The sequence below is a fragment of the Variovorax ureilyticus genome (assembly GCF_037889935.1).
GTDB lineage: Bacteria > Pseudomonadota > Gammaproteobacteria > Burkholderiales > Burkholderiaceae_C > Variovorax > Variovorax ureilyticus.
In genome coordinates this window covers 1-56,957 of sequence record NZ_JBBKZU010000022.1, presented here as the reverse complement: position 1 = coordinate 56,957, position 56,957 = coordinate 1, and the positions used below count along the sequence as shown (strand labels likewise).

General features: G+C 64.4%; 50 protein-coding genes and 2 pseudogenes (1 of these 52 running past the window's edge). 29 read left to right on the top strand and 23 right to left on the bottom strand.

What is annotated here, in order from left to right:
* The 21 genes from WKW77_RS31615 to WKW77_RS31515 form a co-directional block, all read left to right on the top strand.
* Positions 1-228 carry the final stretch of a HupE/UreJ family protein gene (locus WKW77_RS31615; protein WP_340360849.1) on the top strand. It extends 366 nt beyond the left edge of the window, so only the last 228 of its 594 coding nucleotides appear in the window; its start codon lies beyond the left edge, outside the window; its stop codon occupies positions 226-228.
* An 89-nt stretch (positions 229-317) separates the two neighbouring features.
* Complete coding sequence (gene cybH, locus WKW77_RS31610) at positions 318-992, top strand: Ni/Fe-hydrogenase, b-type cytochrome subunit (RefSeq protein ID WP_340360894.1); 675 nt, start codon at positions 318-320, stop codon at positions 990-992.
* Between the two features lie 4 nt (positions 993-996).
* Entirely contained in the window at positions 997-1,632 is a 636-nt protein-coding gene (locus tag WKW77_RS31605; protein WP_340360848.1) for a HyaD/HybD family hydrogenase maturation endopeptidase, read from the top strand.
* A gap of 10 nt (positions 1,633-1,642) precedes the next feature.
* On the top strand, positions 1,643-1,957 hold the full coding sequence (locus tag WKW77_RS31600; protein WP_340360847.1) for a HypC/HybG/HupF family hydrogenase formation chaperone: 315 nt from the start codon (positions 1,643-1,645) through the stop codon (positions 1,955-1,957).
* Positions 1,958-1,982: 25 nt separating this feature from the next.
* Positions 1,983-2,486: a thioredoxin domain-containing protein gene (locus tag WKW77_RS31595; RefSeq protein WP_340360846.1), complete on the top strand. Its 504-nt coding sequence runs from the start codon at positions 1,983-1,985 to the stop codon at positions 2,484-2,486.
* Positions 2,487-2,498: 12 nt separating this feature from the next.
* The gene (locus WKW77_RS31590) at positions 2,499-3,365 is read left to right on the top strand and encodes a hydrogenase expression/formation protein (protein WP_340360845.1); all 867 of its coding nucleotides are present in this window, start codon (positions 2,499-2,501) and stop codon (positions 3,363-3,365) included.
* Positions 3,362-3,601 carry a rubredoxin gene (locus tag WKW77_RS31585; RefSeq protein WP_340360844.1) on the top strand — a complete coding sequence of 80 codons (240 nt, stop codon included), beginning with the start codon at positions 3,362-3,364 and terminating at the stop codon, positions 3,599-3,601. Before WKW77_RS31590 ends, WKW77_RS31585 begins: the two co-directional genes overlap by 4 nt.
* A complete protein-coding gene (gene hybE / locus WKW77_RS31580) occupies positions 3,598-4,116 on the top strand; it encodes a [NiFe]-hydrogenase assembly chaperone HybE (RefSeq protein ID WP_340360843.1) in 519 nt (172 codons plus the stop codon). The genes WKW77_RS31585 and hybE overlap by 4 nt, the downstream gene beginning before the upstream one ends.
* Positions 4,113-5,267, top strand: coding sequence for a hypothetical protein (locus tag WKW77_RS31575; protein ID WP_340360842.1), 1,155 nt, complete (start codon positions 4,113-4,115; stop codon positions 5,265-5,267). The genes hybE and WKW77_RS31575 overlap by 4 nt, the downstream gene beginning before the upstream one ends.
* On the top strand, positions 5,260-5,607 hold the full coding sequence (locus WKW77_RS31570) for a hydrogenase maturation nickel metallochaperone HypA/HybF (RefSeq protein ID WP_340360841.1): 348 nt from the start codon (positions 5,260-5,262) through the stop codon (positions 5,605-5,607). The genes WKW77_RS31575 and WKW77_RS31570 overlap by 8 nt, the downstream gene beginning before the upstream one ends.
* Before the next feature lie 13 nt (positions 5,608-5,620).
* Complete coding sequence (gene hypB / locus WKW77_RS31565) at positions 5,621-6,589, top strand: hydrogenase nickel incorporation protein HypB (protein WP_340360840.1); 969 nt, start codon at positions 5,621-5,623, stop codon at positions 6,587-6,589.
* A complete protein-coding gene (locus tag WKW77_RS31560; RefSeq protein ID WP_340360839.1) occupies positions 6,589-7,737 on the top strand; it encodes a Kae1-like domain-containing protein in 1,149 nt (382 codons plus the stop codon). Before hypB ends, WKW77_RS31560 begins: the two co-directional genes overlap by 1 nt.
* Complete coding sequence (locus WKW77_RS31555; protein WP_340360838.1) at positions 7,728-7,973, top strand: HypC/HybG/HupF family hydrogenase formation chaperone; 246 nt, start codon at positions 7,728-7,730, stop codon at positions 7,971-7,973. The genes WKW77_RS31560 and WKW77_RS31555 overlap by 10 nt, the downstream gene beginning before the upstream one ends.
* Complete coding sequence (gene hypD / locus WKW77_RS31550; protein WP_340360837.1) at positions 7,970-9,118, top strand: hydrogenase formation protein HypD; 1,149 nt, start codon at positions 7,970-7,972, stop codon at positions 9,116-9,118. Before WKW77_RS31555 ends, hypD begins: the two co-directional genes overlap by 4 nt.
* A complete protein-coding gene (gene hypE / locus WKW77_RS31545; RefSeq protein ID WP_340360836.1) occupies positions 9,115-10,167 on the top strand; it encodes a hydrogenase expression/formation protein HypE in 1,053 nt (350 codons plus the stop codon). The genes hypD and hypE overlap by 4 nt, the downstream gene beginning before the upstream one ends.
* Positions 10,168-10,199: 32 nt before the next feature.
* The gene (locus WKW77_RS31540; RefSeq protein ID WP_340360835.1) at positions 10,200-10,697 is read left to right on the top strand and encodes a hypothetical protein; all 498 of its coding nucleotides are present in this window, start codon (positions 10,200-10,202) and stop codon (positions 10,695-10,697) included.
* Between the two features lie 106 nt (positions 10,698-10,803).
* On the top strand, positions 10,804-12,483 hold the full coding sequence (locus WKW77_RS31535; RefSeq protein ID WP_340360834.1) for an enoyl-CoA hydratase-related protein: 1,680 nt from the start codon (positions 10,804-10,806) through the stop codon (positions 12,481-12,483).
* A 2-nt stretch (positions 12,484-12,485) separates the two neighbouring features.
* On the top strand, positions 12,486-13,928 hold the full coding sequence (locus tag WKW77_RS31530; protein WP_340360893.1) for a sigma-54-dependent transcriptional regulator: 1,443 nt from the start codon (positions 12,486-12,488) through the stop codon (positions 13,926-13,928).
* A 1-nt stretch (position 13,929) separates the two neighbouring features.
* Entirely contained in the window at positions 13,930-14,943 is a 1,014-nt protein-coding gene (locus WKW77_RS31525; RefSeq protein WP_340360833.1) for an NADH-quinone oxidoreductase subunit B family protein, read from the top strand.
* A gap of 9 nt (positions 14,944-14,952) precedes the next feature.
* Entirely contained in the window at positions 14,953-16,410 is a 1,458-nt protein-coding gene (locus tag WKW77_RS31520) for a nickel-dependent hydrogenase large subunit (RefSeq protein WP_340360832.1), read from the top strand.
* 23 nt (positions 16,411-16,433) lie between these two features.
* A complete protein-coding gene (locus tag WKW77_RS31515; protein ID WP_340360831.1) occupies positions 16,434-17,783 on the top strand; it encodes a sensor histidine kinase in 1,350 nt (449 codons plus the stop codon).
* A gap of 483 nt (positions 17,784-18,266) precedes the next feature.
* On the opposite strand, the gene WKW77_RS31510 is transcribed toward WKW77_RS31515, so the two are convergent.
* The 5 genes from WKW77_RS31510 to WKW77_RS31490 form a co-directional block, all read right to left on the bottom strand.
* Positions 18,267-20,225 (bottom strand): oxidoreductase, encoded by a 1,959-nt coding sequence (locus WKW77_RS31510; RefSeq protein ID WP_340360830.1) that lies wholly within the window; start codon positions 20,223-20,225, stop codon positions 18,267-18,269.
* 160 nt (positions 20,226-20,385) lie between these two features.
* Positions 20,386-21,435 carry an ABC transporter substrate-binding protein gene (locus WKW77_RS31505; protein ID WP_340360829.1) on the bottom strand — a complete coding sequence of 350 codons (1,050 nt, stop codon included), beginning with the start codon at positions 21,433-21,435 and terminating at the stop codon, positions 20,386-20,388.
* Positions 21,436-21,449: 14 nt separating this feature from the next.
* Positions 21,450-22,520 (bottom strand): ABC transporter ATP-binding protein, encoded by a 1,071-nt coding sequence (locus WKW77_RS31500; RefSeq protein ID WP_340360828.1) that lies wholly within the window; start codon positions 22,518-22,520, stop codon positions 21,450-21,452.
* The gene (locus WKW77_RS31495; RefSeq protein ID WP_340360827.1) at positions 22,510-23,313 is read right to left on the bottom strand and encodes an ABC transporter permease; all 804 of its coding nucleotides are present in this window, start codon (positions 23,311-23,313) and stop codon (positions 22,510-22,512) included. Before WKW77_RS31495 ends, WKW77_RS31500 begins: the two co-directional genes overlap by 11 nt.
* Positions 23,310-24,218 (bottom strand): ABC transporter permease, encoded by a 909-nt coding sequence (locus WKW77_RS31490; RefSeq protein ID WP_340360826.1) that lies wholly within the window; start codon positions 24,216-24,218, stop codon positions 23,310-23,312. Before WKW77_RS31490 ends, WKW77_RS31495 begins: the two co-directional genes overlap by 4 nt.
* A gap of 183 nt (positions 24,219-24,401) precedes the next feature.
* Here WKW77_RS31490 and WKW77_RS31485 point away from each other — a divergent pair, with 183 nt between their 5' ends.
* Positions 24,402-24,977 (top strand): helix-turn-helix domain-containing protein, encoded by a 576-nt coding sequence (locus WKW77_RS31485; RefSeq protein ID WP_340360825.1) that lies wholly within the window; start codon positions 24,402-24,404, stop codon positions 24,975-24,977.
* Positions 24,978-25,027: 50 nt separating this feature from the next.
* Here WKW77_RS31485 and purU read toward each other — a convergent pair whose 3' ends face one another.
* Complete coding sequence (gene purU / locus WKW77_RS31480; RefSeq protein WP_340360824.1) at positions 25,028-25,891, bottom strand: formyltetrahydrofolate deformylase; 864 nt, start codon at positions 25,889-25,891, stop codon at positions 25,028-25,030.
* A gap of 94 nt (positions 25,892-25,985) precedes the next feature.
* The gene (locus tag WKW77_RS31475) at positions 25,986-28,439 is read right to left on the bottom strand and encodes a GcvT family protein (RefSeq protein ID WP_340360823.1); all 2,454 of its coding nucleotides are present in this window, start codon (positions 28,437-28,439) and stop codon (positions 25,986-25,988) included.
* Between the two features lie 114 nt (positions 28,440-28,553).
* On the opposite strand from WKW77_RS31475, the gene WKW77_RS31470 reads away from it, so the two are divergent.
* From WKW77_RS31470 to folD, 3 genes are read left to right on the top strand one after another with little or no spacing between them, the layout of a single operon-like run.
* Positions 28,554-29,303: an electron transfer flavoprotein subunit beta/FixA family protein gene (locus tag WKW77_RS31470; protein WP_340360822.1), complete on the top strand. Its 750-nt coding sequence runs from the start codon at positions 28,554-28,556 to the stop codon at positions 29,301-29,303.
* 57 nt (positions 29,304-29,360) lie between these two features.
* Positions 29,361-30,311, top strand: a complete 951-nt coding sequence (locus WKW77_RS31465) for an electron transfer flavoprotein subunit alpha/FixB family protein (protein ID WP_340360821.1) — start codon at positions 29,361-29,363, stop codon at positions 30,309-30,311.
* Entirely contained in the window at positions 30,308-31,189 is an 882-nt protein-coding gene (folD, locus tag WKW77_RS31460; RefSeq protein WP_340360820.1) for a bifunctional methylenetetrahydrofolate dehydrogenase/methenyltetrahydrofolate cyclohydrolase FolD, read from the top strand. The genes WKW77_RS31465 and folD overlap by 4 nt, the downstream gene beginning before the upstream one ends.
* A 771-nt stretch (positions 31,190-31,960) precedes the next feature.
* On the opposite strand, the gene pdxR is transcribed toward folD, so the two are convergent.
* Positions 31,961-33,451 carry a MocR-like pyridoxine biosynthesis transcription factor PdxR gene (gene pdxR / locus WKW77_RS31455; RefSeq protein ID WP_340360819.1) on the bottom strand — a complete coding sequence of 497 codons (1,491 nt, stop codon included), beginning with the start codon at positions 33,449-33,451 and terminating at the stop codon, positions 31,961-31,963.
* Positions 33,452-33,574: 123 nt separating this feature from the next.
* On the opposite strand from pdxR, the gene WKW77_RS31450 reads away from it, so the two are divergent.
* Both WKW77_RS31450 and WKW77_RS31445 read left to right on the top strand, forming a co-directional pair.
* Complete coding sequence (locus WKW77_RS31450) at positions 33,575-34,843, top strand: 4-aminobutyrate--2-oxoglutarate transaminase (RefSeq protein WP_340360818.1); 1,269 nt, start codon at positions 33,575-33,577, stop codon at positions 34,841-34,843.
* Positions 34,840-36,303 (top strand): NAD-dependent succinate-semialdehyde dehydrogenase, encoded by a 1,464-nt coding sequence (locus WKW77_RS31445; protein ID WP_340360817.1) that lies wholly within the window; start codon positions 34,840-34,842, stop codon positions 36,301-36,303. Before WKW77_RS31450 ends, WKW77_RS31445 begins: the two co-directional genes overlap by 4 nt.
* 271 nt (positions 36,304-36,574) lie before the next feature.
* Here WKW77_RS31445 and WKW77_RS31440 read toward each other — a convergent pair whose 3' ends face one another.
* Positions 36,575-37,348: an MqnA/MqnD/SBP family protein gene (locus WKW77_RS31440; protein ID WP_340360816.1), complete on the bottom strand. Its 774-nt coding sequence runs from the start codon at positions 37,346-37,348 to the stop codon at positions 36,575-36,577.
* Positions 37,349-37,499: 151 nt separating this feature from the next.
* Complete coding sequence (locus WKW77_RS31435; RefSeq protein ID WP_340360892.1) at positions 37,500-38,945, bottom strand: aldehyde dehydrogenase family protein; 1,446 nt, start codon at positions 38,943-38,945, stop codon at positions 37,500-37,502.
* A gap of 15 nt (positions 38,946-38,960) precedes the next feature.
* On the opposite strand from WKW77_RS31435, the gene WKW77_RS31430 reads away from it, so the two are divergent.
* The gene (locus tag WKW77_RS31430) at positions 38,961-39,179 is read left to right on the top strand and encodes a hypothetical protein (protein ID WP_340360815.1); all 219 of its coding nucleotides are present in this window, start codon (positions 38,961-38,963) and stop codon (positions 39,177-39,179) included.
* A gap of 281 nt (positions 39,180-39,460) precedes the next feature.
* Here the strand turns inward: WKW77_RS31430 and WKW77_RS31425 are convergent, their stop codons facing one another.
* The 9 genes from WKW77_RS31425 to WKW77_RS31385 all read right to left on the bottom strand — a co-directional run bounded on the left by WKW77_RS31425 (position 39,461) and on the right by WKW77_RS31385 (position 51,452).
* On the bottom strand, positions 39,461-40,219 hold the full coding sequence (locus WKW77_RS31425; protein WP_340360814.1) for an enoyl-CoA hydratase/isomerase family protein: 759 nt from the start codon (positions 40,217-40,219) through the stop codon (positions 39,461-39,463).
* Positions 40,220-40,226: 7 nt separating this feature from the next.
* The gene (locus tag WKW77_RS31420; protein WP_340360813.1) at positions 40,227-41,846 is read right to left on the bottom strand and encodes an acyl CoA:acetate/3-ketoacid CoA transferase; all 1,620 of its coding nucleotides are present in this window, start codon (positions 41,844-41,846) and stop codon (positions 40,227-40,229) included.
* A gap of 118 nt (positions 41,847-41,964) precedes the next feature.
* Positions 41,965-43,116, bottom strand: a complete 1,152-nt coding sequence (locus tag WKW77_RS31415; RefSeq protein ID WP_340360812.1) for a glycosyl hydrolase — start codon at positions 43,114-43,116, stop codon at positions 41,965-41,967.
* A 176-nt stretch (positions 43,117-43,292) separates the two neighbouring features.
* Entirely contained in the window at positions 43,293-45,926 is a 2,634-nt protein-coding gene (locus WKW77_RS31410; RefSeq protein ID WP_340360811.1) for a CehA/McbA family metallohydrolase, read from the bottom strand.
* Between the two features lie 60 nt (positions 45,927-45,986).
* Positions 45,987-47,312, bottom strand: a complete 1,326-nt coding sequence (locus WKW77_RS31405; protein WP_340360810.1) for an MFS transporter — start codon at positions 47,310-47,312, stop codon at positions 45,987-45,989.
* Between the two features lie 69 nt (positions 47,313-47,381).
* Positions 47,382-48,302: a dihydrodipicolinate synthase family protein gene (locus WKW77_RS31400; RefSeq protein WP_340360891.1), complete on the bottom strand. Its 921-nt coding sequence runs from the start codon at positions 48,300-48,302 to the stop codon at positions 47,382-47,384.
* Between the two features lie 45 nt (positions 48,303-48,347).
* Positions 48,348-49,400: a LacI family DNA-binding transcriptional regulator gene (locus WKW77_RS31395; protein ID WP_340360809.1), complete on the bottom strand. Its 1,053-nt coding sequence runs from the start codon at positions 49,398-49,400 to the stop codon at positions 48,348-48,350.
* 43 nt (positions 49,401-49,443) lie between these two features.
* A complete protein-coding gene (locus WKW77_RS31390) occupies positions 49,444-50,226 on the bottom strand; it encodes an enoyl-CoA hydratase-related protein (protein WP_340360808.1) in 783 nt (260 codons plus the stop codon).
* Between the two features lie 26 nt (positions 50,227-50,252).
* Positions 50,253-51,452 (bottom strand): CaiB/BaiF CoA transferase family protein, encoded by a 1,200-nt coding sequence (locus tag WKW77_RS31385; RefSeq protein WP_340360807.1) that lies wholly within the window; start codon positions 51,450-51,452, stop codon positions 50,253-50,255.
* Positions 51,453-51,763: 311 nt separating this feature from the next.
* Between WKW77_RS31385 and WKW77_RS31380 the strand changes: the two are divergent.
* Positions 51,764-52,019, top strand: a pseudogene (locus tag WKW77_RS31380) (thiamine pyrophosphate-dependent enzyme); the annotation flags it as partial.
* 6 nt (positions 52,020-52,025) lie between these two features.
* On the opposite strand, the gene WKW77_RS31375 reads toward WKW77_RS31380, so the two are convergent.
* The 4 genes and pseudogenes from WKW77_RS31375 to WKW77_RS31360 all read right to left on the bottom strand — a co-directional run.
* A complete protein-coding gene (locus tag WKW77_RS31375) occupies positions 52,026-52,988 on the bottom strand; it encodes a Bug family tripartite tricarboxylate transporter substrate binding protein (RefSeq protein WP_340360806.1) in 963 nt (320 codons plus the stop codon).
* 42 nt (positions 52,989-53,030) lie between these two features.
* Positions 53,031-54,149 carry a CaiB/BaiF CoA transferase family protein gene (locus WKW77_RS31370; protein WP_422823303.1) on the bottom strand — a complete coding sequence of 373 codons (1,119 nt, stop codon included), beginning with the start codon at positions 54,147-54,149 and terminating at the stop codon, positions 53,031-53,033.
* Between the two features lie 204 nt (positions 54,150-54,353).
* Entirely contained in the window at positions 54,354-55,493 is a 1,140-nt protein-coding gene (locus WKW77_RS31365; protein ID WP_340360804.1) for an FAS1-like dehydratase domain-containing protein, read from the bottom strand.
* Positions 55,494-55,520: 27 nt separating this feature from the next.
* A pseudogene (locus WKW77_RS31360) lies at positions 55,521-56,846 on the bottom strand (acetate--CoA ligase); the annotation flags it as partial.
* Positions 56,847-56,957: the final 111 nt, after the last annotated feature.

The window sequence follows — 56,957 nt, the reverse complement described above, 5'->3', positions numbered from 1 at the left end:
ATGGTGGCCCTTGCCGCGCTGCTGCACGGCCATGCCCACGGGAGCGAACTCGCGGCGGGCCATTCCTTCGGGGCCTATGCCGCCGGCTTCCTTGCCACGTCGGCATTGCTGCATGGCATCGGACTGGCCGCGGGCAGGGCCTTGCATCGTCTGCCGGGCTGGGTCTGGCGCGCTGCCGCCGCGCTGATGGCGTCGGGCGGCGTGCTCATGCTGGCCGGGCGGCTCTGAGTCGCGACCACAACCCTCCGAAAGGCCAGACCATGTCCACCGCCCTGCCCCAACGCCTCGACGCCGATGCGGCCGCCGACGCGGCCGTCATGTCGAGCGCCCAGTCGATCAAGTCGGTCTACGTGTTCGAAGCCCCGGTGCGCATCTGGCACTGGGTCAATGCCGCCGCCATCCTCGTGCTGGCCGTCACCGGCTATTTCATCGGCTCGCCGCTGCCGACCCAGCCGGGCGAAGCCAGCGCCAATTTCCTGATGGGCTACATCCGCTTCGCGCACTTCTCGGCCGGCTACCTTCTGGCCGTCGGACTGCTCGGCCGCCTCTATTGGGCGCTGGTCGGCAACCACCATGCCCGCGAGCTGTTCTGGGTGCCGATCTTCCAGCGTGCGTACTGGCGCGAACTCTGGGGCATGGTGAAGTGGTACGGCTTCGCAAGCGAGCGACCGGGCCGCTACGTGGGCCACAACCCGCTGGCGCGCTTCGCGATGTTCTTCTGCTTCTTCCTGCTGTCCCTCTTCATGATCATCACCGGCTTCGCGCTGTATGCGGAAGGCGCGCAGGCGGGCTCCTGGCAGGATCGCCTGTTCGGCTGGGTCATTCCGCTCTTCGGGCAATCGCAGGACGTCCACACCTGGCATCACCTGGGCATGTGGGGCCTGGTCAGTTTCGTGATCATCCATGTGTACGCGGCGATCCGCGAAGACATCATGGGCCGCTCCAGCGTGGTCAGCACCATGATCTCGGGCCACCGGACGTTCAAGGACTGACGGCATGTCGCACCTTCCCGACGACAGCGTGTGCGTCCTCGGCATCGGCAACGTGCTGTGGGCCGACGAGGGCTTCGGCGTGCGATGCGTCGAGGCGCTGCAGCAACGCTACGAGTTCGCGCCCCACGTCAGCCTGATCGACGGCGGCACGCAGGGCCTGTACCTGATCCAGCATGTGCAGCAGGCCCGGCGGCTCCTGATCTTCGATGCGATCGACTACAGCCTGGCGCCGGGGACACTGAAACTGGTCGAGAACGACGACGTGCCCCGTTTCATGGGCGCCAAGAAGATGAGCCTGCACCAGACGGGCTTCCAGGAAGTGCTGCTGCTGGCGCAACTGACACAGCGCTATCCCGAAGAGCTGCTGCTGATCGGCTGCCAGCCAGAGGAACTGGAGGACTACGGCGGCAGCCTGCGCCCGTCCGTCAAGCAGGCGATGGAGGACGCGCTGGCGCTTGGCGTCGATGCGCTGCGCCGCTGGGGCGCCAGGCCGCGCTTCCGGCGCCAACCGCTCAGCGGCGCGGATGCCGTCACCTTCCGCCAGCTCGACCTGGGCCGCTACGAGGGTGAGCGACCATCGGAAACGCTCGCCTGCCGGCTCGGCGACGAGCGCTTCATGCCGCAGCTCGAAGACCACTGAGGTGCCCGCGATGTGCATCGGCATTCCCATGCGAGTCCTCCGGATCGAACCCGGTCATGCGCTGTGCGCCGGCCGCGGCGAGCAGCGGCGCGTGCGAACGGCACTGGTCGGCGAGGTGGCGGTCGATGACTGGCTGCTGGTCTTCATCGATTCCGCACAGGATCGCCTCGACGCACCGCGTGCCGCCGAGATCGACGCCACGCTCGACCTGCTCGAGGCAGCCGCCGCGGGGCGGTCCACCGAGACCGAAGCCGCGTTCGAGCTGCCGTCCCGCATCGGCAAGGCGCAACTGCTCGCGCTCACCGGCGCGCAATGTCTTCCCTGACCCAAGCACCCCCTGCAGGCCCCCCATGAACACCGAACACTCCGGCAGCGAAGCGATCGTGAGCCTGCCCGTGCAACCGCCCAGACCCGCGACCGAGGCCTCCGCGCTCATCTCGCGGCTGGTCGACAGCTTCGGCGCCACTTGGCTCGACGGCAGCACCATCGACACCTGGGCGGCCGAAGGTGGCGACCGGGTGGTGCTGTTTGCCGGCGACGCCGTGCGCTTCCCGGAAGGTCAGGACGTGGCGGCCGTGCTGCCCGAGCTGCAGCGCAGCTTTCCGGGTCGCTTCGCGATCGGGGTCGTGCCGCGTGATCTCGAGGAAGCTGTCGCGCTCCGCTTCGGTTCACAGCGCTGGCCGACCCTTCTCTTCCTGCGCGATGGCGCCTACGTGACGACCGTCTCGGGCATGCACGACTGGGACGTGTTCCAGCAACTCGTCGCGAATGCTCTCGCCAGCCCCGTGTCGCGCGCGCCCACGATCGGCATTCCGGTGGTAAGCGCTTCTGCTTCCGCCACGTCCTGTCACTGAGGGGCCGTGCCAATGAAAGACTTTCCCATTCCAGTGCGCAGCATCGGCCCAGGCTCCCAGGTCGAAGAGGAGGCGTTGGCCTACATGCCGATGCCGCAGGGCATGGAGACGTTTCGGGCGCCCGTGCTGGCCGAGCCGGAAGAGCTGGCCCTGCGGCATCAGGCTCACGCCGCGCTGCGCGATGCACTTGAGCAACTCGAGCGGGTCTGCTTCGACGGCATCAACCGGCGCGTCGACCTGCGCGGATTGGACATGGACAACCTGGCCTTGGTGAACCAGGTGCTCGGCGAAGGTGAGGTCAGCGCACGCGTCCAGCATGACGGCGAACCTCGCCGCGAGTTGCACATCCAGGAGTCCGTGTTCGCTGGCGTCTGGCGCGTGGTCGGTTCCACGGACGGCCGTGTTGAGACCGACCAGATCGAGATCGGCCCGATCCCCGACGCGCTGAAGGCGGTTGCGCGCGCCGACGTGCTGGCCGGCATGCGCCGCTGGAACGGCCCGCTGCCGCCCAACGTGCAGAATGCGCCCGCGCTGCTGGCCGAGATCGAAGAGCAATGGCGCGCCTGGAAGCCGGGCCAACCTGCACACGTCGTCAATCTGACGCTGCTGCCGATGTCAGTCGAGGACATCGGCTTCCTGGACCATCACCTGGGCACCGGGCGCGTGCTGATTCTCTCGCGCGGCTACGGCAACTGCCGCATCACGAACACGCAGATGCCGCACTGCTGGCGGGTCGTGTACTACAACTCGCAGGACGTCGTGATCCTCAACACCGTGGAGGTGAGTGAACTGCCCGAGGTGGCACAGGCGGCGCGCGAGGACCTCGAGGACTCGCGCCAGCGGCTCAAGGAGGTGCTCGAATGGGTCATGCAGGCATGAATCTCGCCGCCGCGAACTTCGAGGGCAGCTACCTCGGCGACCGCGGCCGACTGCCCGCCCAGGCGCGGCTCGAATGCAAGATCTGCTGGTGGGTCTACGATCCCGCCATCGGTGACCCGGTGTGGCAGATCGCGCCCGGCACGGCCTTCGCGGCGCTTCCCTCGCACTGGCGCTGTCCGCAATGCGACGGCGACGCGGAGCAGTTCATGGTGCTCGACGATACGGACCGGTCGTGACCGCCACCGCCAAGCACCACGCCATCTCCCGCGCCCGCGAGCTCGAGAGTGTGTTTACGGGTATCGCGCGCCATCGCATGGCCGGTCTGCCCTTGCTGAATCCGGCGCTGCGGGTGGAAGCCATCGGCTTCGTTCCGGCTGTGGATTCGACGACGCCGGCCGACCCTCCCGGAGCGATGGGCGTCCTGGTCACGCCCTGGTTCATGAACCTGGTCTGGTTTCCGCTGACGCGCGGCGACGGCGACGGCGACGCGCAGGTGGGCGCCACGCGCCTGCGCATGCTGGGAACGCAGCAGTTCGCCTTCATCGGGGCGCACGAGGACCAGTTTGGATCGTTCGAAGCGTGTTCGATGTTTTCCCCGATGTTCGAGTTTGCTGACCACGCGGCCGCGCATGCCACCGCGACAGCGCTGCTCCACGCCTTGCGCGAGAAGCCCAAGGCGACCGGGCTTCCGGTTGCCGCCCGCCGCTCGTTCCTGCTGGGACGCGGCGCGACGAGGGAGCGCGCCGCATGAACAGCCTCGACGCGCTCGCGGGCGTCCTGCGCGTACGGCCCGGGGCGCCGCGTCCGCGCAGCCTGACGGGCACGCGACCGGCCTGGGCCGGCACGATCGCGCGCGGACGACCGGCGCACGAGGTACCTCGCCTGCTGGCCAGCCTCTTCAGCCTGTGCGGGCATGCCCACGGACTGTGCGCCGGGCTGGCGGTTCAGGCAGCGCAGCGTGGCGAGGTCGCGCCGGCATTCGACGACTTGCGCGCGCTTCAGTGCGAGACGCAGCGCGAGCACATTCGCCGCATCTGCCTGAACTGGACCCGGCAACTGGTCCTGACACCGGAAGCTGGCGAGAGGATCGCCGGCCTGGGCCTTGGCGCGCTGTACGCCTGTCCCGCGCTGGCGAGCGGCTTCGATGGCGGCAACATGGCGGCCGTGGCGCGGTGGATGGCGCAACACCTGCTCGGCACGGATCCGGGGACCTGGGTCGCGAACTGGTCGCAGGATCGCTGGCTGTGGCTCGCCCACTGGAGCCAGGCCGACAAGGGGTGGCTTGCCGAACTCCTGCGAAGCTCCAGGACCTTCGCGGATCTGCCGGTAGCGGGCGACACCCCGCTGCGCCCCCACGCCGATCGCTCGTCGCTGGTCGAGTTCGCCGCCGGCCTGCGAGATGCGGCCAGCGCGTCAACGCACCCGCTGTGGCGAGGCGGCTGCGCCGAAACCGGCACCTGGACACGCCTGCACGATGCGGACTCGCCGCCTTGCATGACGGCCTGGCAGCGACTGGGCGCACGCGTGGCGGAACTGGCGCGACTTACCCTGCCAGATGCGGCCACGCGAGGCGGCGCCGGCTGGCTCTCCACCGGCACACTGCATCTCGCACGCCGGGAAGGCATGGCGTGGGTCGAGATGTCCCGCGGCTTGCTCGTTCACCACGTGCGGCTCGAGGGCAGCGGCGTGCAGCCGCGCGTGGCCAGCTATGGCGTGCTCGCGCCGACGGAGTGGAATTTCCACCCCCAAGGCGCAGTCGCACGGGCGCTGGAAGCCATGCCCCCGGCCGGTGCCGACGAGCGCCTGCGCGCCCGCGTGCAAGCGCTGATGGCTGCGTATGATCCCTGCGTGCGTTTCGAAGTGGACGCCGACCCTCTCCCCACGGAGTCCGCCCATGCATGAAGCCAGCCTCGCCGGCGGCATCCTGAAGCTCGTCGAGGATGCGGCGCGGCGCGAGAACTTTCGCCGGGTCACTTCGATCCGGCTCGAAGCCGGACGATTGGCGGGCGTCGAGGTGCGCGCCCTGCGCTTCGCGCTCGAGGCCATCGCCCCCGCCACCTGCCTGCAGGGCGCCCGCATCGAGATCGATGAACCCCCGGGCACTGCGTGGTGCCTGCCCTGCGGCGTGAGCGTGACCCTGTCGCGCCGCGACGAGGCCTGCCCGCACTGCGGCAGCCACCACCTCCAACCCACCGGCGGTTGCGAGTTGCGCGTGGTCGAAATGCAGGTCGAAGACCCATGAAGGAGACCGAGCCATGTGTGTAGTCTGCGGATGCGCCGAGCCGGCGCACGACCACGAACATTCCCACGCGACAGCGCCCGGCCATGAGCGCGATCGTGAACATGTACATGACCACGACCACTCGCACGGACCTGACGACCTGCACTACGGCGCCGGCGCCGCGCGCGTGTCGGTCCCCGGCATGAGCCAGGCACGGACGATCCGCCTGGAGGCCGACATCCTCGGCGAGAACAATCGCATCGCCGCGCAGAATCGGCGGCACTTCGAGGCCCATGCCGTGACTGCGCTGAACCTGCTGTCGAGCCCGGGCTCAGGCAAGACCACGCTGCTGTGCGCGACGATCGACGCGCTGCACCGGCGCGCCGAGGGTCTCTCGGTATCGGTCATCGAGGGCGACCAGCAGACCAGTTTCGACGCCGAGCGCATCCGCGCGACGGGGGCGCCGGCCATCCAGGTCAACACCGGCAAGGGTTGCCATCTGGATGCGCCGATGGTCGCCGAAGCCTTCGCGCGACTGCACAGCCATGATCACCACCACGGACATCCGCACGACAGCGGCAGCCTCCTCTTCATCGAGAACGTCGGCAACCTCGTCTGTCCGGCGCTGTGGGACCTCGGCGAGGCGGCCAAGGTGGTGGTGCTGTCGGTGACGGAGGGGGAAGACAAGCCGCTCAAATACCCCGACATGTTCGCCGCCGCCGACCTGATGGTGCTCAACAAGATCGACCTCTTGCCACACCTGCGCTTCGACGTGGAACGCTGCATCGCCGGCGCACGCCGCGTCAATCCGCGCTTGGAAGTGATCCAGCTGTCGGCGACTACGGGTGAAGGCATGGAAAGATGGCTCGACTGGCTGGCAGCGTGCTGTGGCACCTCGCACGATGCCATGCGCGAAGGCTCGGCCGATCTACGCGCAAGGGTCGCTCAACTCGAAACGGCGCTCGCGCAGGCGCGCGCCCAACTCGAACGGACCGGCACCTGATGTCCACCCCTCACCCGGTCGTGCTGGCCTGCGGTGCCTGGCTGAAGAACACGGCCTGCCTCCTGGATGCCGGCGTGCCGCGCTGGTCGGCGTCGCACGGGGATCTGTCCGACCCCGAGGCCTGCCGGCGCCTCGAAGACTCGCTGCATGCGCTGGCGCGTGACGGGCATGCGCCCGTCACGGCTGTGGCGCACGATCTGCACCCCGACTTCTTCAGCAGCCGCATCGCCATCGCGCTCGCCGACGAGTGGGGCGTGCCCGCGGTCGGCGTGCAGCACCATCACGCCCACATCGCCGCGGTCATGGCCGAGCACGGCGTCGGGGAGCCGGTCATCGGGCTGGCGCTCGACGGCTTCGGACTCGGCAGCGATGGCGGTGCATGGGGCGGCGAGCTGCTGTGGGTCGGGCGGGGCGACTGGCAACGGTTGGGCAGTTTGTGGCCGCTGGCCTTGCCGGGCGGCGACGCGGCCGCGCGCGAGCCGTGGCGCATGGCCGCCGCGGCCCTGCACGCGCTGGGCGCAGGCGATCGCATCGGATCACGCCTCGCCCCTGCCGTTGGCGCGGCATCCGCCGGCGGCGTGCAGCGCATGCTGGCAAATGGCTTGAATTGCCCGCCGACGAGCAGTGCAGGACGGTGGTTCGATGCTGCGGCGGGCGCGTTGGGCCTGTGCGTGCGGCAGCAGCATGAAGCGCAAGCGGCCATGGCGCTCGAGGACGAAGCCAGGCGCTGGCTGGACGTCCACGCACCGATGGCGGCCCTCGACATCGTTGATCCGAGCGCGCTCGATCGGCTGGACCTCCGACCGCTATTGCGGCGACTTATCGAATGGCCCGATGCGCTGGCGAATGCGGGCGAAGCGGCCGCATGGTTCCACCTATCCCTGGCGCGCGGGCTGGCCGATTGGGCCGCCATGGCGGCACGGAGCACCGGCGCCCGCATGGTGTGCCTGGGCGGTGGCTGCTTCTTCAACACGGTGCTGCGCGCGCAGGTGACGCAACGACTGCAACAGCACGACCTTCGTGTGCTCGCGCCACAAACCATCAGCTGCGGCGATGCGGGCCTGGCGCTTGGACAGGCATGGGTCGTCGCCCATCACGCCGGCGCGCAGGCGTCGGTCCTGCAAGAGGAGGCCAAGTCATGTGTCTAGCCATTCCCACCCGACTCATCGAAGTCCGGCCTGGGGCACAGGGGCTGGTTGAACTCGGCGGCATCCGAAAGGAAATCTCCATCGCGCTGGTGCCCGAGGCGCGCGTCGGCGATTACGTGATCGTGCATGTGGGCCATGCCATCGGAATGATCGATCCGCAGGAGGCCGAACGCACGCTGCGCATGTTCGGCGAACTGGCGGCGCTCGCGCAAGAACCGGAGGCCCGGACAGCATGAAATTCATCGACGAATTCCGCGACGGCGGGCTTGCCCGCAAGATCGCGGACCGAATCGCCTCCGAGGTCTTGCCCGAGCGCCTCTACAGCTTCATGGAGTTCTGCGGCGGCCACACCCACGCGATCTCGCGCTACGGCATCGGCGAGCTGCTGCCGGCGAACCTGCGCATGGTGCACGGACCGGGCTGCCCGGTCTGCGTGCTGCCGATCGGGCGCGTCGATCTCGCCATCGAGCTTGCGCTCGCGCAAGATGCCATCGTCTGCACCTATGGCGACACGATGCGCGTGCCGGCGTCCAACGGACTGTCGATGGTGCGCGCAAAGGCGCGCGGCGGCGATATCCGCATGGTCTATTCCTGCGCCGACGCGCTGGAGATCGCGCGCCGCGAACCTGGACGCGAAGTGGTGTTCTTCGCCATCGGCTTCGAGACCACCACGCCGCCAACCGCCCTCGCGCTGCAGAAGGCACGCGCCGAAGGACTGCGGAACTTCAGTGTCCTGTGCTGCCACGTGCTCACGCCATCGGCCATCACGCACATCCTCGAGTCGCCGGAGGTCAGGCAGTTCGGAACCGTGCCGATCGACGGCTTCGTCGGGCCGGCCCACGTGAGCATCGTGATCGGCTCGGGCCCCTACGAGCACTTCGCGCAGGAGTACCGCAAACCGGTGGTGATTGCCGGCTTCGAGCCGCTGGACGTCATGCAGGCCGTCCTGATGCTGGTGCGCCAGGTCAACGAAGGGCGTGCCGAGGTCGAGAACGAGTTCACCCGCGCGGTCGATCGCGACGGCAACCTGCATGCCCAGGCCCTGGTGTCCGAGGTCTTCGAGCTGCGCCCCAGCTTCGAATGGCGCGGCCTGGGCGAGGTGCCCTACAGCGCGCTCAAGATCCGGCCCGGGTTCGCCGAATTCGACGCCGAACGGCGTTTCGGCCTGGACTATCGACCCGTGCCCGACAACAAGGCCTGCGAATGCGGCGCCATCCTGCGCGGGGTCAAGAAGCCGACCGACTGCAAGATCTTCGGCACCGTCTGCACACCCGAAAATCCGGTCGGCTCGTGCATGGTGTCGTCGGAAGGCGCCTGTGCGGCCCACTACGCCTACGGCCGCTTCAAGGACATTCCCGTTCATGCCGAGGTGACCCGATGAGCGGATCCCGAAAAGACTACGTCCGGCCGCTCGACCTGCGAAATGGCCGGGTCGACATGGGCCATGGAGCAGGCGGTCGTTCGTCCGCGCAGCTGATCGAGGAGCTGTTTCTCGCCGCCTTCGACAACGATTGGCTGCGCCAGGGCGATGACGGCGCTTCGCTGGCAATCCCGTCGGGCGCGCGGATGGTCATGGCGACCGATGGCCATGTGGTGTCTCCGCTCTTCTTCCCTGGCGGCGACGTCGGCTGCCTGAGCGTTCACGGGACCATCAACGACCTCGCCATGTGCGGTGCGAAGCCACTGTATCTGGCCGCCAGTTTCATCCTCGAGGAAGGGTTCCCGCTGGCCGATCTCCAGCGGATCGTCGCCTCCATGGCCGCCGCGTCGCGCGCCGCCGGCGTGCCGGTCGTCACGGGGGATACCAAGGTGGTCGAACGCGGCAAGGGCGATGGCGTCTTCATCAGCACCACGGGGATCGGCGTGGCGCCCGCGGGCGTGAACGTGGCGGGCGCCAATGCGCGCCCAGGCGACGCGATCCTGCTTTCCGGAACCATCGGCGACCACGGCGTCGCGGTGCTTTCGAAGCGCCAGGCGCTCGACTTCGAGACCACCATCACGTCCGATACCGCCGCCCTGCATGGTTTAGTGGCGGCGATGCTCAAAGCGTCCAGCCGCATCGGCGTGCTGAGGGACCCCACCCGCGGCGGATTGGCGACCACCCTCAACGAGATCGCCCGGCAGTCGAAGGTCGGCATGGTGCTCGAAGAAGCCGCCATTCCGGTGCTGCCCCAGGTCGACGCGGCCTGCGAATTGCTGGGCCTCGATCCGCTCTACGTCGCCAATGAGGGAAAGCTGGTCGCCATCTGCGCCGCCGATGCGGCCGACGACGTGCTCGCTGCCATGCGTGCCCACCCGCTTGGCGAACGGGCCGTGCGCATCGGGACGGTCACCGAAGATCCCCATCGCTTCGTCCAGATGAACACCCGGTTCGGCGGACGGCGGGTGGTCGACTGGCTGAGCGGCGAGCAGCTGCCGCGAATCTGCTGAGCGGATTCGATCGCTTTCAGGGGAGCACGCGAATGGATGCAGATTTGGATCGCGTCTTCGCGAAGACAGAAAAAGGGCGACAGGAACTCGCTGCACGCTCTCGAAACCTGAGCGTGCGAGCCCGTGCGGCCCTGATCCTGGTCAACGGCACGGACGGCGTCCGAGTCCTGCGCGGGAAGCTCGGGCCCGGTGCCATGGCCGTGATCGAGGACCTGCTACATGCGGGCCTCATCGAACCGCGCGGGCCGGCGCAAGACAAGCCGCCCGGGGGCGCCATCGCACCGCCCGCGACAGCCGCGCCGGGCGCCGCCCTCTCCGACTTTCGCGAGCAGCTGCGAACGCTACAGCGCGAGGCCCTTGCGTGCTTGACGCCTCATTTCGGGCCGGACGTCCTGATCGTTGCCGGGCCGCTGCTGGCGGCGACCAGCTTCGAGGCCTTTGCCGACGAACTCGCCAGCATCGAGCGCAAGCTTGCGATCTATGTCGGCAAGACACAGGCCGCGCGCATCGTGGCGGCTTTGCGGGCATGAGATGACGCCCTCCCCGGCACGCGCCCTGCGCATCCTCTTGCTGTGCCACAGCTTCAACAGCCTATGCCAACGGCTGTTCGACGAATTGCGCGCGCTTGGCCATCACGTGAGCGTCGAACTCGACATCGCCGACCCGGTGACCGAGGAGGCCGCGGCCTTGTGCCAACCCGACCTCGTGGTCGCGCCGTTCCTGAAGCGCCGCATTCCCGCTTCGGTGTGGCAGCGATGGCTGTGCCTCGTCGTCCATCCTGGCCCACCGGGCGACCGCGGCCCTTCGGCGCTCGACTGGGCCATTCTCGAAGGCCGCAGCGAATGGGGTGTCACCGTTCTGCAGGCCACGGGCGATTTCGATGCCGGTCCCATCTGGGCGCACGAGACATTCGCCCTGCGCGCGGCGTCCAAGGGCAGCCTGTACCGCCGCGAGGTTGCGGACGCCGCCGTGAACTGCACCTTGCGCGCCATCGGCACGCTGGTCTCGAAGCGAGATCCCGCCTCTGCCCTCACGCCAAACCGGCCCCAGGGCTGGAAGCCCATCGTCCGACAAACCGATCGGCAGATCGACTGGCTCCGCGATACGACGGCGCGGGTGCTGTCCAAACTGCGCAGCGCCGACGGCCAGCCTGGGGTGGAAGACGCCCTGTTCGGTCTTCCATGTCGCTTGTACGAAGGCCACCCGGCCACCCCCGAACTGCTGCAGGCCCTGCCCGGCGCCGCACCCGGCGAGGTGACGGCACGGCGCGACGGTGCGGTGCTACGCCACACGGTGGACGGCGCCGTCTGGATCGTGCAGGCGCGCAATGCGCTCGCCTGCGGCGATGGTCCCCCCTTCAAACTGCCTTGCGCCCTGGCGTTCGCGGACGCTGTCGATGCCCTCCCATCATGGCCAGCCGCACTCGAAAGAGATCCCGCCGAATGGGGCGAAATCCGCTATTGGGAAGTAGGTCCGCCACAGGCCAGGGTCGGCTGCCTTTCCTTCGACTTCCACAACGGCGCCATGTCCACGGACCAGTGCCGACGATTGCAGAAGGCCGTGCAGCATGCCAAGCGGCGGGACACGCGCGTGCTGCTGATGCTGGGCGGCGCCGACTTCTTCAGCAACGGCATTCACCTCCACTGCATCGAGGCGGCGGCGCATCGTTCAACTGACAGTGCCGCAGACGAGTCGTGGCGCAACATCCAGGCCATGGACGACCTGGCGCTGGAACTCATCACGACCACTGACCGGTTGACGGTCTCGGTGCTTCGCGGCAACGCCGGCGCGGGCGGCGCCTTCCTCGCCCTGGCGACGGACGAAATCTGGGCCCACAGGGGCGTGGTGCTGAACCCGCACTACAGGAACATGGGCAACCTCTACGGCTCGGAGTACTGGACCTATTTGCTCCCCAAGCGGCTCGGCGCCGCCGCCGCGGCGCGCCTGATCGACAGCCGCCTGCCCATCGGTGCCGCGGCCGCCCTGCAGATGGGCTTGCTCGACCGCCGCTTCGACGCGGCTGGCGCCGCTTTCGAGGCTCAGGCAACTACCCATGCGCTGGCGCTCGCCGCATCGGACAATCTGCCGGCCCGACTCGCCAAGAAGCTGAATCGGCGCCGCGCCGACGAAGCCGAACGGCCGCTGGCGGACTATCGCAAACACGAGCTCTCCCGCATGCATCGCAACTTCTACGGCTTCGACCCCAGCTATCACGTGGCCCGCTACCACTTCGTGCACAAGCTGCCCCATTCCTGGACCCCGCGCCATCTGGCGCTCCACCGGGAAGCCGGCCTCGGCGGGGTGGCACGCTCGTGACGATGCCGGCAACGATGTCGACCGTGCTGGTCGTCGACGACGAAGTGCGTTCGCAGGACGCCATGCGCCGCACGCTCGACGAAGACTTCAGCGTGCTCACGGCGAGCGGGGCCGACGAGGCACGCACGCTGTTGGAGCAGAACGAGATCAGCGTCATTCTTTGCGACCAGCGCATGCCCGGCCTGACGGGCGTCGCTTTCCTGAAGGAGGTGCGCGATCGCTGGCCCGACACGGTCCGCATCGTGATTTCCGGCTACACGGACTCCGAAGACATCATCGCCGGGATCAACGATGCCGGCATCTACCAATACATATTGAAGCCGTGGATGCCGGACCATCTGCTGGACACGGTACGCAACGCGGTCGAAGCCCGGACGCTCCAGAGCGAAATGAACAGGCTGGACCTGGAGCTGCGCACCAGCACGCCGGTGCTGCGCCGGCGAACCGCCAGCAAGATGGAACGGGCCCGGAGCGTCTTCGACTTCGACCGCATCGAGCGCGCTCCTGGCAGCCCTCTGGACGCCGTGTGCGAGCTGGCGGCGCGCATCGCGCGATACGACCTCAGCGTGCTGGTGCTCGGCGAGTCCGGCAGCGGCAAGGAACTGCTGGCGCGGGCCGTGCATTACGCGAGCCCTCGCGCGGCGGGCCCCTTCGTGGTCGAGAACTGCGCCGCCATTCCGGACACGCTGCTTGAGTCGGAGCTCTTCGGGCACAAACGGGGCTCGTTCACAGGCGCCTTCGAGGACCACATCGGGCTGTTCCAGCGCGCGCACGGTGGCACGCTCTTCCTGGACGAGATCGGCGAGACATCGGCCGCGTTCCAGCTCCGGCTGCTTCGCGTTCTGCAGGAGGGGGAGGTCCGGCCCGTCGGCTCGCCGCGCACGGTTCCGGTCGATGTCCGGGTCATAGCCGCGACTCACCGGGACCTGGAGCGCCGGGTCCTGGAGGGACACTTTCGTGAAGATCTGTACTACCGGATCGCCTGCGTCACTGTCAACGTGCCGCCGCTGCGCGAGCGAAGCGGAGACATCGGGCCCATCGCCCGGCGCCTCGTGAGCGAGATCGGAACGGCCCTTGGACGGCCTGCGGCGACGTTGTCGGACGAGGCGCTCGCCTGTCTCATGGCCTATCCCTGGCCAGGCAACATCCGTGAATTGCGCAACGAGATCTCCCGCGCCGTTGCGCTCAGCAGGGACGAGCGAATCGACGCCACGGCCTTTTCGTCGCGCGTGCTGCAAGGGCAGATGGGACGCACGGCCGCAGCGCAATCGCTCGCGCTGCCGGCGAACGGCACGCTGGTCGAGCGTCTCGCCGCGATCGAGGCCATGATCCTGCGTGAAACGATGGTGCGGAATCGCTGGAACAAGTCCAAGGCCGCGAAGGAGCTGGGGCTGTCGCGCGTCGGCTTGCGGGGCAAAATGGTCCGTTTCGGACTGGAGGGCTGAGATGCATTCGACATCGATGTTCAATGTGCTGTGGCTCCAGTCGGGTGGCTGCGGCGGTTGCAGCATGTCCTTGCTGTGTGCCGACACACCCGACTTCCACGGCCAATTGCGAGACGCCGGTATCCACCTGCTGTGGCATCCCTCCCTATCCCTCGAAAGCGGGACCGAGCTGATCGATATCCTGGAGCGCGCGGCAGATGGCTCACTGCGCATCGATGCCCTTTGCATCGAGGGCTCCCTGCTGCGCGGGCCCAACGGCACGGGACGCTTCCATGTGCTGGCGGGAACCGGCATCCCGATGATCGACTGGGTGGCGCGGCTCGCTGCCAGGGCGCGGCACGTGGTAGCGATCGGCAGCTGCGCGGCATGGGGCGGCATCACCGCGGCGGGCGCCAATCCGACCGATGCCTGCGGCCTGCAGTACGACGGCGATCGCCCGGGCGGCCTGCTGGGCCGCGACTTTCGCGCGGCGGGCGCCCTGCCCGTCATCAACGTCGCGGGCTGTCCGACGCACCCGGGCTGGGTGATCGACACGCTGATGGCACTCGCGGCGCAGCGCCTGGCGGAGAACGACCTCGATCCGCTCGGCCGGCCTCGCTTCTACGCCGATCAGCTGGTGCACCACGGCTGCACGCGCAACGAGTACTACGAGTTCAAGGCCAGCGCCGAAAAGCCATCGGACCTGGGCTGCATGATGGAACACATGGGCTGCAAGGGCACCCAGGTGCATGCCGACTGCAACACGCGCCTGTGGAATGGCGAAGGGTCCTGCACGCGCGGCGGCTATGCCTGTATTGCCTGCACGGAGCCCGGCTTCGAAGAGCCTGGCCACCCGTTCCACGAAACACCCAAGATCGCCGGCATCCCGATCGGATTGCCGACCGACATGCCCAAGGCCTGGTTCGTCGCACTGGCCTCGCTGTCCAAGTCGGCCACGCCAAAACGAGTCAAGGCCAATGCGACGGCCGATCACCTGGTCGTGGCGCCGGCGGTGCGCAACCTGCGATCGAGATAGAGAGATCCCATGTCGCGCCTGTTGGTCGGTCCATTCAATCGCGTCGAGGGCGATCTCGAGGTCAGCCTCGAAATCAAGGACAGCCGCGTGGTGACAGCCCAGGTCAACGCTCCGATGTACCGCGGCTTCGAACAGATCCTTCGTGGCAAGCGACCGCATGATGCGCTCGTCTACGTGCCGCGCATCTGCGGCATCTGTTCGGTCTCGCAGTCGGTGGCATCGGCTCGTGCGCTGGCTGACATGGGGGGGATCCGCATGCCGCCGAACGGGCAGCACGTGACAAACATCATCCTCGCCACCGAGAACCTTGCCGATCACCTGACGCATTTCTATCTCTTCTTCATGCCCGACTTCACGCGCCCGACGTATGCGCAAAGGACGTGGCACGCGGAAGCCCACAGGCGCTTCGACCCCACCACCGGCGAGCACGTGCGTGGCGCCATCGCCGCGCGCCAACGGTGGTTCACGATGCTCGGCACCCTTGCCGGCAAATGGCCGCATACTCAAAGCCTTGAGCCGGGGGGGTCAAGTCGCGCCGTTCAAGCGGCGGAAGCGACGCGGCTGCTCTCCCGCGTGCGCGAGTTCAGGCGCTTCCTCGAGCATCAGTTGTTCGCGGCGCCGCTCGAGACGATTGCGGCGCTTTCCAGCGAAGCGGCGCTCTGGGACTGGCAGGCGCAGGCGCCGTCGCATGGCGATTTCCGGTTTTTCCTGGAGATCGCGCGCGACACCTCGCTTGCGACCCTGGGCCCCGGGCCAGGCCGATTCCTGAGCTATGGCGCCTACCCGCAACCTGACGGCGAGTTCGCCTTTGCCCGCGGCGTCTGGCATGCGGATGACAACGCATTGGCGGCACTCGACGAACAGGCCATCCGCGAAGATGCGACCCACGCCTGGCTGGCCGACACAGGTGGCCCGCGCCACCCGCGCAGTGGCCTGACGATTCCCGCGGCCGACAAGCCCGGCAGCTACACCTGGAACAAGGCGCCGCGCCTCGCCGGCCAGGTGGTGGAAACCGGCGCCATCGCCCGTCAAGTTGCCGATGGCCACCCGCTCGTGCGAGATGTCGTGGCAAGCTACGGCGGCAGCGTCTACACGCGCGTGCTCGCCCGACTGCTGGAACTGGCACGCGTGGTGCCGAAGATGGAGGAATGGCTGGCGCAGTTGCGTCCGCACGAGCCTTTCTGCGTCGTCAGCACCCTCCCGGACGAGGGCGTCGGAGTGGGCTTGAGCGAGGCGGCGCGAGGAAGCCTTGGCCACTGGCTCGTCGCGAGCCATGGGCGCATCGAGAACTACCAGATCATCGCGCCGACGACCTGGAATTTTTCGCCGCGCGACGCCGAGGGCACGCCCGGCGCCCTCGAACGCGCGCTGGAGGGGGCACCCGTTCTGGCGGGCGAAACGACACCGGTCGCGGTTCAGCACATCGTGCGGTCGTTCGACCCGTGCATGGTTTGCACGGTCCACTGATGCGGGCGATCGCAGGCGCCGCGATGCCACCGCCCGACTCCGATCCGCCGAGGTCCCCCGCGCCCCCGCAACCGCCGGGCATGGACGACACGACCTGGCTCGACGTCATCCACAAGATGGACGAGGTCTATTCGCAGTTGGTGCACGACGAGATCGAACTGGAGAAGAAGAACGTCGAGCTCGAACAGTCGCAGCAGTTCATCTTCAGCGTGCTCTCGGCGATGTCGGACGTGCTGCTGGTCTGCACCACGAGCGGCGAGATCGAGGAGACGAATGCCGCCTTGTGCGAGCTCGTCGGCCGCGCCGACGAGGACCTGCGCGGCACATCCTTGTTCGACCTGCTGGCGGATTCAGACAGCGTCGCGCGCGCGCGCACCGTGCTCCTCAATGCGAGTCCCACACGCCTGGGCGAGGCGGTGGAATTGAACTTGAAGGGAGCCCTCGGAGAGTGCGTGCCAGTCGATGCGAACTGCACCCCGCGCATCGCTTCCTCAGGGCGCCGCCTGGGGACCGTGTTCGTCGCCCGCCCGACGGCGGAGATCAAGCGGGCCTACCAGGAACTGCGCGCGGCGCACGAAGCCCTCAAGAAGACGCAGCAGCAACTGCTTCATTCGGAAAAGATGGCCTCCCTCGGCCGCCTCGTGGCGGGCGTTGCGCACGAACTCAACAATCCGATCAGCTTCGTGCTTGGCAATGTGCATGCTCTGAGCCGATACAGCGACCGCCTCCGCACGTACATCGCCGCAGTTCATGCGGGAGAAGGCGACCAGGCATTGGCACACCTGCGCGCGCAGCTGCGCATCGAGCACTTGTTGAGCGACCTGCCATCGCTCATCGAAGGCACGCTCGAAGGTGCGCAGCGAACCGCTGACATCGTGAACGGGCTGCGGCGCTTCTCGGCCATGGACCCCGAGGAACGCAAACCCGTCGACTTGAATCAGGTGGTTGATCGCGCGATTCACTGGGTCGCCAAGGGATCGCCGCGTCCGTTCACCGTGGAATGGCATGCCGGCGCACCTTGCATGGTCATGGGCAGCGCCGGCCAATTGCAGCAGGTTGTGATGAACCTCATCCAGAACGGTCTCGATGCTGCCAGCGGTGCAATGTCCGAAGGCCCCCGGCTGTGGATCGACGCCGCAACCGAAGGCGGCATGGTCCTGCTGCACGTGCGAGACAACGGACCGGGCATCGCACCGGAAAGCCTGACGCGCATATTCGATCCGTTCTTCACGACGAAGCCGATCGGAAAAGGGACGGGACTCGGGCTGTCGATCAGCTACGGCATCGTCGAGCAGCATGGCGGCGCGCTCAGCGCGCGCAATCATCCGGCTGGAGGTGCGGAGTTCACGGTTCAGCTGCCTCTTGCGGCTTGACCGCCGTGGCCGATTCTCGTCAGGGGTTCTTTTTTCGTAAGTCAGCAATAAATCACGCCCTTGAGTTCGAAATGCCCACCTGGACTAAGGAGCTGGTTCGATCCAGTTGGTCGCTATCTCAATAAGCGGATGGAGTTTTCGTAAGCCTCGTGGGCAATACCTCCCCCTCAACGCGCCGTTTTGCTCTCACGGGATGAACCGTTGCTTCACGTTGCTTCCGACTCGCTTCGTCGAATGTCCAGATCTCGCGTAGTGTCAGAGGGATGCGGACTGCCAAGCTATGGTGCAAGAAGCTGCTATCAGAATGAGATGCTTCCCTGCAGTGAGCATCCTCGTAACTGGGAAATAGGAGTCTTCACCGCTTTTCAGAGCACGATGGCATTCAACATCGCCTATGTCTTTTCGTTGAACGCGAGCGAAGCGCACGAGCGGACACAGAGCCGGCATTTTTGAACCCGATAGCCGGATCGTCTCAGACTGAACTCAAAGCCGTCGGCCGGCAAGAAGGCCCTCGTACACCGCCTCTTCCGCCGTCCGCGGAGACAGGCAGTCGCCGACGATGATCACCTCACCCCGCCAATCGGCTAACTCCTGCTCGAGCGTGGTTTCCGGCTTTTGGCCGCACGCGAGGACGATCGTTTCCACGCCTTCGCAGACGATGGGCGCGTTCGAAATGATGTGCAACAGATAGGCCGTCGTCGCGTCTGCGCCGTAAATCCGGGCATTGGGAACAATTGCGACCCCGAGTTCGTGCAGCCGCGCAGCCCAAGAGTCCCGAAGATACATCTGCAAATTGAGGCCCGCGTGAGGTCCGTTGACGGCGAGGCGCACATGGTGCCCCTCGCGCACCAGCTTCTCCGCCATCCCCATGCCGACCCAGTCGCAACGCCAGTCGGCAATGAGCACAGATCCCCTAGCGTGCTGTTTTCCCGTCAAGATGTCCCATGCCTGAACGATGTTTGCGCTTTCGTCGACCTCCAGCGCTGGACGATAGGGGCTGCCGCCGGTTGCGGCAACGACGGCATCGGCACCCATGTCCAGAAGGACCGCCTTGCTCACCGGCGTGTTGAGGCGAACTTCTACGCTCTGGCGCTTCAGTTCCTGTTCTAGATTGGTGATCAATCCACCGAATTCCGCGCGTCCAGGCAACAGCTGCGCCAGCAACGCCTGGCCTCCCAAGCGGCCACTCGCCTCGCACAGAATAACGCGGTGGCCTCGCTCAGCCGCCGTCACTGCGGCCTTCATGCCAGCCGGCCCGCCTCCCGCCACGACGACGAGCTTCGGGACAGCGGTGTGGGTCACAGCTCCCATCTGGCTTTCTCTACCGGAGATCGGGTTTTGAATGCAGGAGATCGAATACCCCTGATGAAAATGCCCGATACAGGCCTGGTTGCAGCCAATGCACGCACGAATGTCATCGAACTGCCCTGCCTGCGCCTTACGCGCCATGTCGGCGTCGGAAATCATGGCGCGTGTCATGCCGCACATGTCGGCCAAGCCGGCCGAGAGCACTTCCTCGGCAATCTGGGGCTGATTGATCCGTCCAGCAACGAACACTGGCAGCCCGACCACAGCGCGGAGCGTGCCTGCCTGCGGTGCAACATACGCAGGCTTGTGATCCATCGGCGGCACCACGTGTATCGACCCGCCCAGGCCAGCCATTGATCCCGTTGTCGCGTTGACGTAGTCCAATGCCCCAGCGCGTGCGAGCGCCTTGCAGACCTCGATGACTTCCCCCGCCTCCAAGCCATCAGCTTCGACCTCCTCGACGGAGATGCGCATGCCGACGACAAGATCTTCACCCACGTTGGCCCTTACTGCCGCAAGGCACTCGGCGAGGAAACGCATCCTGTTCTCACGAGTCCCGCCAAAGCGATCCGTCCGGTGATTGGTCGCCGGATTAAGGAACTGGGCGAACAACAGGCCGTGGCTGGATACAAGCTCCACGCCATCCAGGCCAGCCTTGGCGAAGCGCCCTGCCGCCTCGCCGCAAGCGACGATGAGTTCCTCGAGAAGTTCCAGCGGCATGGCCCGCGGCATGGTGTGGAAGCGGTTGTCGGGGACGGCGGACGGCGCGTAGGCAACATCTCGCATTCCCTCCTTGACGCGTTTGGAGACACGCCCGGAATGGGACAGCTGGCCGAAAATCTTGGCACCATGCCGATGCACGGCCTGCGCCAGCCGGCGATAGCCAGGAATGCTGCTGTCGTCCACCACCACGAGCTCGGCGGAGTCGCTAAACGAAGTCTCGTGGAACCGTGCGGACTCGACAATGATGAGCCCGGCGCCTCCACGAGCGCGCGCCTCGTGGTACGCGATGAGCTTGTCGCCCGGCACACCTTGTTCGGCCAGGTAGGTCTGATGCCCGGTCGAGACGATCCTGTTTCGGATCTCCGTCTTTCGAAGCATCAGGGGCGAGAACAGGTGCTTGAGGGTCGTCATGGGCATGCGGGCTGCGGACTACGTTGGCTGGCCGGCGGGTGCGGAAGGGACAGCCCTACCGTCGGGGAGTTGGTGGCAGAAATGGAATGCACAGAGTCGAGCGGCGACTAAACGATCGGCGCGAAAGAGGCCTTTTCGAACGCCGCTACTGGCCGAAGCTTCAGGAAAGCTGAAACTTCTTCCACTCTTCCTCAAATTTCGTGGCGTACTTGGCTACCTCTTCATCGTTAATGATGCAGGTGTCCTTGAAGTTCGCTGGGTGGGATACGAAGATCTTGGCCTGCTCAGCAGTCGCCTTTGCGGCTGCCTGGTCGAGCACGGGCCCGTAGGTCTCCAACGGAAGCAGGGCGCTCTGCGCCTCGTCACTGATGCTGTAGTCGATGACCTTCATAGCCAAGTCCCGGTTGGGCGTTCCCTTCGGGACAACAAACGCTTCTCCCCAGGAGATCGCGTCCTTGTAGCTGAATCCGACCGGAGCGTTCTCCTTGATCACATCCAGAATGCGCCCGCTCCATGCCGAAGCCATGACCACCTCGCCTGAAGACAGGAGCTGGGCAGGCTGCGCGCCAGTAGCCCACCAGACCTTCACGTGGGGCTTGATCTCCTTGAGCTTTGCAAACGCCAGTTTCATCTTCTCGTCGGTTGCCGGATAGATCTGGTCGCGCGGGACACCCGCGGCCAGAAGCGCTGCCTCGTAGTTGTACCAAATGCGGGTGTACAGCGAGCGCGGGCCAGGGAAGTCCTTGACGTTCCAGAAATCCTTCCAAGACGTCGGCACACGGTCCTTTGGCATCGCCTTCGTGTTGTATGCGAAAACGGTGGCGCCCACGAATGTGTAGATGCCGTACTCACTCACCCAGGCCTTGTTCAGCTTGGACGCATCGATGATCGAGTAGTCGAGTTTCTCCAGGAGTCCCTGATCTCGCCCTTGAAAGACAAACTGGCCACCCACGTCGACAAGGTCCCATTCGACTGCTTTGGCTTCCACCATCGCCTTGAGCTTGGCGTAGTTGGTCGGGGAGACGTTCGCGATCGGCCTGCCGAACTTCTTCGATGCTGGATCCATGAAGGCCGTCTTCAAGGCGGCTCCTGCCGCTCCGCCGAAGGAGCAAAAGGTGAACGGGCGCTGGGACTGCGCCCGAGCCATACCGGGCACCGCCATGGCGGCCGCGGCACCGAGCAACTGCAACGATTGACGTCTCGTCTTCATATGGATCCTCAGGGTCAAGTGGTCAACGGAATGATGCGGATGTCCTCGTTCCGCCAGGAAAGCCGGATCTCCCGGCCAGCGTCCGGCATCTCTGCGCCGGAAAAGCGTCGAATCCAAAACTCCTGTCCAGTGGCGAGCAGCAGTCGAATCGCCAAGATCTCGCCCAGGTGCACAACTTCCTGCACGCGCGCAGCCAATCCGCTGGGCGACGCGCTAACCGTCACGCTCTCGGGGCGAACCAGTGCGCCAACCGCATCGCCAACTCGAAGCCCCGGCGCGGCCTCGCCGACGAGCTCAAGCCCGAGTCCCGACGCATTGACGCGAGCGACACCGCCAGAGATTTCGGTAACGCTGCCGTTCAAAATATTTGATTCGCCCAGGAACGAAGCCACGAACGTGTTCGCAGGCCTGTGATAAAGCTCGTTGGGATTGCCGATCTGCTCAATGCGCCCACCGCGCATCACGGCAATGCGGTCACTCATCGCAAGTGCTTCCTCTTGGTCGTGGGTGACGAAGAGCGTTGTACGCCCGAAGTCCCTGTGGAGTCGACGGATCTCCAGTTGGACCTGCTTACGCAGCTGGCGATCCAGAGCGCCCAGCGGCTCATCCATCAGCAGCACAGGCGGTTCGATGATGAGGGCGCGAGCGAGCGCAACGCGCTGCTGCTGCCCTCCCGACAGCTGGCGGATCTCACGCGCGTTGAAGTCCTCCAGGCGCACACCGGCGAGTGCGCGCATGACGCGCGCCTGTATCTCCGACGAGGGAACTCCGCGAACACGCAGCCCGTAGGCGACGTTGTCGAAGACGTTCATATGCGGGAACAGCGCATAGTTCTGAAATACCATGCCGATGTTCCTCTTGCGCGCTGGCAGAGAAGTGACGTCGCTGGCTCCGATGAACAGTGAACCACTGTCGGGAGAGAGGAAGCCGGCCGCGATGTTGAGCAGTGTCGTCTTGCCCGACCCGCTGGGCCCAAGCAGCGTCACGAACTCGCCCGCTGCGAGATGCAGCGAGATGGGATTCAGCGCGTTGGTACCGCCAAACGCTTTCGCGATGCCTCGAAATTCGAGCGACTCAGCCTGCATGAGCTTGATCCTGAACGCGACGCTGTCGGAATGCGAGCTTGACGGCTGCGAACAGCAGAAGTGTCACCGCCATCAAGATGGTCGAAGCAACCGCCGTAATCGGCGTGTACTCGACACGGATGATCTCCCACATCTTGACGGACAGCGTCTTGGTGGTTGCACTGGAAAGGAAGATCGAAACCACGACCTCGTCGAACGAGGTGATAAATGCGAAGGCGGCTCCGCTGGCCAAACCCGGACCGATCAACGGCAGCGTAATGGTGCGAAACGCCGTGAAGGGGGAGGCACCCAGCCCCTCGGCGGCGCGCATACAGTTCGGCTCGATCCCTCTGAGCGCGACGCCGACGTTGACCACCACGAAAGGTAATGCCAGCACAGCGTGGCCCATCGCCAACCCCATCAATGTCCCATGCAGGCCCAGCGGGCGCATCACGTAGTACAGCGCAATGCCGCTGATGATGACTGGCACCACCAGCGGTGAAATTAGGATGGCACTAAGAATGCCGCGCAGCCGCGAAGGCGTGCGTAGGAGCCCGATGGCCGCGCTGGTTCCGAGGGCCACCGACAAGATCGTTGCTAGGATGGCCACCTCGATGCTGGTGAAAAGCGCGGAATACCATTCGCTATCTGCCAGAAAGGCCTCGTACCACCGCAGGGAGACTTTCGTCGGGGGCAGCTGAATGAAGCTTGCGTGATTGAAGGACGCAGGAACGACCGCAAGAATCGGCAGCATCAAAAAGCCGATGACCATCACGCCAATCACCGAGGTGGCAAGGTGGATGAATCGGTTCATCGTGCAGCAACCGTCGAGGTGACGTTGACGAAACGGCTGGCCAACCCGACGAGGAAAAGGACCAACGCGAGCATCCAGAAAGCCGCCGCGGCTGCCAGTGGCCACACGAGCTGCTCTTGCACGAAAACGTCGATCAGCATCGCAATCGTCACGTTCTTCATTCCGCCGAGAAGGGCCGGGGTGATAAAAAAGCCCAACGCCATCAAAAACACCAACAGGAAGCCAGCGGCGAGTCCAGGCGCCGTCATTGGGAGGTAGACGCGCGTGAACGTCTGGAGCGGATGAGCGCCAAGCCCATCACTTGCTTGCATAAGGCGCACATCGACGTTCTTCATCGCGCTATAGATGGGCAGCAGCGCATAGGGAAGCAGAACGTGGACCATGCCGATATAGACACCGAGGCTGTTGAACAGAAACTGCTGCGGTTGCTCAGCAAGGCCTGTACCGACAAGCGCGTTGTTCACGGGCCCGTTTTGTCCCAGCAGCAAGAGCCATGCAAAGGTGCGGACCAGGACACTGATCCAGAGCGGAAACAGCACGCACCAAAACGCGAGCGAGAGCGCCAGTCCTTTAAGGCGGGTGAGCATGTAGGCCGTAGGGAAGGACAACACCACCGAGATGAATGCGACGTTGAAGGCCAGCACGACGGTGTTGACGAAGACTTCCCGATAGACCGCCGTCGCGGCAATCGATTGGTACGACGCGAAGGTTCCGTCCGGGCTCGTGAACGACAGCCGCAGCAATTCGCCAAGGGGCGCAACGAAACAGGCGAGCAGGAACAGGAACACCGGACCGAGCAGCGCACAGGTGCTGAGCACGTGTCGCGTCCGCTGGCTCCACACGGGTCGCTGAGCCTCGTTGGCCGGAGAGGCCAAAGCCTTGACGGTGAAGTGAACGGTAGACATTGCTAGCTAGTTGAGGCTTTACGCGAAGCGATCAAACAAGAACCCACAGATGGGTGCGATGGTTCCACCGCGCGCAGGGCCTGTCAAACAATTTATGATGCGCATTTTCCCGTAGAAAAAATTGGACGTCCGATATTTTTTTGGGGTTCTCGCTATGCTTCACATCTATCATCAGTGACAACAATGCTCGACATGTCCGGACAGCTCGACGACGCACGGCTCGGTGAAGAGATACGAAAGCTCCGCAAGGCTCGGGGCCGCCCCATCACGGAGGTTGCCAAGGCGATCGACCGGTCGATCAGCTTTATCAGCCAGCTCGAGCGTGGCAAGGCCTCTCCCTCTATCGCGGACCTCAAAGGCATTGCAGCGCTGCTGGAGGTCCCTCTCGGCTGGTTCTTCACACACGAACAGATGCCCTCGGCCGAACGTGGCAAGGTCGTCCGAGGAACGGATCGACGGCGCCTCGGCACGGTGACGAGCGGCTTGCTCGAGGAGTTGCTGTCGCCAGACATCGGCGGGGCTTTCGAGATGTTCCTCAGCACGTTCGAGCCTGGCGCCAAGGTGGCGTCGTTCACCCAACGGGATACGGAAGAAGAGGGATACGTCGTTCAAGGCAGTCTCACCTTGTGGATCGGCAAGAAGAGCTTCACGGTCAATGCCGGCGACAGCTTCCGCATCGTCCGGGAGCCCTTCCGTTGGGCCAACACGACCAAGGAGGTCGCCGTAGTCGTCTGGGTCATCTCACCGCCGACCTACTGAACTCCGCGGCCCGGCCTGAGGCGCATGAGACCTGAGCCGTGGCGTCAGGACTAGCTGAAGACCACTGTTCGGCTGCCGTGTACCAGCAGCCGGTGCTCTGCCTGCCACTTGACCGCGCGAGCGAGCACCACGCTCTCGACGTCACGCCCCAGGGAAGTCAGTGCGGCAGGACTCATTGCGTGATTTGCGCGAACGACATCTTGCTCGATGATGGGTCCCTCATCGAGATCCGCCGTGACGAAATGCGCTGTAGCACCAATGAGCTTGACGCCGCGCGTATGTGCTTGGTAATAAGGCTTGGCTCCCTTGAAGCCAGGCAGGAAGCTGTGATGGATGTTGATGGCGCGACCTTGCAGCTGTCCGCAAAGGTCGTCGCTGAGCACCTGCATGTACCGCGCAAGAATCACGAGCTCGGCCTTCTCATCCTCCACGATGCGAAGTAGCTCCGCCTCCGCCTCGGGCTTGGTTCCAGGCGTGACTGGCACGTGATGGAAGGGAATGTCGTAGGAGGCCGCCAACTGGTAGAAATCTCGGTGATTCGACACGATGGCTTTCACGTCAATCGGCAGCAACCCCGTCTTCCAGCGTAACAGAAGGTCATGCAGGCAATGGCCGAGCTTCGAGACCATGATCACAGTCGGCATAGGCAACTGCAGATCCCGGATCTGCCATTCCATGCCGAAATCATGCGCGATGTTGTCGAACTGCGATTGCAGGTCCTGAAGATCGATGACCTCTTCCTGCATCGTGAAGGCGATGCGCATAAAGAACCGTCTGGTCTCCTGGTCGCTGAATTGCGCAGCCTCCTCGATGTTGCATCCTCGATCGGTGAGGAACCGGGACACGGCGCTGACTATGCCGCGGCGGTCATCACACGCAAGCGTCAGAACGTAGTGGGGCAATTGACTGTTCATGTGCACTCCTCGCGGAACTCAGTTGGCTAAGCGGTAGCCTCCCCTGTCCTTCCCGATGAGGCGCAGCGGCACCGCGAAAAAAGATTAGAGAAGGTTAAGCCCTGACGCGCTCTTGCTTAGGGTCGTAGAAGGGCGCGAGCTGCGCCTGCGCCTCATAGCGCTCCCACCCGACCTCAACCTCGAACTTCTGGGCAGCGATCCAGTCGGCGGTGATCGGCTCGTGCGAGCGTACGTAGCCCATCCCGAGAGAAGCCTCTAGGCGATGCCCGTACATGCCAGAAGTGATGCCGCCTGAGCGCTTGCCATTCACCCATATCGGCTCGTCCCTGTAGAGCAGTCGATCGGTATTCAGGAGCCGGAACTGCAGCAAACGCTTTTTTGGCGCTCCCGCACCCCTTTGACGAAGCAGCGCCTCCTTGCCAATGAATTGGAAGGCTTTGTCGTAGGCGACGGCGAATCCCAGCCCCGCCTCGATGTTGGTGTCCTCGACACTGATGTCATCTCCCCAGTGGCGGTAGCCCTTCTCCATGCGGCAGGCGTTCATGGCGTGCATGCCAGCAAGGCGCAGGTCGAACTCGAGGCCGGCCTCGCGCAGGCGCTCGTAAACGTGAAGCGCGAAATCCCCTGGGATGTAGAGTTCCCATCCCAGCTCGCCGACATAGGTGATGCGGCTTGCCCGAACCTGTGCGTACCCGATTTCGATGATCTGGGACGTGCCGAACGGGAATGCTGCATTGGAGAAATCGGTCTGTGGCGCGGCCTTCTGCATGAGCTCGCGCGAGCGTGGCCCCATGACACCCAGCATGGGAATGGCGGCCGTCTGGTCCGAGACAAAGCAATGGTCGGCCGCATCCACATGGCGGCGAAGATAGGACAGGTCACGAAAGTGCGTCGCGGCGGCCGACACCACCATGAATTGGCACTCACCCGTCCGCGTGATGGTCAGGTCCGCTTCGATGCCGCCGCGGTCGTTGAGCCACTGCGTGTACACCAGCTTGTTCAGCGGTACATCGATCTTGTTGCAGGAAATGGTCTCGAGCACCTTGAGCGCATCTCGGCCCTCCACCATGAATTTCGTCATGGTGCTCTGGTCGTAGAGGGCCACGCTGTCACGCGTCGCGCGGCATTCGGCCGCGCAGTGGGGAAACCAGTTCTGTTTGTAGTAGCTGTACTCGTACTCCGGCTTGACGTCCTTCGGTGCAAACCAGTTGGGACGCTCCCACCCGGCGAGTTCGCCATAGACGGCGCCGTCCTCCTTGAGGTACTCATAGAAGTGGCTGCGTCGAGCCCCGCGCGCGGTGGTGTACTGATAGAAGGGCCAGTGGGTCTTGTAGAGAAGCCCGAGCGTCTCGACCGTGCGATCGTGCAGGTACTGTCGGGTGCCCTGAAACGGATTCATCCGCTGAACCTCGATGTCGACCAGGTCCAGGGGCGGGCGCCGGTCGCGGATCCATTCGGCCAGGACCTTTCCGGCGCCGCCAGAACTTTGAATGCCGATCGAGTTGAAGCCGCATGCGACGAACAGATCCTTCACTTCGGCCGTCTCGCCCAGGAGATAGCGGTCGTCGGGCGTGAAGCTCTCGGGTCCATTGAACCACGTCTGGATTCCCGTGTTCTCCAGGACCGGCATGCGTGCTGCGGCTTTTTCAAGCACGGGCATGAAGTGGTCCATGTCCTCTGGCAGAGTGTCGAAGGAAAAATCCTCACGGATGCCCTTCATTCCCCAAGGCTTGGCTTTCGGTTCGAAGCAACCGAGCAGGATCTTTCCGGCGTCTTCCTTGTAGTAAGCCCACTCGTCCGGAATGCGTAGCACCGGCAGGTTGCCGGGTAGATCCTTGATGTGGTCGGTGACGACGTAGAAGTGCTCGGCCGCGTGCAACGGCAAGTTCACACCAGTCTGGCGTCCCAGTTCGTGGGACCACATGCCAGCGGCGATGACAACGGTCTTGGAGCGGATATCGCCCTGGTCGGTGACCACCCCGACGGCGCGGCCGCCCTCCTTGAGGACACGCTGCACCTTCACGTTCTCCAGGATCTTCGCCCCACCCATGCGCGCCCCCTTGGCATAGGCTTGGGTCACGTCGACAGGATTGCACTGTCCATCTTTGGAAAGGAAGACGCCGCCCACCACACCCTCGATGCTCAGATAGGGGTAGCGGTCGCGAATGTCCCGCGCGGAGACGACGTTGACATCGAGCCCGAAGTTCCGAGCCATCGACGCCTGACGCCGAAGTTCCTCCATGCGCTCGTTCGTGAGGGCGACCGAGATCGATCCGTTTTGCTTAAAGCCGGTGGCTTGGCCCGTCTCCGCCTCCAGCTTGTAGATGAGGTCAGTGGTGTATTTGGCCAGTTCGGTCAGGTTTCGCGTGGCACGCAGTTGGCCAACAAGCCCCGCGGCATGCCAGGTCGTCCCGCAAGTGAGTTGCTTGCGCTCGAGCAAGACAACATCGGTTATTCCGAGCTTTGTCAGGTGGTAGGCAATCGAACAGCCGACCACGCCACCCCCAATGATCACTACATCCGCATACGGCGGAACTGCCATTGCCATGGTGAATGTCCTTCGCAAGGAAAAAAATACAGTGTACTTGTTTTTTCTATGGAAGAATTGCGGCAGTCATATTTTTTGTCGCCACTCGGCGATGTGACAACCCCGGGGAAACCAATGAAAGTCATGGTCAGCGTCAAGCGCGTGGTCGATCCCAACGTTAAGGTCAGAGTCAAGCCCGATCGCACCGGCGTTGACATCTCCAATCTCAAGATGAGCGTCAACCCTTTCGACGAGATTGCCGTGGAGGAGGCGGTGCGTTTGAAGGAGCGAGGCTTGGCGGAGCAGGTCATCGTTGTCTCCTGCGGAGGCCAGCAATGCCAGGAAACGCTGCGCAGCGCGATGGCCCTCGGTGCCGACAGGGCCATCCTTGTTCAGACCGATGAAGAGCTGCAGCCGCTCGCAGTTGCCAAACTACTAAGCGCACTGGCGGCGAAGGAGCAGCCAGATCTCGTGATTCTTGGCAAGCAGGCCATCGATGACGACAGCAATCAGACGGGGCAAATGCTCGCCGGCCTTCTCGACATGCCTCAAGCGACATTCGCTTCCAAGATCGACCTTGCTGACAGAAAGGCCACGGTCACGCGCGAGCTGGATGGTGGCCTGGAAACCTTGTTGGTCACCCTACCTGCCGTGGTCACGACCGACCTTCGGCTGAACGAGCCACGCTACATCACCTTGCCCAGCATCATCAAGGCCAAGAAGAAACCCCTAGCCATCGTGACGCCGTCCGAACTCGGCGTCGATATCACTCCGCGGCTGCGCACCCTGAGCGTGTGCGAGCCGCCTACCCGCAACGCAGGCATCAAGGTGCCTGACGTGGCGACGCTCACGGACAAGCTGAAAAACGAAGCAAAAGCGATCTGAGGCAACGCCACACTTTGCGACGGCAGCGCACCAGCACCACCTTTCGAGATCATTTTCATGCCAATACTCGTCATCGCAGACCACAGCCACAGCGATCTGAATCCCTCCACGCTAACGACGGTCGCCGCAGCGACAGCTTGCGGCACCGAGATCCACGTTCTTGTCGCAGGCTGGAACGCGCTTGGGGCCGCGAAAGCCGCGGCCAGGGTTGCAGGCGTTTCAAAGGTCTTGCTCGCAGACGGCGAGCAGCATGCGCATCAAATTGCCGAGAACCTGGCGGCGCAAGTTCTCGAGGCTGCGACCGGCTATTCGCACCTCTTCTTCTCCGCGACAACCACTGGCAAGAATGTTGCGCCCCGCGTCGCCGCGAAGCTGGACGTGGCCCAGGTGAGCGAGGTCACCCGCGTCCTCTCGACGAACACCTACGAGCGTCCCATCTACGCGGGGAATGCGATTGCCACTGTGCAAAGCAGCGATCCAGTGCAAGTTGTCACTGTGCGCGCCACCGCCTTTACCGCGGCGCCCGTGGTCACCGCGCCCGGGGCTACCGTCGAGCAGACCGCCGTTGTGTGCTGCCCCCAGAAGACTGTCTTTCTGCGCCAGGAGCTTTCCACAAGCGAGCGGCCTGACCTTGCGGTCGCGCAGATCGTGGTTTCAGGGGGCCGGGCGCTCGGTTCTGCGGAGAATTTCAGCGCAGTGCTGGCCCCGCTAGCGGACAAGCTGGGCGCCGCGATGGGCGCCAGTCGCGCGGCCGTCGATGCGGGTTATGCGCCAAACGACTGGCAAGTGGGGCAAACCGGGAAGATCGTCGCTCCGCAGCTCTATATCGCGTGTGGAATCTCTGGCGCCATCCAGCACCTGGCGGGGATGAAAGACTCCCAGGTCATCGTTGCGATCAACAAGGACCCCGAAGCGCCCATCTTCTCTGTGGCTGACTACGGCCTCGAGGCGGACCTCTTCGACGCGGTTCCAAGCCTGATCGCTGCCTTAGACAAGGAAAGCTCATGACCGCGGAGTTGATTGATGGGGTCCAAATGTCGCTCGCGGTGCGTGCAGAAGTCGCACAGCGGACGGCAGCGCTACGTGCGGCTGGCATTCAACCGGGACTGGCAGTACTGCTTGTGGGAGAAGACTCGGCGAGCCACGTCTATGTGCGAAAAAAGGTGAAGGCGTGCGAAGAGGTCGGGGTGCGTTCGATTCTCGAACAACATGACGCCTCCATTTCCGAAGAGGCGTTGCTGGCACGCGTCAAGGCCTTCAACCAGGACGAAGCCATTCATGGAATACTGGTCCAGTTGCCTTTGCCCGCTCACATCGATCCTCAGACCGTCATCAAGGCCATTTCCCCCGCGAAGGATGTCGACGGGTTCCACATCGTCAATGCTGGCGCTCTGCTGACCGGCACCGAGGGTTTCAGTCCGTGCACGCCAACCGGCTGTATGCGAATGCTCGACGCCATCGGTTACGAACTGCGCGGCAAACACGCTGTCGTGCTGGGACGAAGCAACATCGTGGGTAAACCAATGGCTATCATGCTTCTCTCCCGTGGTGCCACCGTCACGATCTGCCACAGGGCGACTCCTGACATTGGCGTGGTGACCCGACAAGCGGACATCGTGGTCGCTGCCGCGGGAAAGGCCAGACTCCTCCGGGGCGACATGATCAAGCCCGGGGCGGTCATCATCGATGTAGGAATGAACCGAACTGAGGCCGGGCTCTGCGGCGACGTTGATTTCGAGAGTGCGAAGGCAGTTGCTGGATGGATCACGCCCGTTCCGGGAGGCGTCGGTCCCATGACAATCGCGATGCTACTGGCTAACACCGTGACCTCGGCAGAGCAGATCGCACTGGTGCAGAAATCATCCACACAAGTCCCAGCCTCATGACGCCGGGGACCATATGAGGAGCCACTTTTCCAATCTAAAGTAGTGCGCCTTTCAAATAGGTATCTATCTTTTGTTCCTCGTCAAGGCGGCACTGGCTCGCGTGGCCGATCGCTACCCGCGTCCCCTTGTCGACCGCGCTTGCGCGCAGGCGATGCACGAGGGCGTCACAGCTACAGCCACGTCAAGCGGCTGACCGAGAAGATCGTCGCCGACTGGCGGGCGACAATTGTCTTGAGCGGGTGCGTGCAGGTCGACGCCGGAACGCGCATGTGGTTATGCGACTTCGATCGCCGGCCAATCCACTCAGCCCCATGGGCTCGCGGCCGGAAAAGTAGGCGCACGGGGGCGCGACAGCCACGTACTCGGTTCCGACCTCTGTTGGTTAATGGTTCGACCTGCTCATGGCGAAGCAGGACGACATAGCGGGCATCATGACCGCAGAACAGGGAATGCCGTTTGCCGAGGCCAAACGCGAAGCTGCCTACGACCCGAGCTCAGGCCATGAAGCTCTACGACCGGTCGCCGAATGCTCGGGCTTCGTGCAGGTCCGCCACACTCCAAGCCCTTCCGGACGAGAAGCAAAGCTTATAGGCCGAAAAAAATCTCCTTGGACCGTCGGGTCGCGAATACCTACGATCGCACCCCAACTTCCCCTCAGGTGCCCCGGAGATACTTCTCCTTCCCTCCCATCCCCAAGCCGATGACCCCCCTCTCCCGCAGATACTTCTCTCGATGCGCTGCCGCGTGCTGTGTCTCGCCACTGGGCGGACGTTATTGGTGCGCGGAGATGCCGGAGCCCAGCAAAGCCTTGAACGCGCTCTCGATTCGTGTCTCTTCGACGCAGGCGTATCCAAGGAGCAGGCCCGGTCGACCATCCCCGAATCGGTAATAGCGCGACAGTGGCCTCGAGAGCACGCCACGCGCCTCGGCGGCACGGGCGATTGCGACGTCGTCGCTGCCATCGGGTAGTCGCATGACCAGATGCAGCCCAGCATTGCTCGCAGATGAATGCAAGTAGTCGGGGCCAAGGGATTGCTGAATGAGCCCTGCCAGGGCCGCGCGGCGGCGCCCGTACAGCACCCGCATGCGACGGATGTGTGCGGCATAGTGGCCTTGCGCGATCAACTCCGCCAACGCGAGCTGCGTGATCGCGTGGCCTTCGCGGTACAGGTCCGCGTGCGCGGTCCGGAAGTGCCCGGCCAACGCGCGTGGAAGGACCATGTAGCCGAGACGCAGGCCCGGGAACAGGGTCTTGCTGAAGGTGCCGATGTAGATCACCGGGCCGTCGTCTTCCAGGCCCTGCATCGATGGGATGGGGCGACCGGCGAAACGGAACTCGCTGTCATAGTCATCCTCGACGATCCAGGCCCCGCTCTCGCGCGCCAGCCCGATCAGCTCACGTCGGCGCGCCAGGCTCATCACGGAGCCCAGAGGGTACTGGTGCGACGGGGTCACGAAGATCAGCCGCGGGGCGACGCTGCCGCGGGGCCAGCCCGCCTGAGGGCCATCATCGTCGCCATCCATGCGCAGAGGCCGGACGCGCCAGGCGCCCATGTTCAGCACCTTGTGAAAACCCCAGTAGCCCGGCTCCTCCACCCAGACGGTGTCACGCGGATCAGCGAGCATGCGCAGTGTGAGGTCGATGGCCTGGTGCACGCCCTCGGTGATCAGCACCTGGTCGGCATCGCACCGAACCGCCCGCGCAACGCGCAAGTGCTCCGCGATGGCCGTGCGCAAGTCGACGTGACCCCCGCCGTGCGAATAGGTCAGTAGGTCGGGCGCCGGTTCGCGCCACAGGCGCCCAAGGATCCGGCCGAACAGCCGGTGCGGGAACTGCGTCACGTCTGGCACGCCTGGCATGAACGCACCCCACTGGCGCGGTGCCGCAGATGCGTCGTCCACTAGCGCCTGGGCGCGCCGGGCCAGGCGCACTGCCTCCTGCCGCCTTGTGGGCGCGCCGTCGGTGCGCACCTGGCCCACGGCCAAGTGGGCTTCGGGCGCCGTTTCGGCGACGAAGGTGCCGCTGCCCACCTGCGAGTGCACATAGCCCTCAGCGCGCAGTTGTTCGTAGGCATGCAGCACGGTATTGCGTGACAACGAGGTTTCATGCGCCAGGTCGCGCGACGATGGAAGCGCGCTCGAGGGTGCCAGGCTGCCGTCAAGGATGGCGTCGCGCAGGCATTCGTAGAGCTGGCGATTGAGCGCGGCGCCGGCCTCGGGCGCGAGCCGCTGTAGCACCAGATCGGCACAGATGGATTTCATGGCAGATTCTTAAATGGTTCCATCTAAATTTCAGAAACTGGATCTTGTTGATGGAGCCAATACCGCATTGAATCAGAACTTCCGATTCACTTCCAGCGCGCAGCCCGCGCCCTCCTTCGTGCCATGACGACCAACTCCGAACTTCAGACCCGCCGCCTTGCGGCCACCCCCCGCGGCGTGGGTGTGATGTGCAGCTTCTATGCCCAGCGAGCCGACAACGCGAGCCTCTGGGACGTCGAGGGACGCGAGTACATCGACTTCGCCGCCGGCATCGCAGTGCTCAACACCGGCCATCGCCACCCCAAGGTGATGGCGGCGATCGAGGCGCAGGGCAAGCTGTTCACGCACACCGCCTACCAGATCATTCCTTACGAAAGCGCAGTGTCGCTGGCTGAGCGCCTGAATGCACTGGTGCCGATCTCGGGCCCCGTAAAGACGGCCTTCTTCACTACCGGTTCTGAGGCGTTGGAGAACGCGGTGAAGATCGCGCGTGCCCACACCGGCCGCGCGGGCGTGATCGCCTTCGGCGGTGCCTTCCACGGTCGCACGATGATGGCACTGGCGATGACCGGCAAGGTCGCACCGTACAAGAGCGGCTTCGGCCCGTTCCCGGCTGACGTGTTCCACGCCCCGTTCCCGAGCGAGACGCAGGGCGTGAGCGTCGCCGATTCGCTGGCCGCGATCGAGAAATTGTTCAAGACCGACATCGACCCAAAGCGGGTGGCAGCGATCGTGATCGAGCCGGTGCAGGGAGAAGGCGGCTTCAACGCGACGCCGACTCAACTGCTGCGCGGCCTGCGCCGCATCTGCGACGAGCATGGCATCGTGCTGATCGCCGATGAAGTCCAGACCGGTTTCGCGCGCACAGGTCGAATTTTTGCGATGGAGCACCACGACGTCGAGCCAGACCTGATCACCATGGCCAAGAGCCTGGCCGGCGGTATGCCGCTGTCGGCCGTGGCCGGCCGCGCCCTCATCATGGACGCGCCGGCGCCGGGCGGCTTGGGCGGCACCTATGCTGCCAACCCGCTGGCTGTCGCCGCCTCGCATGCGGTCCTAGACGCGATCACCGACGAGCAGTTGTGTCAGCGCGCCACCGTCCTCGGTGAGAAGCTGATTCAGCGCCTGCACAAGGCACAGGTCACGAACAAGGCGTTGGCGGACGTGCGCGGGCTTGGCTCGATGGTCGCGGTCGAGCTGCGCGATCCGATCACCGGCGCGCCCGATGCGCAGGCGGTTCAGCGCGTCCAGGCCAAGGCGCTTGAGCAGGGCCTGCTGCTGCTGAGCTGCGGACTGCACGGCAACGTGATCCGTTTCCTGTATCCGCTGACCATTCCCGACGCGCTGTTCGAACGCGCACTGAGCATCCTCGACGAGGCGCTGGGAGCATGAGCGCTCATTCGCTGGGCCTGCAGCGCCCCGACCTCCTGCAGACAGCCTGCCTGATCGACGGTGCATCGGTGGCAGCCGACGATGGCACCACCCTCGCAGTCGTCGATCCGGCCACCGGCCGCTGCCTAGCCGCGGTGCCGCGCATGGGTCGCGCCGAGACCGAACGCGCGATCACTGGAGCCGCGGCCGCGCTGCCAGCCTGGCGCGCGCGCACCGCACCCGAACGTGCCCGAGTCCTACGGCGGTGGGCCGATCTGATGATGGCCCACCGGGAGGACTTGGCCCGTCTGATGACGCTGGAGCAGGGCAAGCCGCTGGCCGAGTCGCGCGGTGAGATCGCCTACGCGGCCTCCTTCCTCGAATGGTTCGCCGAGGAGGCCAAGCGCATCGACGGCGAGGTGTTGCAGCCGCAACGCCCCGGCCAGCGCATCGTGGTGCTCAAGCAGCCGATTGGCGTGTGCGCCGCGATCACGCCCTGGAATTTCCCGGCGGCCATGATCACGCGCAAGGTGGGGCCGGCCCTGGCTGCGGGTTGCACTATCGTTGTCAAGCCGGCCGAGCTGACGCCACTGAGTGCCTTCGCGCTGGGCGTGCTGGCGATCGAGGCCGGAGTGCCCCCCGGTGTGCTGCAGATCCTGACCGGCGACGCGCCCGCGATCGGCGCCGCGCTGTGCGCGAGCCCGGTGGTGCGCAAGCTCAGCTTCACCGGCTCCACCGGCGTCGGCCGGTTGCTGGCCCAGCAGTGCGCGCCGACCATCAAAAAGCTGTCGCTCGAACTCGGCGGCAATGCGCCGCTGATCGTGTTCGACGACGCCGATCCGGCGCGTGTGGTTGAGGGCATCATCGCCTCCAAGTTCCGCAACACCGGCCAGACCTGCGTGTGCGCGAATCGCATCTACGTGCAGGCCGGCATCTACGACGTGATCGCGACCAGACTGGCCGACGCGGTGGCAGCGATGCACGTGGGCAACGGCCTTGATGCTGGCGTCGTGCAGGGACCGCTGATCGACGCGCGTGCGGTCGCGAAGGTGCGTCAGCACATCGACGATGCGCTCTCGCAGGGCGCGCAGCTGCTCATCGGTGGCCGGCTGCATACGCTGGGCGGCACTTACTTCGAACCCACCGTGCTGACCGGCGTCACCCAATCGATGCGGGTCGCGCGCGAGGAGACTTTCGGTCCACTCGCACCGCTGTTCCGCTTCGAGGCAGAGGAGGAGGTGATCGCGATGGCGAACGATTCGGAGTTCGGCCTCGCGGCCTACGTGTTCACCGAGGATCGGCGCCGCGTGTGGCGCATTGGCGAGCAACTCGAGGCCGGCATGGTGGGCATCAACACCGGACTGATCTCCAATGAGGTGGCACCCTTCGGAGGCGTGAAACAGTCGGGCCTGGGGCGCGAGGGTTCGCGCCACGGCATAGAGGACTACCTGGAACTCAAATACCTCTGCCTGCAGGATTGATCTGTCTGCAAGCCTGCCGCGGTTTCCTCGGGCGGGGCCGACCCACCGGTGTCGGTCACCACAGCGCTAAAGGACCTCAAACCCTCAGTCCGCCCAAGGCTGCAACGCACATGAAGCCGCAGTCCGAATGCCGAGAGAGCTTGCGGTCCCGGGGGCAGCCACGGAGATGGACCTGGGGCTTCCGATGTCAACGCAGTTGACAAACAGTCATCTTATCGACAGTAGGTTCTCGGTAGATTCCAGCGGGGCGTCTTGTCTCTCGGACCGCACCCTACTTGATCAGCTGAGGTAGAACAACCGGAAGCTCCGATCTCATTGCTTCCAATCCTCGCTCAGCCTCCACGTTCATGCGATATTCAAAGTTCCGAAGCAACCTCTCGACAGTTTGAGTAGATGCGGTCCACCCGTTTCGGTGACGATGCGATTCAATGTGGACACCGGTCCGTTCAGAAAACTCGCCGAGTGAACTGTCAAGCAAGTCCGCGATGAATCGAGTCTTGTCAGAGCTCAAACCCCTTCTGTAGACCCACACCGCAGGCACTAACGGAACGCCTTGCCACTTTCGCCATTCGTGGCCAAGATCGTAGACATACTCGAAGCGTCTACGAGCAATCTCATGAACCGCCTGATTCTGAATAAGCAATCTCGGCGTATGCTGATCATTCTCAACAACTCCCCGCCTCCAAGTACCCAGAGATAAGCCGTACTTTCCCGTGAGCAGCGCGTGAAGGACGCGAACCGAGGTCGATGTCTCATCAGAAATCGCTATTTCTTTTCCGCCAAGCTGCTCGATCGGCCAAGGCGAAAACAGCAAGACGCTACCAGCCCTCTCGCGAATCCATAGGCCATGATTCTCAAGGCGGCACCAATCCTGCTGACGAGGGAACCAGTCGACTGTCGCCATGGGTGTGACGTCCACTTGACGCAGCAAGTCAATCACCGTACTCGAGACACAATCTACAAATGTGACTGGCCATGCGTCGTGCGCTGCATAGGGTGGAATCCACGGAATCGACTTGAAATGACCAACCCTCATCAGCGTCATATTTCGAATCTTACCGATTTTCGGCAGCGCACTCTGACATGAGAATCCAGTGTGCAACTAGTAACGCCGAACGGCTGCCCGGTGGCGCCCAGCGATCATCGCGGTGAGAGAAAGAACGAGCAATTGGAACCACTGTCCCGCCACGACTCATTTATGCCTGTGTGTAAGTCGTCTTGACCGTCGTGTAGAACTCCGCGGCATAGCGACCCTGCTCGCGCGGACCGTAGCTGGAGCCCTTGCGGCCGCCGAAGGGCACGTGGTAGTCCACGCCAGCGGTTGGCAGGTTCACCATCACCATGCCGGCCTGTACGTGGCGCTTGAAGTGCGTCGCGTGCTTCAGCGAGGTCGTAGCGATGCCGGCGGACAGCCCGAACTCGGTGTCGTTGGCCAACGCCAGCGCCTCGTCGTAGTTCTTCGCTCGCATCACGCTCACCACGGGGCCGAACACTTCCTCGTGGTTGATGCGCATCTGCGCCGTGGTCTCGGTGAACAGAGCGGGCCTCAGGTAATAGCCAGGCGCGCCGTCGGCGTTCTTGGCCATCGCCTCGCCGCCGGCCACGAGTTTGGCGCCTTCGGCCTTGGCAATACCGATGTACTTCAGGTCCTGCGCGAGCTGCTTGTCGTCGACCACAGGACCGATGTCGGTGCCCATCTTGCGCGCGTCGTCGACCCTTAGCGTCCTCATCTTCTCAGCCAATGCAGCCACGAACGTGTCGTGGATACCTTCGGTGACGATCAAGCGCGAGGAAGCCGTGCAGCGCTGGCCGGTGGAAAAGAAGCCGCTGTTCAGTGCGGCGGCAACGGCAACCTCTAGATCGGCGTCATCGAGCACGACCATTGGATTTTTTCCGCCCATCTCGAGTTGAAACTTGGCCATGCGCGCGAAGCAGGCCTCCGCGATGCGCTGCCCGGTAGCGACGGAGCCGGTGAAGCTGATGGCGTTGACTCGATGGTCCTCCAGCAGGACCTGACCCACTTCGGCGCCGCGGCCCATCACCAGGTTGAACACCCCGGCCGGCAGGCCCGCGCGATGGAGGATGTCCGCGATCGCCCAAGCGCTGCCCGGCACCAGTTCGGCCGGCTTGAGCACCACGGCGTTGCCAAAGGCGAGAGCTGGAGCGATCTTCCACGCGGGAATTGCGATCGGGAAGTTCCATGGCGTGATCAGGCCGACGACACCGATCGGCTCGCGAGTGACTTCAACGCCGACGCCGGGCCGCACCGACGGGACTGTGTCACCGCCGGCGCGCAGTGCTTCGCCCGCGAAGAACTTGAAAATATTGCCGGCGCGGACTACTTCGCCGATGGCTTCGGGCAGCGTCTTGCCTTCCTCGCGCGCGAGCAGATCGCCGAGTTTGGTCTTGCGCGCCAGGATCTCGGCGCCAGCGGCGTCCAGGATGTCGAAGCGCTGCTGCGGTGTCGAAAGGCCCCAAGCGGATTGCGCCTTGGCGGCCGCGCCGATGGCGGCTCGCGCTTGTTCTGCATCGGCCTGCGCGTACTCGCCGATCACATCGCGCGTATCAGAGGGGTTGATGTTGCGGCTATAGGCACTGGCAGCCACCCACTCGCCATTGATGAGGTTGTCGAATTTTTTCATCTTCAGCATGTTTTCATGATCGTTCCCGCCCATCGACGCGACAGATCGGCTTCTGCGTTGCGCAATGGTGGTTTGTCGCCCACGATGCGCCTGGGCGTCAGGATCGCCTTGACAGCCGGCCATGATTTCGGCCTTGATCCGCGCAAACAGCAGCGCCCCTGGGTGGGGGTGGTTGTATCCGTGGTCGTCATGGTTCTCCAGAGCCGGAAATCTTCCGGCATTGATCGGTGGTAACACTCTTGTGCGAAAGGGCGAGAAGGCAGGCGTCGGCCCGGGCACGGAGCGCCCCATCATCGGCTCGTCGGCGCCCGACGAGTCAGTCTCCGAGCAAAGCAATCTTCCCTTCATTCTGATCAGACTCGGCTAAGAGGAATCAGCGCACATCCTCGCTCTTCGGGACCGCATCGCCTCAAACGAATGCGCCGCGCGCCCGCATCGTCTGCCCGTGCCGACGCAGCACCTCGGCGTCGGGGCGCCGAAGGACTCAAGACGGCGGCAGTTGAGCCAATACATCGCTAACGGCCGAGGCCAAAGCGCGCGAGCGTCGCCTGGCCATGGGGCTGAACGGCATCACCCGCGAGGAAGTGACCCGCCAGGGCATCCATCGCTTCCGCCGAGCCGGTCACCGAGGCCATAAAAAAGCGCTTTACGGATGCGAGGGCGTGAGGCGAGAACTGGGCGATCGGACGGGCGCGGTTGAGGGCAGCCTGCAGCGCCGTCTCGCCCTGCGACGTCAGGTAATCGGCCAGGCCGAGGCGATGTGCTTCGCGCCCATCAAGCAGTTCCGAGCTCAACGCAAGACGTCGCGCCTTGTTGGCGCCCACGCGTGAGCTGAGCGCCTGCAGGCCCCACCCGGGCAGCCATCCAAGGGAAACTTCAGGCAACTGCCAACGGGTATCAGGAGCGGTGACGACGACGTCGCATGAAGCCGCCAGGACGAAGCCAGCTCCCATTGCGAAACCATCCACCGCAGCAAACACGGGTTTGGATGCGAGCGCGAAAGACCGGGCAAGAGCGGCGGTGCACGCGTCCTGCTGGCACATCGTTGCCACATCGGTGCCCGCGAACTCCTTCAGGTCGGCCCCGGCGCAGAATCCAGGCGGCGCTGCTGCAAGGACGATCACACGCGCATCCGGGTCACGTTCGGCCTGGGCAAACGCAGCCGCCACTGCTTCAACCAGAGCCACACCGAGGGCGTTGCGTCGCTCGGGGCGATTGAGCGTGAGCACCGCAATTCCGTGCTCACGTTGGACTAGGACCAGGTTGTCTGCCATGTCGCGCTCAGTGGGACTTGGTTGCGGACGGCGCAGACTTCCGATGGAACTCGCCAGCCAGCTGCATCCGCTCTGGGCGGAAGAGGCGGGCATCCATCAGCTTCAGGTTCGGCGAGACGCGCACAGGGAACGCCAGTTGATCCAGCACGTCGCGCTCCATGGAGATCCCGGGCGCAACTTCGATCAGCTCGACACCCTCATCCGTCAAGGCGAATACGGCGCGATCGGTGACGAACATCACCTCCTGGCCGCGTTCGCGCGCATATTTGCCATTGAAGGTGATTTGCTGCACCTGCTGCACCCACTTGCCCACCTTGCCTTCGCGCTCGAGCACCAGGCTGCCCTTGCCGTCCGGACCGATCTGCAGGCCTCCCGTGGTCATCGTTCCCGAAAACACGACCTTGCGCGCGCCCTGGCTGATATTGATGAAGCCGCCGGGTCCGATGATGGTCTTCCCGAACCGGCTGACGTTGACGTTGCCATGCTGATCGACTTCCGCGGAGGACAGGAAGGCGATGTCCAGAATGCCGCCGTCATACATGTCGAACTGGTCCGGCTGCTGGGCCAGCATGTCGTAATTGATGCCGGCGCCGGCGTCCTTGCCCACAGCGGGCAGGCCGCCGATGATTCCCTGCTCGTTGGTGAGCGTTACATCGCGGTAGAAACCTTCTTCAGCTGCGACCGTGGCAACACCGTTGGATACGCCGATGCCGAGATTGACCACGGCGCCAGGGAACAGCTCCATGGCCGCACGGCGCGCGATCACCTTTCGGATGTCGAACGGGATCGAAGGAATCTCGCTTTCCGGAACGCGCAGCTTGCCGGCATACGCAGGGTTGTACGCGGTCTGATACGTTTGCCTTTGGTCCGGCGCGACCACGATGTAGTCGACCAGCGTACCGGGGACCTTCACCTCGCGCGGGTTGATGCTGCCCGCCGCCGCCAGACGCTGAACCTGAGCGATGACGATGCCGCCGCGCAGACGCGACGCCGCTGCGATCGCGAGGGTCTCGCCGAGGAAGGCTTCGTCCTCCATGGAGATGTTTCCGCGCTCGTCGGCCACGGTGCCGCGGATCACCGCAACGTCAATCGGGAACGAGCGGTAGAAGAGAAATTCCTCGCCCTCGATCTCCAGGAGCTTGACGAGATCCTCCTTGCTGCGCGGACTCTGGCGGCCGCCGGCCTGCCGCGGATCGACGAACGTGTGTAGCCCCGTCTTGGTGACAAGGCCCGGTCGGCCGCCGGCCATTTCACGACAGAGCTGCGCCAGCGCTCCCTGGGGCATCGTATAGGCTTCAATCTCGTCTGCGACGGCCAACTCGCCCAGCATGGGGCAGTTGTTCAGGCCGCTGGCCACGATGCGGCGGACGAGTTTCGGATCGGCGAGCTTGTTGAATCCGGTCGACTCCCAGTCGCCGATAGAGACCGTGCCGACGACCTTTAGCTGCTGCGGCGAGCCCGTTTCGTCAAAGCGATCGCGCAAGGCGTCGATGAACGCCTCGGGCACCCCGTGACCCCCACCCGATCCGGCGATGTACACGCAATCCTGGTCCTGAACGAGGCGTGCGGCCTCGGCCTTGTTGATGACGCGCGCCGCTTGGCGAACGCGTTGTGATGCTGCTTTCATTGACGTCTCCTGTGCTGTGCTGCACGTTGATGACTTGACGCGTCTTCGCGTTCGAGCCAGGTGATGGAAAATTCTTGCGTCGCTTGCGAGGCAAGCGGCTGCTTCGGCGTCGAACCCTTTAGATCCGGCCTGGAGGCACCAGTCCCGTGAGAACCGAAAGGGATTCGAAAAGAAAGTAGCTGGCGAAGATCAGCTCTACGTTCTGCGCTGCGTCGATGTCCCGCACGACCGCTTTCCGGGTGAAGCAACCGCCCGTGAGCATTCCAGGGTCGCGCCGGTCTTCGGGCGCCGTTGGGGTGAGATAGCTGCGAACGAGTTCCGTCACAGTGCGCTCAGCGAAGTCGCGGTACTTGGCTCCTTTCCCCGGGCCGAGCGCAGCGGCGAGGCGCAAGGCGGAGGCCGCGGCGATCGCCGTGGCCCCAGTGTCCCGGCTGGTGTTCGGGATGGCTGGATCGTCAAAGTCCCAGAAGGAGACGAGGTCCGCCGGAACATGATCGATCCACCAGTCCAGCACGCGCACGGCGTAGTCGCGCCAAAGAGGCTCGTGCGGGCGCACCATGGCGGCGTGTGCTGTGTAGAGCATGGCCCATCCCTGCGCCCGCCCCCAGGTGCTCGTGTCGCTGTATCCCTTGTGCGTGTGCGTTCGCAGTACATCGCCGGTGATCGGATCCAGAGTTGATGACTGGATGACCGAGTTGTCCGGTCGCACGTGAATTTCGAGAACACGACGCATGTGTGCGTCGGAAATCTCCTCCATGCGAGGGTCATCCAACTGGTCTGCGGCCCAGTAAAGGAGGCCCGTGGCCTGGAGCGAGTCGATGCTGCTTTCGGCGGTGCCTACGGCGTTGGCCTCTTCCGCTTCGTTGCCGAGCGGAATCAATCCGAGGCGGGGATCGAACATCTCCTTCAACGACCTCGCCGCCGTGAGCGCGGCGTCGCGCGCAGCGGCATCGCCAAAGAGAATGCTTCCGAGAGCCGCGCCATGATAGAAGCCGAAACCCTTGAAGGCCGTTCTGCGCTGCGCGCGTGGCAGCATCTTGCTCAACGCTGCGTGCACATCCGCAATCGGGAACCGCTGCGGGTTGGCCAAATGCGCGAGCCAGAGTTCGCCGACAAAAGCGCCGCCCGTCCAGTCGCCATCCGGCGTGAACGTCCATTTGCCGTCTTCGGACCTGGCCCAGTGCGGCAGGCCGTTTGTTGCGGCATCTCGCGTCTGCGCGATCCGCTCCAGCATGCGCTCCCGGGCGGAAAGAAATTCGTTTATTGACATGTCTTACTCCTGATATAGGTGAATTGCAGCTGCCGGGCGCGTGAGTCGGCGCGGCCTTGGGCCAATGCACTGGTACCGGACGGTTCGGCCGCCGCTGGATAGAGGAATTTGTCGATCATTTCTTTTCGGGTGGGGGGTAGAGCCGGGAGAACCGGGGATGTCACCGATTCCAGTTGTCAGTGGTCACGATGCGTGTGGACGGCGTGAATCGGTGTATGACTGTGGCCTGCTCCGAGTTGATGCAGCCTCCGGTGCAAGCGGTGATGTGCGAGGGCCAGATTGGCCCGCAAGCCGGCATGCTTGTCCTCGTCGGCTCTCGGCGCGAGCGTATCGACATAGGCGATCGTTCCCTCGATCTGAGCAAGGACCGACACGGCGTCGGCGGCTGCAAAGATGGGCTTGTCGCCAACTTCGACTTGAACCGCGCTCGTATGCGCGGCGATGTCGCCGTCTCGCCCGACCACGCTGCCGCGAAGGCGGATCGCCACCCAGCAGGATTCGGTCACCCGCAGCGGCAAGGATCCTTTGCATTCAAGATCGTCGCAGGACAGTTCAAAGGCGACCAATCCATTGCAGACCACCTCGATCTTCTTTACAGGGACGCTGACAGATTCGATCCGCCAGTCCACGGTGACGGTTCCGCCGCCCGCGGGAAGTTGAATCCGGCTTCCTGGTCTGCGCCCTTCGACAGTCATGCTGACCAGTGGACCCACGGTGATGAACGTGTCGCCATTTCGCACGGAGTCCATCCAGTTGAGAAACGTGAACTCACGTTCGCCGAGCTGCGAATAGGTGCGCACGCCACCTAGCAGGGAGGCGGCGGACATTTTGTCGGAACCTGCCACAAGCGGCAGGTGGTAACCGATGTTCAGGAAACGGTACCAGTCGGCGAGGCCGAAGGCAGTGATCTGTGCATCGCGCGGATTGAAGGTCATCATCTCCATCGCGTCGATCACGCCCAGCACAATGTCTGCCGCGCGCTCCGCCTGTGGCATGGGCGCATGGGGAAGGACGACAAGGCCCCCCTGTCGACGGCAGCGCTCGGCCCACTCTGACATGGTGGTTTCGAGGGGATCGCCGATGGCGGATTCGTCAGGACCGCCCGTACACAACGGGTGGATCATCTCGCCGTCGTATCCGAGCAAAGACAAATGCCCGAGAACCTGCATCCGGTTTTCCGTGCCTACGCGGACGAGGAATTCGCCGTCGCCGCCGAAGTCCTTGGCGCCAAGGGTCGTCCGGCCGTCGAACTCACTGACGTTCGTGAAGAGCTCGCCCCATTGCGAGGCAAGCAGGTTCACGACGTTCACGTCCTCCGCCTTGCCCTCCAAAAGCGCCAATTGGGGGTTCAGAAAGTGGACGTGGGTGTCGGAGCTGACCCAACCCTGCTCGCGCCAACGAATCACCTTTTCAAGCTCAAAGGTCAGGCTCTCCGTATTCGCATCGATGTGCACCACGCGCCTGATCGGCCGGACCTCGAAGCCTCTTCTGATCTCGACAAAGACCAGGCCCAGTGGAAGGTCGACGATGCAGGTGCCGTCCACGTAGGCGTACTGGTTCAGGCCGTTCGCGAAGTCTCCAAAGAGATCCTCGAAGAAGCCGGTGTTGACCTTGCGGTGATGGCCCCGTGGAGCGAGATACTCCCCTGCAGGCCCGTGGCAGTGCAGGCGCGCGGCAACGCCTTGCCCAGTTTCCTTCTCCAGGATCCTGAACTTGACCGGCCGTGTGGTCGGCGCGATGCTCATCGCCGGTGGCGGTTCATCGGCGGCCTTGTCGGCAGCGAGCGCGCGAAGATCGTGCATGTGCAAGCTGCCGTCCCTCCCGCGAAGGTAAAGCTTAGCGTCCGGATGGGCCGCGTACTCGACGAGCACTTCCGACCTCGAGCGCACCGGTTGCACGTCGTTTGCATCGCCGAGCCACTCATCTTGCGAGTACTCGAGGACAGCACGTGCGGAAATGACGGTGCCTAGATCCATTCCGATCTGGTCTCCGCGGTCATCGACATCGAGTTCCCCGAGTCGATTGAGCTCCACTCCAGGGGGCAGCCGCAATCGCAACTTTCGGCGCACCTGGAGGCGCAGAGGGTGTTCCGCAAGCCGTGTTGTGCTCACTGCGTAAACGAGGGCGGCCTCCTCCTCTGCGCGCAACTGGATGCCCGTGATCTCTTTGCTTGGATGCGGATTGGGAAGGGCGTACAGCCAAAGGTTTTCGCCCCCAGGGCGCAGCCGGCCCGAAGCCGCGCGGCACTCCGCGAAGCCGAAGCTCATTGTCGGTGCTCGATCCAATGCAAGGTCTTCGCCATGGGTCGAGTTGACGTGCGGCCCCAGAGCCGGGACAGCTTCAAAGGGGCTGGCACTCCAGGCTATGTGCCGCTGCTGGATCGCGAGCCGGCGCAAAACGGGTACTTGAGCCTCGCTGCCATCTGCATACCGAAGCGAGTAGGTTGCGACCGGTGTGCCCAGCTCGTTGCCGTCAACGGGGTGCGTCGGCGGACCGAAGCCACCGAAACCGCGCGGCATGACGCGTGCGTGGTCCGTCACCACATGCAGAAATACGACGTAGGTGGCCTTCGCAGGAGCCAGAGGAATGCTCAAAGGCGCTTCGCCGGGACGCAGAGCGAGAACATCCGAGCCCGTGGCACCCCCAAGGAGAAACGGAATGCCGCGAAATGTCTGAAGGCCCTGGAGTTGCGTGATCCATTCGGCGACGCCGGCCTTTCTGCCCAGTCCGCCTTGAAGCTCGTCCCGTCTTGCGTTGAAATGCGGCCGCAAATCGATGGGTGTGAAATGCGACGAAGGGGGTGTTTTCACTTGAATACTCCGTGCGAAGCTCGCAGGCCGTGAGAGGCGCAGCCTCTCAAACCATGCCCTCTAGTTGCCGACGTAGACGTGGCCCCGCTTCTTGGCGATGTGATAGACCACCACGCTGAGCAGCGCGACAAATGAACCGTACACAGGGAACAGCCACGGCAAGTTCGCGTGCTGGAGCCAGATCAGCAGATAGGGCGAGGTTCCACCGAATATGGTGACGCCCAGCGCGTATCCGATCGCTACTCCGGTTGTCCGAACTGCGCGCGGCATCAGGGTGGTTGCAATGAAGTTGTACAGCGCCATGTTGAAGCCGACGATGGCGCCACCAAAGACCATGACGAAGAAGAACGTCGAGATGCTCTTCTCGGAATAGAGCAAGGTCAGAAAAAAGCACGGGATCAGCAACAGTCGCAGCAGCGTGAACGCGCGCGAGGGCCGGACCTTGTCGGCGAACGCACCGATGAAAGGCGAAGCGATGATCCAGATCACGATCATCAGAGACGTGATGCCGTACACCCAGGTGCTGTTCTCCTTGAAAACTCCGTTGGCCATGTTCGGGAGCCCGCCGTTCCACGCATAGTTCGCAATCTGCACCGAGCCGATCACGAGGATGACCGCCAGCAGCGACAGCCGCACGCTCCAGAGCTTTCGCCAGACATCACCGGTTGTCTCCTGGATGCGGGACAAGTCGTCCTGTCGATGCACCGCGCGCTCGATCAAGGTCTCTGGCAGAGTGCTGCGCAAGTAGATGACGAGCAGACCCAAGGCGCCCCCGACCGCGAAGGGCAACCTCCAGGCCCACTCGCGCATGGCGTCTGCGCCCATGGACGCGCTCACGAGAAAGGCCACCATGCTTGCGCAGAAGGTGCCGAGTTGGATGAAGGTACCGCCGATCAGTCCCAGGTAGCGGCCTTCCTTGCCCGGCGGTGCAAGCTCGATCGCGATCGCATTCGCGACACCGGCCTCCGCCCCCGTTGCGAGGCCTTGCAGCAGTCGAATGACCAGCAGGACGACGGCAGCCGCCACCCCCCAGTCCTTGTATCCAGGCAAGACTGAAATAAGCAAGGAAGACAAGGCCATGACGGTGACTGAAATCATCATGACGGTCTTGTGGCTGATGCGATCAGCGATCGGGCCCAGGATGGCGGCTCCGACCGGACGCGCGACGAAGCCCGCGCCAAACACCGCCAGTGCAGCAAGCAATGATGTCGTCGGATCTGTGGAGGGAAAGAAGTGCGGGGATAGAAACGCCGCCATGATTCCGTACACGTTCCAGTCGTACCACTCCAGGGCGACGCCGCCGCCGAGGCCTGCGGTCATCTTCCTGGAGGTCACATGTTTTTCGCCTTCCTGACGGATGGCGATGGGTGGTGCAACGCTACTCATTTGTCTCCTTCTACTCGGTTGATGAAATCGATTACAAAATGGGGTGAAAGGCCGGATCCAATCGATGGCTTACCGTGCCCAGCGCAGCACCAGTGGATCGAGTGGGCGTGCAACCTCGAGGAGGCCAGCACGGATGGCAGGAGGCACAGGCGCGAAGGGATGCCTGACATGGTCGGAGCGGATCACACCGCCCTCCTTCATCAGGATCTTGCAAGTCGCGGGACCGCACTGCCGGTTTTCGTAGTTGATCAGTGGCAGCCACTTCTGATAGAGGCCTGCGGCCAAGTCGGTGCTTCCCTTGGCGTAGGCATCGAAGATTGAGCGGATGCCGTCCGGATAACCGCCGCCGCTCATGGCACCTGTCGCGCCCGCTTGGAGATCAGGCAGCAAGGTGATGCCTTCCTCGCCGTCCCAGGGACCTTCGACGGCGTCGCCCCCGAGTTGAATGAGCTTGCGCAGCTTCGCGGCGGCCTGCGCCGTCTCGATCTTGAAGTAGGAAACGTTGTCGATCTCACGGGCCATCGACGCGAGGAATTCGGCCGACATCGCCGTTCCTGAGATCGGTGCGTCCTGCACCATGATCGGAATGTCGATCTGGTCCGAGATGGACTGGTAGAACTCACGGATCCGCTCCTGCTCGACGCGAATGGTCGCGCCGTGATATGGGGGGAGAACCATGACCATCGCAGCGCCCTGCGCTTGCGCCTCTCGGCTGCGCGCGGCACAGGCCTGCGTCGAGAAGTGCGTAGTGGTGACGATCACCGGAACGCGACCTGCGACGTGTTCGAGCACCGTGCGCTGAATCACTTCACGTTCTGAGTCGGTGAGCGAAAACTGTTCCGAGAAATTCGCCAGGATGGCGATGCCTGTCGATCCGGCGTCGATCATGAAATCGATCGCTCGCCTCTGGCCTTCGAGGTCGAGACGGCCCTCCTGGTCGAACACGGTCGGAGCGACCGGGAACACCCCTTTGTGAATCGTATGCGCCACGCGCAAGCTCCTTTGCAAGTTTGAGGATGACTGAAGTCCAACGCTTCACACTCGCGGCGCCGGCCCCGTCGAGTTGCGCACGATCAGACGAGATGGAAGCCGAGTCGAGTGCTCGATCGGCTCGCCCTGGATCAGGCGCATCAAATTGTCGACGGCCACGCGGCCGATGATGTCGGTTGCGTCGTCCACGGTGGTGAGAGGCGGATCGATCTGTGCAGCGAGCCCGAGGTCGCCGAAGCCGCTCACCGACAGCCTGTCCGGCACCGGCCAGCCCATTGCGCGCGCCTCGGCGATGGCACCGATCGCGAGTGTGTCAGTCGTGGCGATGACCGCGGTGAGTGCTGGGTCAGCGCCCATCAAGGCCCGCAGTCCCTGGCGGCCCTCGGAAAGCGCATGGCCTGCCTTGTAGATCGAGCCTGTAGGGAGGGCGATCCCGGCAGCGGCAAGCGATTGCTGGATTCCGAGAACGCGAGCCAATGACCGGTCGTTCGAGCTCTGCAAGTTCGCGATGACACCAAACGACCGATGGCCCAGGCCCAACAAGTAGTCCGTGACCTCGCGAGCAGCCTGCACGTTGTCGATGCCCACCGCGGGGACGCCGTCCTTCGCTTCGCAGATGTAGGTGGTCAGGAACGGAATCCGGCGGGCGCGGATCGACTCGTAGGTCTCGGCGCCGTGGATGTTGCCGACGAGCAGCAACCCATCCACACCGCGCTCGAGCAGCGTCTCGATTTCGTGCCGTTCACGCGCGATGTCGTACTGAGAACTCGCGATGAGCAGCGTGTACCCATATTCGGCGAGACGAATCTGCATGGACTCGACACCCTCGGCGAACACGCCGACGCTGAGTGTCGGGATCACGACCCCAATCGTGCGACTGCGCCTGGAACGCAGGGCGCGCGCTGCGCCGTCGGGGGTATAGCGCAGTGCTTCGATACTCCGGCGCACCCGCTCGCGCACCTCCGGCCGCACGAGGTCCGGTTGATTGATCACCCGGGATACCGTGGCGGTCGAGACGTTCGCCATTCGGGCGACGTCCTGGACGCTGACGCGCATCGGCACGTCCGCGGAGTCTTTTTTGCTCGTCGAATGCTGCATCTCTGGGGCCGGTTCTGGGAAGGGTTTGCTCGCTCGTTCTGGGTCAGCGTCCGCTGAAGGTCGGGGCGCGCTTTTCGATGAATGCAGCCATCCCTTCCTTTTGGTCATCCGTCGTGAAAGCGTAGCGGATGGCCCGCCGCTCGATGGCCAAGCCGGCGGAGAGCGGTGTTTCGTAGGCTGCCTGCACGCACTCCTTGGCGAGCCGGGCGGCGACCGGCGCGCGCTTGGCGATGGCCCGGGCGAGCGCCAGCGCTCGCGGCAGCACTTCAGCAGCGGGAAGCAACTCGGACGCGAGTCCTGAAGCCACTGCTTGCCGCGCGCTGATCGGCTCTCCGGTCAGGACCATCTGCATGGCCAGCGATTTGCCAACCGTGCGGCCCAGGCGCTGCGTGGCGCCATCCCCCGGAATTATCCCGATGGTGATCTCCGGCTGCGCAAGCACGCAGTCTTCCGCGACCAGCAGGATGTCGGCGAGCATGGCGAGTTCCAGTCCGCCTCCGAAGCACAGGCCTCGCACCGCCGCGATGAGCGGTTTAGGAAACTCGGCAATCGCATCCCAGGCGCCTTGCCGTTTCGGGTCGCTCAGCGCGTCGAACCCGCGCGCATTCATCTCCTTGATGTCCGCGCCAGCAGAAAAAGCACGATCGTCACCGGTCAGGACCACGCAGCGCACGTCATCATCGGATCGTGCGGCGTCCAATGCATCTGCAGCTTGGCGCAACAAGTCTGCGCTCAGCGCGTTCCTCTGGCGGGGGCGATTCAGGCGCAGCAGCAGCACCGCAGCTTCGGGGCGCTCGATGGAGACAAGAGCTTCGATGGTGTCCATGGATTGGGCCGGAATAGAGGTGGAATTCAGAATGCGAGGCGCACGACGCCACGTTCACTCAGCCCGGCGATCTCGCTGTCCGAAAGCTGCATTTCCCGCAGGACTTCGGCGGTATGCTGGCCGGCCTTGAGCGCGAGATGGCGCAACGGGGCATGTGAACCGTCGAAACGCAACGGGTGTTGGACCAGCGTCGCGGCGTCGTCACCGATCGGAACCTCGAAGAAGGTGCCGTTGTGCTGCACCTGTGGATCGGCACGCAGTTCATCGTAGTTCTGGACTCGTTGGTACCAGACACCGGCCTCATCGAGAGCGGCAGCCAACGTGGCGAACTCGAACCTCGCCAAAGCCTGCGAGACGGCGTTCGCGACGATATCCCGGTTCAGGTAAGGATCGCGTTGGGCCAGCTCTCCCACGGCATCACAGCCGATGGCGGCGGCCACCGTCTGGAGATGGCTCAGCGACAGGACGATCTGTGCCCCGTCGGCGAGGCGGTAGACACCGTAAGGCGCCGCATGGAACCAGGTGGCGAGATGTGGATCTCTCGGCATGTCCGAGGCACGGCGTTGGCCGGAGTAGTAAAGGGTCAGTGCCTCGGCCTGCAGATCAATGCCTGCATTGAAGAGGCTGGCCTCGACACGCGTACCCGCACCTGTGCGCAGGCGCCGCACGTAAGCCCCGAGGATTCCCATGGCCAGCAGGGCTGCTCCGTGCTGGTCCACGGCCGCACAGCCCACAGCCACGCTGCCGTTTCCGGTGGCGGCAATCAAACCTGAGCGCGCTTGGACCAAGAGGTCTTGGCCTGGATCGTTGCGCGCCGGGCCATCCGGGCCGAACCCGCTCGCCGACGCGTAGATGATGTCGGGCTTGACCTTCTTGATGGCCTCGAAGCCGAGGCCGAGTTTCTCCATCACGCCTGGCCGGAAGTTCTCCAGCACGACATCGAAGGACTGCACCAGCCTGAGAAGGAGCGCCAGTCCTTCGGGGTTCTTTGCGTCCACGGCAAGGCTGCGCTTGTTCCGATTGCCGCACAGGAAGAAGGCGCTGGTTTCCCCCACGAACGTATCGGCGCCAGCCCAGCGTCGCTCGAAAGCGCCCTCCAAGGGCTCCACCTTGACCACGTCAGCGCCCATGTCGGCCAAGTACTGGCCGGCAGCGGGACCCTGCAGGTAGTGGCAAAAGCTCAGGACACGCAGTCCATCGAGCGGCTTCGGGAATGCTTCGCTCATCTCAACACCTCTTGTGTGTAGTCGCTGTTGGTCAGGTATGCGTAACGGTTCCCGCCGGGAAACCCCGCAGCTCTGAAGAAGCCGATGTTCTCAAATCCAGCCATCATATGTAATCGATTACATCCTGCTATCAAAAAAACGGCACTTCATGCCTGATGCGCAACTTTCTCGCCTCTCATCCACGGAGAGTTATCTAATCGTCTTTGGTAATCGATTACATTCCATCTCATTCGGACTGTCAATTAGTGGTAAACCCGCAGGTCGGCGAAGCTGTTGTTGAGGGAAGCCATATCAACGGCTTCCCTCAACCACGCCTTTCGCACAGCTGGAACGCCGCGCTGCCCGACTTCGTCGCGCTGGCGAAGGCCTTCGGCTGGGTGCACGACGCGTCTCCGATCCGCGCGAACTGGACGATGCCCTCGCCGAATGCCTGGCCTTCGATGGCCCGTTCTTCCTTGACGTGCAGGTCGCGCCAGAGGAGAACTGCTTTCCGATGATCCCTGCGGGCGCGGGACACCACGAGGTGATGTGGCCAAGGACCGCTGGCACGAAGAAAAGGAGTCGTGACGCCGCCTACTCCAGCTTCATGCCTGCGCTCCTGATGAGGGGACCCCACTTCTCGCGTTCGCTGCGCGCGAAGCGGTCGAGGCTCTCGGGCGTTCCGCCGGCCGGCTCGTGCCCGAGATCCAGCAGACGCTGCCGCGCTTCGGGCTGCGCCAGGATCTTTGCGATCTCCGCATTGAGCTTCTGGACGATCGCCGCAGGTGTTCCACGCGGCGCATAGAGCCCGTTCCATGCGACGACCTGGAACCCCTCCAGCCCCTGGCTCGCCGCCGGCTTCGTACCCGGCAGAAGCGCCGAGTCCTGCAGCGATGTCACTGCCAGCGCCTTGAGCTTGCCGTTCGCGATGAAGGGCCGCGCCGCACTGGCCGTGTCGATGCCGACCAGCACCTGCCCGCCCATGAGATCGGTCATGGAGGTGCCGGAGCCCTTGTAAGGGACGGACCGCATCACGACGCCGCCCTGCTTCTGGATGAGTTCGAGCACGAGGCGCGACGTCGTGCTCGGCAGACCGACGTCGACGGCGTCGGGCCTTGCCTTCGCGGCCGCGAGCAGGTCCGCCATGTTCCTGTAGGGCGCGCTCGGGTTCGCAAGGATCACCAATGGGAAGGTACTCACCAGCGCCACCGGCTCGAAGTCCTTCTCCGGGTCGAAGGGCATGGTCGGATACAGGAACTGATTTAGCACATGGGTGCCGTTGGTCCCCATGAGCAGCGTGTAGCCATCGGGAGCGGCGCGCGCGACTTCGGCGGCACCGATGTTTCCGCCGGCGCCCGCACGGTTGTCGATCACCAGCGGCTGGCCCAGTGCGCGCCCCAGATGCTCGGCCAGATAGCGGGTCGCGACATCGGTCCCCTGCCCCGCCTGATAGGGAACGATGATGCGTATCGGCTTCGTGGGATAGGCCTGAGCCATGACGAACGAAGAACTCAAGAGCGCTACGAGCGCAACAAAGATGCTGACGATCCGTTTCATTGCATAGTCTCCTTTTTTGATTGTTTCCGCGATCGCCCTGGTTCAGGGCACCGCTTCCGGACAGATGTCGATGGCCCGCAGATGGTTGATCTGTCCCTGGTCGAATCCCGCTTCGTCGAGGACCTCCTGCGCGTGCTGGCCGAAGCGCGGAGGAGCCCGGCCCGGCCGGCCCGGTGTTCGCGAAAGCTGCACCGGTACGCCGATGCCCCGATAGCCGTCGGTGCTCACGCTCATGCCGCGATGCACTGCATGGGCCTGCGCGAAGGCCTCCGGCACGGTGTGCACCGGCCCGACCGGCACGCCGCTTCGCATCAGCGCACTGCACACCGACTCGCGCTTCCAGCCTTGCAGAACGACTTCGATCTGTCGCCGCAGTTCATCGCGATGCTGCAGGCGCACCGCATTGGTCGCGAAGCGCGGGTCGCCCACCAGTCCCTGCAGGTCCATGACGGCGCAGAACTTCGCGAACTGCCTGTCGTTGAGGATGCCGAGGAACACCTGTCCGTCTTTGCACTGGAACTTGTCGTAGGGCGCGATGTTCGGATGCGCGCTGCCGAGCAGGCCGGGAACCTGGTCCGAGTGCATCCAGTTCGCGCCATGCGGCACCAGGAGGCTCAATGCGGTGTCGAACAGCGTCGCCTCCACGCGCTGGCCGAGGCCTGTTCGATCGCGGTGGTGCAGCGCGAGCAGGATGCCGGTCAAGGCGGTGTAGCCGGTCAGGTGGTCGACGATCGGGATGCCCATGCGCGTCGGGCCCGAGGCGGGATCGCCGTTCACGCTCATGAGGCCGCACATGGCCTGCAGCACGGCGTCGTAGCCGGGCAGTCCGCCCAGCGGCCCGTCCGCGCCGAAGCCCGAGATCGAGCAGTAGATGAGGCCGGGAAAGCGCGGCTTCAGTTCGTCCTCGAAATCCAGCCCCCAGCGCTGCATCGTGCCCGGGATGAAGTTCTCGACGAGCACATCGGCGTCCTCCAGAAGACGCAGCAGCGCTTCACGACCTTCGGGGTGCGCGAGGTTCAGCGCCATCGCGCGCTTGCCCCGGTTGACCGCCGTGAAGTAGGCCGCGTCGCCGTCGTCATTGAAGGGCGGCCCGAGCGTGCGGGTCTCGTCGCCGGTCGGCGGTTCGATCTTGATCACGTCGGCGCCATGGTCAGAGAGCATCTGGGTGCACAGGGGCCCTGCCAGGACGCGAGACAGGTCGATGACCCGCAGCCCTGCTAGCGCACCGTGCACGTTGGCACCTCGCCTCGAAGTAATTGGCATAGCTGATCCGAGAGGACTCGCCATGGCGCGTCGGCGCAGGCCGACTGCCAGGGCGATGCCCGATTTGCCACCCGACCTGCGCCCCCGGAGGGGCCAGGCAACTCAGCCGCGCGTAGGCAGCTCGACGACACCCGAGCCGATCACCGACAGCTCGTCGTCCTGGTTGTGGGCCTCCTGCGAGATTTCCACCAGGTGGCGTCCGTTCTCGACGCACTTGCGCTTGACGAAGCCCTTGATGAACAGCATGTCGCCCTCGGGGTTGTGGCGGCGGATCTTGCAGTGCGCCTTGCGCAGGAACCCGTCGTCGCCCATCCAGTTGGTGAGATGGTGCGTGAGCCACGAGGTGCGTTCCGGGCCATAGTCGTAGGCGCCCGGCGCGCCGACCTCCAGCGCGAAGTCCTCTTCCCAGTGCACACGTTCCGGCACGTCCGGGATGCCGAAGCGGTTCGTGATGCCGACGCCGGGGTGCGCGTCGATGAGCTTCCACGCCAGCTTGTTGGCGCGAATGTAGAGGCCGCCCCAGCCCTGCGCATAGGCGATGAAGCCGGTCACCGTCATCGGGCCCTTGAACATCACCGGGAGCGCTTCGCCTTCCTTCACGTCTTCCCAGTAGCGGGGCGTGCTGCCGCGAACTTCTTCCTTGGCGTAGAGCTTGTAGGCCTCCTGAATCTCCTCGGTCGAATAGCGGCGCGGCGCGCGTTCACGCACTTCCTTGTACTTGCTGCCCTGCTCGCGGGCGTGATCGCGCTCGGTGCGGAAGCACCAGCTGTCCGCCTCGGCCACCTTGTCGCCTTCCTGGTTGAAGAAGTCGACGTGATAGATCTGCTGCACCGCGCGGCCGGCAAAGCGGGTCTGGTGCTCGATCAGGTCCTTCAGGTAGGCCTCGGTCCGGATGGTGTCGTTGCGCTTGACCGGCTTGTGCCATTCCCAGTCGGCGCCCGACCACATGGCATGCACGCCCGGCAGGCCACCTACATAGCCCGAGACGATCCGGCTCGTCGAGAACAGGAAGCTCGGCAGCGCGATGAGGCCGCCGTACTTCGTCTTCGCGGCGTAGTCCGGATCGCACCACAGCGGGTTGTCATCGCCGATACCGTGCGCGTAGTGACGGATGTTGTCGCGCGTCGCCTCGTAGCACCACGGCTCGGCCGTTGCGCCAATCTTTTGACCGATGCGCTCTCGCAGCTCGTCCAGGCCGTTGTCGGTGATCTTCGGGAAGGTTCTTTCGGTGGTGGTGGACATGCCGTCTCCTGTTGAAAAATTGGGGGATTACGAATGGACGGAAGCGACGGCGGCTTCCTGCTCGCGCAGCTTCTTCCGGTGGATCTTTCCGGCGGGCGTCTTCGGCAGCTCGGCGACGAATGCGACCTGCCGTGGGTACTCGTGCTGGCTCAGGCGGGTGCGGACCGCGTCCTGGATTTCCTCGATGAATTGCTCGCCCGCAGGGCGGTCCGAGACCACGAAGGCCTTGACGACCAGTCCGCGCAGCGCGTCGGGCACGCCGATGGCGGCAGCCTCCTTGACGTCGGGGTGCTTGAGGATCGCGTCCTCGACCTCCACCGCGCCGATGGTCCAGCCGGCCGAGATGATCACGTCGTCCGCGCGGCCGCCGTGCCAGAAGTAGCCGTCCTCGTCGACGCGGCCGAGGTCCTTGGTCGCGATCCATTCGCCGCGGCGCCAGAGCTTCAGTTCACCGGTCACGCCGGGCGCGCAGGGCTTGCCGTTGACGTCGTGCACCTGCACTCGAAGGCCGGGGATCGGCTTGCCGAGCGAGCCCGACTTGACCGGGAAATCCGCTGCGCCCGGATAGGACACGAGGCACACGCCGATCTCGGTCGTGCCGTACATGCTGCAGGCCTTGTGGCCGAAGGTCGCCTCGATGAAGGCAGCGGTCTCGCTGTCGATCGGCTCGCCGGTGAACGACACCTTGTCGAGCGCGTACTTGTACTTCGACGCCGCGCCCGAGTTGCGCATCATCCGGTAGTGCGTTGCCGCCGCCGACAGGTTGTTGAACCGGTGCGACGCCAGCGCCTGCAGCAGCCGCTCGCCATTGAACTTGCCTGCGTAAGCGCCGATCGTCACGCCCATGGCGAGCGGCGCCAGCGTGCCGTGCCAGAGGCCGTGCCCCCAGGCCGGCGACGAGGGACAGATGAAGCGGTCGCCCGGACGCACGCCGGTGCCGTACAACGCGGCGAGCATCAGCGTGACGATGGCGCGGTGCGTGTGCTTGACGGCATCCGGCAGCTCCCGCGTGGTGCCGGAGGTGTACTGGAAGATCGCGAGATCGTCCGCCCGGGTGTTGACTTCGAAGCGCGCAGAGAAGCGATCGAGCGAGCCGATGAAGGCTTCGTCGGCGACCACCACCTTCAGGTCATCGGACGCGGGCACAACCTCTGCCTTCTCGGGGTTCGTCACGAGCAGCCTGGGCTTGCAGTCCTGCACGCGCAGGCGGATGCCGTCCGGACCAAACAGCGTGAACAGCGGTACCGCGATCGCACCCAGCTTGATCGCGCCGAAGATCGCCACGTAGAAGGCCAGAGAGGGCTCGAGCATCACGGCCACGCGGTCGCCCGGGCGAATGCCCTCTGCCGCGAGCCCCGAACGACACCCAAACTCCCCCAGCTATCGACACGTAAATTCCCCCGCCGCGGCCATCGGGCCGTGACGGCGTAGGCGGCGCCAGCGCCCGCTGGCAGTCCCCTTCCG

Bases quoted from the DNA above. Each gene is read 5' to 3' on its own strand.
- WKW77_RS31520 (WP_340360832.1), top strand. From the start codon at position 14,953: ATGTCGCGCCTGTTGGTCGGTCCATTCAATCGCGTCGAGGGCGATCTC.
- WKW77_RS31585 (WP_340360844.1), top strand. From the start codon at position 3,362: ATGAATCTCGCCGCCGCGAACTTCGAGGGCAGCTACCTCGGCGACCGC.
- WKW77_RS31435 (WP_340360892.1), bottom strand. From the start codon at position 38,945: ATGAAAAAATTCGACAACCTCATCAATGGCGAGTGGGTGGCTGCCAGT.
- WKW77_RS31365 (WP_340360804.1), bottom strand. From the start codon at position 55,493: ATGTCCACCACCACCGAAAGAACCTTCCCGAAGATCACCGACAACGGC.
- WKW77_RS31370 (WP_422823303.1), bottom strand. From the start codon at position 54,149: ATGCTCTCTGACCATGGCGCCGACGTGATCAAGATCGAACCGCCGACC.
- WKW77_RS31600 (WP_340360847.1), top strand. From the start codon at position 1,643: ATGTGCATCGGCATTCCCATGCGAGTCCTCCGGATCGAACCCGGTCAT.
- WKW77_RS31555 (WP_340360838.1), top strand. From the start codon at position 7,728: ATGTGTCTAGCCATTCCCACCCGACTCATCGAAGTCCGGCCTGGGGCA.
- WKW77_RS31530 (WP_340360893.1), top strand. From the start codon at position 12,486: ATGCCGGCAACGATGTCGACCGTGCTGGTCGTCGACGACGAAGTGCGT.
- WKW77_RS31475 (WP_340360823.1), bottom strand. From the start codon at position 28,439: ATGGCAATGGCAGTTCCGCCGTATGCGGATGTAGTGATCATTGGGGGT.
- WKW77_RS31415 (WP_340360812.1), bottom strand. From the start codon at position 43,116: ATGTCAATAAACGAATTTCTTTCCGCCCGGGAGCGCATGCTGGAGCGG.
- WKW77_RS31590 (WP_340360845.1), top strand. From the start codon at position 2,499: ATGAAAGACTTTCCCATTCCAGTGCGCAGCATCGGCCCAGGCTCCCAG.
- WKW77_RS31490 (WP_340360826.1), bottom strand. From the start codon at position 24,218: ATGTCTACCGTTCACTTCACCGTCAAGGCTTTGGCCTCTCCGGCCAAC.
- WKW77_RS31390 (WP_340360808.1), bottom strand. From the start codon at position 50,226: ATGGACACCATCGAAGCTCTTGTCTCCATCGAGCGCCCCGAAGCTGCG.
- WKW77_RS31450 (WP_340360818.1), top strand. From the start codon at position 33,575: ATGACGACCAACTCCGAACTTCAGACCCGCCGCCTTGCGGCCACCCCC.
- WKW77_RS31605 (WP_340360848.1), top strand. From the start codon at position 997: ATGTCGCACCTTCCCGACGACAGCGTGTGCGTCCTCGGCATCGGCAAC.
- WKW77_RS31515 (WP_340360831.1), top strand. From the start codon at position 16,434: ATGCCACCGCCCGACTCCGATCCGCCGAGGTCCCCCGCGCCCCCGCAA.
- WKW77_RS31485 (WP_340360825.1), top strand. From the start codon at position 24,402: ATGCTCGACATGTCCGGACAGCTCGACGACGCACGGCTCGGTGAAGAG.
- pdxR (WP_340360819.1), bottom strand. From the start codon at position 33,451: ATGAAATCCATCTGTGCCGATCTGGTGCTACAGCGGCTCGCGCCCGAG.
- WKW77_RS31505 (WP_340360829.1), bottom strand. From the start codon at position 21,435: ATGAAGACGAGACGTCAATCGTTGCAGTTGCTCGGTGCCGCGGCCGCC.
- WKW77_RS31385 (WP_340360807.1), bottom strand. From the start codon at position 51,452: ATGAGCGAAGCATTCCCGAAGCCGCTCGATGGACTGCGTGTCCTGAGC.
- folD (WP_340360820.1), top strand. From the start codon at position 30,308: ATGACCGCGGAGTTGATTGATGGGGTCCAAATGTCGCTCGCGGTGCGT.
- WKW77_RS31510 (WP_340360830.1), bottom strand. From the start codon at position 20,225: ATGACGACCCTCAAGCACCTGTTCTCGCCCCTGATGCTTCGAAAGACG.
- purU (WP_340360824.1), bottom strand. From the start codon at position 25,891: ATGAACAGTCAATTGCCCCACTACGTTCTGACGCTTGCGTGTGATGAC.
- hypE (WP_340360836.1), top strand. From the start codon at position 9,115: ATGAGCGGATCCCGAAAAGACTACGTCCGGCCGCTCGACCTGCGAAAT.
- WKW77_RS31465 (WP_340360821.1), top strand. From the start codon at position 29,361: ATGCCAATACTCGTCATCGCAGACCACAGCCACAGCGATCTGAATCCC.
- WKW77_RS31395 (WP_340360809.1), bottom strand. From the start codon at position 49,400: ATGCAGCATTCGACGAGCAAAAAAGACTCCGCGGACGTGCCGATGCGC.
- hypB (WP_340360840.1), top strand. From the start codon at position 5,621: ATGTGTGTAGTCTGCGGATGCGCCGAGCCGGCGCACGACCACGAACAT.
- WKW77_RS31420 (WP_340360813.1), bottom strand. From the start codon at position 41,846: ATGAAAGCAGCATCACAACGCGTTCGCCAAGCGGCGCGCGTCATCAAC.
- WKW77_RS31405 (WP_340360810.1), bottom strand. From the start codon at position 47,312: ATGAGTAGCGTTGCACCACCCATCGCCATCCGTCAGGAAGGCGAAAAA.
- WKW77_RS31525 (WP_340360833.1), top strand. From the start codon at position 13,930: ATGCATTCGACATCGATGTTCAATGTGCTGTGGCTCCAGTCGGGTGGC.
- WKW77_RS31430 (WP_340360815.1), top strand. From the start codon at position 38,961: ATGATCGTTCCCGCCCATCGACGCGACAGATCGGCTTCTGCGTTGCGC.
- WKW77_RS31560 (WP_340360839.1), top strand. From the start codon at position 6,589: ATGTCCACCCCTCACCCGGTCGTGCTGGCCTGCGGTGCCTGGCTGAAG.
- cybH (WP_340360894.1), top strand. From the start codon at position 318: ATGTCGAGCGCCCAGTCGATCAAGTCGGTCTACGTGTTCGAAGCCCCG.
- WKW77_RS31375 (WP_340360806.1), bottom strand. From the start codon at position 52,988: ATGAAACGGATCGTCAGCATCTTTGTTGCGCTCGTAGCGCTCTTGAGT.
- WKW77_RS31540 (WP_340360835.1), top strand. From the start codon at position 10,200: ATGGATGCAGATTTGGATCGCGTCTTCGCGAAGACAGAAAAAGGGCGA.
- WKW77_RS31425 (WP_340360814.1), bottom strand. From the start codon at position 40,219: ATGGCAGACAACCTGGTCCTAGTCCAACGTGAGCACGGAATTGCGGTG.
- WKW77_RS31570 (WP_340360841.1), top strand. From the start codon at position 5,260: ATGCATGAAGCCAGCCTCGCCGGCGGCATCCTGAAGCTCGTCGAGGAT.
- WKW77_RS31500 (WP_340360828.1), bottom strand. From the start codon at position 22,520: ATGCAGGCTGAGTCGCTCGAATTTCGAGGCATCGCGAAAGCGTTTGGC.
- WKW77_RS31470 (WP_340360822.1), top strand. From the start codon at position 28,554: ATGAAAGTCATGGTCAGCGTCAAGCGCGTGGTCGATCCCAACGTTAAG.
- WKW77_RS31495 (WP_340360827.1), bottom strand. From the start codon at position 23,313: ATGAACCGATTCATCCACCTTGCCACCTCGGTGATTGGCGTGATGGTC.
- WKW77_RS31440 (WP_340360816.1), bottom strand. From the start codon at position 37,348: ATGACGCTGATGAGGGTTGGTCATTTCAAGTCGATTCCGTGGATTCCA.
- hypD (WP_340360837.1), top strand. From the start codon at position 7,970: ATGAAATTCATCGACGAATTCCGCGACGGCGGGCTTGCCCGCAAGATC.
- WKW77_RS31595 (WP_340360846.1), top strand. From the start codon at position 1,983: ATGAACACCGAACACTCCGGCAGCGAAGCGATCGTGAGCCTGCCCGTG.
- WKW77_RS31445 (WP_340360817.1), top strand. From the start codon at position 34,840: ATGAGCGCTCATTCGCTGGGCCTGCAGCGCCCCGACCTCCTGCAGACA.
- WKW77_RS31575 (WP_340360842.1), top strand. From the start codon at position 4,113: ATGAACAGCCTCGACGCGCTCGCGGGCGTCCTGCGCGTACGGCCCGGG.